The sequence below is a fragment of the Rothia mucilaginosa ATCC 25296 genome, assembly GCF_000175615.1.
GTDB lineage: Bacteria > Actinomycetota > Actinomycetes > Actinomycetales > Micrococcaceae > Rothia > Rothia mucilaginosa.
In genome coordinates this window covers 57,672-115,342 of sequence record NZ_ACVO01000025.1, presented here as the reverse complement: position 1 = coordinate 115,342, position 57,671 = coordinate 57,672, and the positions used below count along the sequence as shown (strand labels likewise).

The window sequence follows — 57,671 nt, the reverse complement described above, 5'->3', positions numbered from 1 at the left end:
CAAGCGCTGGCACCCCGGCGCCGGCATCATTCTGCTGGATGCGCCCGAGCGCGCCTCCTGGCGTTTCTACCGGTCTGCAACCGAGCAGGAGCTCCTTGACGCTGGCTGCACCCCCGAGGTGGCGCGCGCCCAGGCGGATGCCGCCTCCGCCGTCACGGTGGACGTCACCGGTTTTGTGGAGCGCCGTGCTACCGCCCTCGCCTTCACCCACGAAATCCTGCGCAACACCGCCGCGAAGAAGGGGCAGTTCGGTTGCTTCGGCATGCACGAGTGGGCGATGGCGTACAAGTCGGTGGAGAACAATATCCGCCACGACTACCTGGAACTGCGCCTGGGTGCGGAGGGTACGGACCGTGTGGTGGAGGAGCACCGCATCCGCTGCTCGCATTTTGATGCGTTCCGTTTCTTCATGCCGCAGGCGGCACCGATGAACGAGCTGCAGCCGACCCGCGAATCCCAGCGTTTTCTGGAGCAGCCCGCCTGCCTGCACGCGAATATGGACGTGTACAAGTGGGCGTATAAGCTGCTGCCGCTGGTTGATTCGGCCCTGGTCATGGATTGTTTCGACCTGGCGTGGGATGCGCGCGAACTGGATATGCGCGCCGCCCCCTACGATATTCGCAGCTGGGGATACGAGCCGATTCCGGTGGAGACGACCGAGGGTAAGGCCGAGTACGTGCGGATTCAGCGTGAGCTGTCGGAGCGTTCGATTGAGCTGCGTGAGCGCCTGCTGCAGGTGTGCGAGCGCTACCTGCCGCCACTGAGCAGTGAGTAGGCTGAGTAGTGAGTAGGCTGAGTAGTGAGTAGGCTGGGCGGTGAGTAGCTGGTTGGTGGCGCGGGCTGGTTGCGTTTTTGGCGCTGTGGCCTGTGGGTTTGGTGCCCAGTGCGCGAGAAAAGGGTGACTTGGGGCTCTCTATTTGGTAATTGGTGGTCTCGTCATCTCACTTTCCGCTGTACTGGGGTAGAATGAGATACGGCTCATACAGAACCCACGCACCCAAGGAGTGCCCACACATGGCCCGTATTGTTGTTGATGTTATGCTCAAGCCCGAAATTCTTGACCCGCAGGGTAAGGCTATTTCTCACGAGCTGCCCCGTATCGGCGTTGATTCCTTCGTTGATGTTCGCCAGGGTAAGCGCTTCGAGCTGACCGTCGAGGGTGAGGCAACCGAGGAGCACCTCGCGGCTGCCCGCAAGGCTGCTGAAGAGTTGCTCTCGAACCCCGTCATCGAAGACGTTGTGAACGTTTCGGTTCTGGAGGACTAATACCTATGGCAGAGTCCCTCGCACCCACTGAAGTCCCCCTGGTTGGCGACTTCTCTAGCTACTCCCCGAACCCCGCTTTCGCTGACGCACGCGTTGGCGTGGTGACTTTCCCCGGCACCCTGGATGACCGTGACGCTGCGCGTGCTGTCCGTCTGGCTGGCGGTACCGTCGTTGAGCTGTGGCACGACGACGCTGATTTGAAGAACGTTGATGCCGTCATTATTCCTGGCGGTTTCTCCTACGGTGACTACCTGCGTGCTGGCGCTATTGCTGCGAAGGCTCCCGTGATGCGTTCGGTGATTGATGCCGCTAACGCTGCTGGTACCTCCGGTTCCGCTCCCCTGCCTGTTCTGGGTATTTGCAATGGTTTCCAGATTCTGACTGAGTCTCACCTGCTGCCCGGTTCGATGATTAAGAACGATCACCGCAAGTTCATTTGCCGTGACCAGGTTCTGCGCATTGAGAATAACTCCACCTCCTGGACGAGCGATTACGCTGCAGGCCAGGAGATTGTTGTCCCTCTGAAGAACCAGGACGGTCAGTACGTTGCTGACCCGAAGACTCTGGAGGCGCTGGAGGCTGAGGGTCGCGTGGTGTTCCGCTACGTTGGTTTCAACCCGAACGGTTCCCGTAATGACATTGCTGGTATCAGCAATGAGCGCGGTAACGTGGTCGGTCTGATGCCGCACCCGGAGCACGCTGTGGAGCCCGGCTTCGGTCCTTCCTCTTCCGGTTTTGGTGAGGTTTCTCTGCGCGGTGGCGCCGATGGTCTCGGCGTGTTCACCTCCGTTCTTGCCAACCTGATTAACGCCCGCTAACGCACGACAAGGATTCTAAGAAGTTATGAGCGAAAAGCAGTTTAACCTCGACACCGTCGAGCACGCGGCGGCAACCCCGGACACCGAACTCCCCTGGGCTGAACTGGGTCTGAAGGAGAACGAGTTCGAGGACATTAAGGAGATTCTTGGTCGCCGTCCTACCGCGGCTGAGCTGGCAATGTACTCGGTCATGTGGTCCGAGCACTGCTCCTACAAGTCTTCTAAGGTTCATCTGAAGCAGTTCGGTGCGAAGGTCACCGATGAGATGAAGAAGGACCTGATGGTCGGTATCGGTGAGAACGCCGGTGTGACCGATATTGGTGACGGCTGGGCTGTTACCTTCAAGATTGAGTCCCACAACCACCCCTCGTACGTGGAGCCCTACCAGGGTGCTGCGACCGGTGTGGGCGGTATTGTGCGTGACATTATTTCCATGGGTGCACGCCCGATTGCTGTGATGGATCCGCTGCGTTTCGGCGCGATTGATCACCCGGACACCGCCCGCGTTATTGGCGGCGTGGTTGCCGGTATTGGTGGTTACGGTAACTCCCTGGGCCTGCCGAACATCGGCGGCGAGGTTGAGTTCGATTCCTGCTACCAGGCAAACCCGCTGGTCAACGCACTGGCTGTGGGCATTATGCGCCACGAGGACATCCGCCTGGCGAACGCATCGGGCGTGGGCAACAAGGTTGTTCTGTTCGGTGCACGCACCGGTGGCGACGGTATCGGCGGTGCGTCGGTGCTGGCGTCCGAGTCTTTCGATGACACCAAGCCCTCGAAGCGTCCTGCCGTTCAGGTGGGCGACCCCTTCGCTGAGAAGGTTCTGATTGAGTGCTGCCTGGAGCTGTTCAAGGGCTCCGTGGTTGAGGGCATTCAGGACCTGGGTGCTGCGGGTATTTCCTGCGCAACCAGCGAGCTGGCTTCTAACGGTGAGGGCGGCATGCACGTCGACCTGACCAAGGTTCTGCTGCGTGACCCCACCCTGACCCCGGGCGAGATTCTGATGTCTGAGTCTCAGGAACGCATGATGGCTGTTGTCTCCCCCGAGAACGTGGAGCGCTTCGAAGCGATCATGAACAAGTGGGGCGTGGAGTACTCCTTCCTCGGTGAGGTCACCAACTCTGGCCGCCTGGTCATCGAGTGGGACGGCGAGGTCATCGTGGATGTTGACCCTCGCACCGTTGCGCACGACGGCCCGACCTACGAGCGTCCTTACGCACGCCCCGAGTGGCAGGATGACGTCCAGGCTAACCACTTCACCGGTTCGGCTGCCGACGATTCCCGCCCGCGCGGTAAGGAGCTGGGCGAGGCAATCAAGGCGTTCATGGCATCCCCGAACATGTGCTCCAAGTCCTGGATCACTAACCAGTACGACCGCTACGTTCAGGGCAACACCGCCCTGTCCATGCCGGACGACGGCGGCGTGGTGCGCGTGGACGAGAACACCAACCTCGGTGTTGCTCTGGCGACCGACGCCTCCCCGCGTTTCACCTACCTGGATCCGTACGAGGGTGCTCGCGCGTCCTTGGCTGAGGCGTACCGTAACGTTGCGACCGTTGGTGCACGCCCCGTGGCTGTGTCTGACTGCCTGAACTTCGGTTCTCCCGAGGATCCGGACGTCATGTGGCAGTTCGCTGAGGCTGTTCGCGGCCTGGCTGATGGTTGCATGGAGCTGGGTGTTCCGGTGACCGGCGGTAACGTGTCCCTGTACAACCAGACCGGTGGTAAGGCTATTAACCCGACCCCCGTGGTGGCGATGATGGGCGTGATGGATGACGTCACCCGCCGCACCCCTTCGGGTTGGGCTCCTGAGCATGACGGTCAGGCTATCTACCTGCTGGGTACCACTCGCGATGAGTTGGACGGCTCCGAGTGGGCTCGTTTCAAGGGTCACCTGGGCGGTCAGCCGCCGAAGGTTGATCTGGCTCTGGAGCGTCAGCTGGGTGACATGCTGGTGAACATGTCTCGTGACGGCATGATTGATGCCGCGCACGACGTGTCTGCTGGTGGTCTGGCTGCGGCTCTGTCGGAGGCTTGCCTGCGTTTCAACACCGGTGCCCGCATTGGTCTGGGTGAGGTTGCTGAGCGTGACGGCGTGGACCTGTTCACTCTGCTGTTCGCGGAGTCCCTGGGCCGCGTTGTGGTATCGGTTCCGCGTTCTGAGGAGGTGCGCTTCAAGGATATGTGCACCGCTCGCCAGTTCCCCTTCGCACGTATTGGTGTGGTGGATGCTGCGTCGAACGCTCTGGACTTCCAGGATGAGGTTTCCATTGACCTGGATGAGTTGCGTGCAGCTCACGAGGGTACTCTCGCTTCTTACTTCGGTGAGGTTGCGAAGGGCTAGTCTTCGACTAGTTTGAGACTAACGCCGAAAGGGGCGGATGCTTGTGAAAGCATCCGCCCCTTTTGTTATGCCCGCAGGCTTGTGCATTGAGCGGTGAGAGGTTGTGCGTTGAGGCGTTCGGTGTTTATGCCTCGGCAACCTTGCGGCCCAGCTGTGCGAACAGGGAGGCGTTGATGCGGAAACCTTCGATGCATTCTTCGATGAGGGCTTCGCGCTGTTCGTCGCTCAGGGGTGCGTTGTCGAGCAGTTCGCGGTAGCCGTCCTTGAAGACCTTGGGCTTGGGCAGTTCGGTGAAGCGGTACATACTCAGCGCTTCGGCGGGGATGCCGTAGTGGCGGGTGACCAGCGCTGCGACTGCCTGGCCGCCGGAGAGGTCGCCGAGGTAGCGCAGGTAGTGGTGTGCGAGGTAGCGTTCGGGGGAGTTGATGGTGGCGCGGATACGCTCTACGTATTCTGCGGTTGCGGGCAGGGGCGCGTCGATGTCGCCGTCCTGGCCGAGTGCGCGGATGTCTGCGCGGATGTATTCTGCACGGTCGAGGCCGGGGTGGGTGAAGGGTTCGGTGATGAGGCTGGGTTCTGCGCGGTAGTGTTCGGAGACTGCCTCGAGTGCTTCGTAGATGTGCACGTACTGGTTGATGAGGCGCAGGTATGCCTCGGTGTTGAGGGAGCCGCCCATGAGGTCTTCCATGAAGGTGGAGTGTTCGGCGTTGTCGTGGACGTGCTTGGTGCTTTCCTTCAGGCGTGCGGAGAAGCGTTCCTGGGTGGTTTCGGGGGCGGTAATAGTCATGGTGAGTTCCTAAAGTGGCTTGTGGGTGAACAATAAATGTTTTAGTGACACAATGTCACCAAAACCTGTTAATGACATATTGTCACCAAAAACCAGTTTTGGCAATAGTTCTCATAAAAAATTTGCTAAGGTAAACCTTATGAACAAGTCACCCTAGGCATTAAGTTACACAAACATAGGCTAATAGGGCTAGACTTGATACGAACACCACAATCACAAAATTCAAGGAGACACCGAATGTCTACCCCCTCTCTCACCAAGCGCACTTGGGCGTTCTTGGCTTCGGCAACCATCGGCCTCAGCGGCGTCGCTGGCGTACCCGCGGCCTTCGCAGCTGAAACCAACTCCCACGTCAGCGCCGGTGAGGTAACCGCAGCCTCAGAGCAGAGCCTGCAGGACGTCACCGTCAATTGGGGCCTGAAGAAGTCCTTCCGCTCCTACATCAACGGTCCCTTCTCCCAGGGCTCCCAGGAACTGACCGGCGTCACCACCAACGAAGACGGCTCCTACCACTTCACCTCCGCCGAAGGCACCGTAGCCAACGGCGAATACTCGGTCACCTTCACCGGCTCCTCGATTCACTACACCGCACACCACGGCCTGCTCGAAGTCATCATCTCCGACCTCTCCGTCACCATTAAGGACGGCGTGGGCACCGTGCGCGCCAACGTTCAGTCGCGCCCCTACAACGGCAACACCACCCCGAACGACCTAGTCGAAACCAAGAACATGACCCTCGGCACTTTCAACGCCTCCGGCCTGAAGGTTGAGGGTAACACCATCACCCTGCCCAGCGTTGACGAGGAAAACGGCACCCGCGTCAAGCTTTCCGAAGAGGCAACCGGCGCCTTCGCGGGCTTCTACAAGGCAGGTCAGGAGCTGGATGCACTCGGCTTCTCCGCAACCATCGTGACCAAGGAAGCACCCGCGCCGAGCCCTGAGCCCAGCACTGAACCCAGCGCCGAGCCGACTGCTGCGCCGACCGCAGAGCCTTCCTCCGCACCGACCAGCGAGGCGCCCAAGCCCGCCGAGCCCAAGCCCGCAGAGCCCACTTCTGCAGCACCGAGCGCAGCTCCCACCTCCGCGGCACCCTCCTCCCCCGCCGCAACCACCGAGCCCAAGCGTGAAGAAAAGGTCACCGGCAACGTCGTCGAGTCAGGCACCCTCAGCTGGGATATCCGCGAGTCCTTCCTGAAGTACCTGACCGGCTTCGCGCACGGCTCCGTGAACGTTGAGGGCATGGAGAAGACCGCAGCTGGCGGCTTCAAGTACACTCAGGCATCCGGCGTGTACAACCCCGAGACCAAGACCGGTCAGATCAACTTCGCGGGCACCGCAGAGTTCACCGGCCACAACGGTCAGCTCAAGAGCACCATCAAGAACATGCGCCTGGTCGTCGTCAACGGCAAGGGCACCCTGGTCGCTGACGTTGACGCGCTGACCCGCGACGGCAAGTCCGTTTCTAAGACCGGCCTGGCTATCGCCGAGGTGGACCTCTCCGGCGCGAGCGTGAAGGACGGCGTCTTCTCCGCACAGAACGCAGCAGTCGCGCTCACCGCTGAAGGTTCCGAGGTGCTCTTCGCGGGCCAGTACCGCGGTGCCGACAACGCCATGGCACCGCTGAGCTTCTCCGTAAAGCTCAGCGAGCAGACCGCAGAGAACACCGTTGAGGTTCCCCGCGTCTCTGAGAACAAGTCCTCCGATAACAAGGGTTCTGAGAACGGCTCCTCCGATAACAGCTCCTCGAACTCCTCCGATAGCTCCGGCGCTAACGGCTCCGGTTCTAATGGTTCGGCAGGCACCTCCGGCAGCGTCTCTAACGGCGGTTCCTCCTCGAACGGTTCTGTCAGCAACAACCCGGCACAGCCTGTCTGCGTACCCGTCACCCGCACCCGCGAGGTGCAGGAGCAGGGTGCATCCGACGGCACCATTAAGAGCGCAAACCTTGGCTGGGGCGTGCGTGATTCCTTCCGCAACTACGTGCGCGGCGGCATCGCGAACGGTAGCTGGGAGCTGAACGGCACCTCCTACTCTTCGGATGCGTTCAACTGGTCTAACGGCACCGGCACCTTCAAGGGCGGTAAGGGTTCCATCTCCTTCAGCGGTTCGGTTCGTTTCACCGGTCACCACGGCATTCTGGACACCACCATTGCGAACCCGCGCCTTGAGATTAACGGCAATTCCGGTACTCTCTACGCGACCATGAACAGCAATGACCCCTCCGGCAAGGCAACTAACTACGGTGAGGTGGCACTGCTGAAGGTAGATCTTTCGGGTCTGCAGAGCTCCTCTGACGCTGTGAGCGTCAACGGTGCGGCAACCACCCTGACCGCTGAGGGCGCGAAGGCGTTCGCTGGCTTCTACGATGCCGGTAAGGACATGGCTCCGCTGAGCTTCTCCGCGGCGATTAACGGCGCGAAGACCACCACCAAGACCGTGTCCGAGACCGTCTACGAGGGTGAGGGTTGCGACCCGGTCACCGGCAAGCCTCTGGCTTCCACCGGCGCCTCCGGTGTTGAGGGCACCCTGGTTGCAGGCTTCATCGCTGTTGCAGCCGGTGCGGGTACCGTCGTGTACACTCGCCGCCGCAAGAAGGCATAACGGCACCTCACGAGGATGCCCACACTGTCGGCTCGCCCATGAAACTCAACCATGAGGTTCACCGGTAAGCCGACACGGCCCGTGCGGGGGTGCAGATTTTCACTGCACCCCCGCTTCAGGTGCCAGGTTTTACCCCGGCGCCTACCCCAGTTTTCCTAACTCCCTTTTTCTGTGAGACGACGATGTTTTCTTCCCTTTCTTCTTCTGCCCTGAACCGCCGCGATGCAATGAAGTATGCAGCGTTCTCCATCACTTCCGCTTTTCTGCTGAGCTCTTGCGGTGTGGGTACTCAGAACCCGGCCGCTTCTTCAAGCACTTCGCAGGCTGTGGTAGATGAGCAGAGCACCCGCACCGTTTTGGAGAACCTTGCCGATCAGCTGCGTTCTTCTATTGCCCCTGATCAGAAGGCTCTGCGCGGCCCCAATAGCGCCGCAGATACCCCCGAAATTCAGCCGATGGTCGATACCCCCACTCCGGCTTTCCCCGTGACGTTCAAGGATTTCAACGGCACCGAGGTGACCGTTAAGTCCGCTGACCGTGTGCTGGCACTGGACCTGTACGGCACTCTGGCTCAGCAGATGATTGCGCTGGGTCTGGGCGGTCGTCTGGTCGGTCGTGTCACCTCCTCGACGGAGCAGTCGCTGGCTCATCTGCCGCTGGTGACCCAGAACGGTCACGACCTGAACGCTGAGGCGATTCTGGCGACCTCCCCGGACCTGGTGCTGTGGGATAAGAGCAACGGCCCGATTGAGATTGTGGATCAGCTGCGCGCAGCGGGCGTGACCGTGGTGGTCTTCGATCATGAGCGTCGCATGGATAAGATCATTCCGCAGCTCAAGGCTGTTGCGCAGGCACTTGGTGTTCCGGAGGCGGGCGAGCAGGTTGCTGCCCGCGTGCAGAAGGACCTGGATTACGCTCTGCAGGTGCTCAAGGACGTCGCCCCGAAGGGTACACAGCAGGTGTCGTTCGCGTTCCTGTACGTGCGCGGTACCGCTGGCGTGTTCTTCGTGCTCGGCAAGGGTTCGGGCGCTGACGATTTGATTCAGGCTATTGGCGGCAAGGATGTGGCGTCTGAGCAGAACGCGACGAATATTATTCCGGCGACCAGTGAGGCTCTGGTGAAGCTGAACCCGGACGTCATTCTGACCATGAGCGGCGGCATTAAGTCCACCGGCGGTTTGGATGGTTTCTTGGCTCGCCCGGGTGTGGGTGAGACGACTGCCGGTAAGAATAAGCGCATTATCGATATGGGTGACGGCCAGATTCTGTCCTATGGCCCGAATACTCCGGCGGTTTTGCTCTCGCTCGCTAAGGCTGCGTACTCCACTCCTGCGGGGGGCCAGTAGTGGCTGCCGTGAAGAGTGCGGCGGGTGCGCGGGATTATCGTGCTTCACGTCGGCGTCGTGCCGGTCTGACGTTTACGTTTTTGGCGGTGGCACTGTGCGTTGTGATGGTGCTGTCTGCGGGTTTGGGTCAGTACAATATCCCGACTGATCAGGTGGTTGCTTCTGTGGGCCGCCGCCTGGGTCTTGCGCCGGAGAACCCGGCGATGCAGCTGGCGGATAGCACTCTGTGGAATATCCGTTTCCCGCGTGTGCTGTTGGGCGTGCTGGTGGGTGCCGCTTTGGGTACTTCCGGTGCGGTGATGCAGTCGGTGTTTGGTAACCCGTTGGCTGAGCCGGGCGTGATTGGTGTTTCCTCGGGTGCGGCGGTTGGCGCGTGTTTGTCGATTGTGTTGAACCTGCAGTTCTTCGGTATTTTCACGACTCCTGCATTCGCGTTTGTGGGTGCATTGGCGGCTACTGCGCTGGTGTATTTCCTGTCGCGTTCTTCGGGTCGTGCGAAGGTCCTGTCGATGATTTTGACGGGTATTGCGGTGACCGCGGTGGCGAATGCGATTATTGCGTTCCTCATGTTTATTGCTGATACGACGAGCCGCGATCAGATTGTGTTCTGGCAGATGGGTTCGCTGAACGGTTCCACGTGGAAGGCAGTGGCGAGCGTGTGGCCGGTTATTCTGATCGGCTTGGTGGCGTGTTTTGTGATGGCGTCTTCGCTGGATGTTCTGGCGTTGGGTGAGCGTGCGGCGCAGCATTCGGGCGTGAACGTGGAGCGTCTGCGTGCGGTGTCTATTGCGGCGACGGCTTTGTTGACGGGTGCTGCGGTGGCGTATGCGGGCATTATTGCGTTTATTGGTCTGATTATTCCTCACCTGTTGCGCATGATTTTGGGTCCGTCGAATCGTGTGTTGTTGCCGGCTTCGGCATTGGGTGGCGCGCTGTTGATTGCGCTGTCTGATTTGGGTGCGCGTACGCTGGTGCCTTTTGCTGATTTGCCGATTGGTATTTTTACGGCTTTGGTGGGCGGCCCGACGTTCTTCGTGTTGTTGCGTCGTTCCCTGGGTCAGGGCGGAGGTGCTTCGTGAGTGAGTTGTTGAGCCTGTCCGGTGTGTGTTTTAACGCTGGTGGGCGTCAGATTTTGAATGATGTGTCTCTGTCGGTTGCTGCGGGCGAGGTTGTGTCGCTGATTGGCCCTAATGGTGCCGGTAAGTCGACTCTGTTGGGTGTGATTGCAGGTGATATTGCGCCCAGTAGCGGTGAGATTCTGCTGGATGGCACCCCGCTGGGTTCGATTCCTGCCCGTCAGATGGCGCGTCAGCGTGCGATGCTGTTGCAGAAGTTGAACGTGGCGTTTTCGTATACGGTGCATGAGGTGGTTCAGATGGGCCGCACCCCGTGGAAGGGCACGGAGCGCGCTGAAGAGGATGACGCCGTGGTTGCTTCGATGATGGAGCGTACGTCGGTGACTCATTTGTCGGATCGCGATATTACGACCCTGTCCGGTGGTGAGAGTGGCCGTGCGCATTTGGCGCGTGTGTTTGCTCAGCAGACTCCGCTGATTCTTTTGGATGAGCCGACTGCGGCGTTGGATATTACGCATCAGGAGCAGACGTTGCGGGTGAGCCGTGAGTTGGCTGCTGAGGGTGCTGCGGTGTTGACGGTGCTGCATGACTTGGATGTGGCGGCTGCGTATTCTGACCGTATGGTGTTGTTGCGTGGTGGCGAGGTGGTTGCTTCGGGCGCCCCTGAGCAGGTGTGTTCGGCGGAGTTGTTGTCTGAGGTGTATCAGCATCCGATTGAGGTGTTGAGGCATCCGGTGACGAATCGTTTATTGATTCTGCCAGAACGCTGAGTCTGCTAGCGCGCTGATTTTACGGGGCGTTAGCGAACCATCCGCAAACACTTTCCACATCAAAATATGCCAGTATTCACATATATTAAATCTCCGTTCTGGAATGGCTGTAAATATCAGTTCATTACAGGGCGGAGATTATCTTTATCCCCTCCTGCACGGATACACTGAAAGGTAGTGTCCGCAATACTGAACTCTATTCAGTTCAGCATTCCATCCATTCGAGAAAGAGACCCCCGCATGGATCCTCAGCAGAAAACGGCAGCGCCTGCCGTTGCCGGCTACATTCCCGAATATTCTGAAACACCGCATAGCGGATCTTTCGATATTGCCCAGCACGGTTTGAGCAGCGATGATGTTGCCCGCCTGACTGCTGAAGGTAGGGTCAATACCCAAAACAATAAGTCTTCTCGCACGCTGTGGAGCATTATGCGTGCGCACCTGTTCACGGTCTTCAACTTTGTGTTGGGTGCCTGTGGTGCAGTGGTGATCATGTACCAGCGTTGGGCTGATCTGCTCTTCCTGGGGGCTGTTATCGCTAACGTGGTGATTGGTTTTGTGCAGGAGTACAAGGCGAAGCTTGAGCTGGACCGCATCTCCCTGCTGGACCGCTCCCCCGCTACTGCCGTGCGTGACGGTAAGAGCGTTGAGGTTCCGATGGAGCAGCTGGTTGAGGGTGACGTTGTCATCCTCAAGCGCGGCGATCAGGTTCCTGCGGATGCTGTTGTGCTCACCTCCGATTCTTTGGAGCTGGACGAGTCTCTGCTGACCGGTGAGAACGACCCGATTGCTAAGCGCCCCGGCGATATGGTGCTGTCGGCGTCGAGTGTGCTGGGTGGTACCGGCCGCGTCCTGCTCTCTCACGTGGGTGCGAATTCTCGTGCAAGCAAGATTTCTGATGAGGCGCGCCAGTTCTCGCGTATTCAGTCTGAGCTGCGTGATGCGTTGAACCGTGTGGTCCGCTGGATTACGGTGGGTCTTGCGGTCATTATTCCTGTGGTGTCATGGGGTCAGATTCAGGCTGCTGGTGGCCTGGAGACCGTGCAGCAGAACCACCTGTGGGAGCAGGTTTCTATTGCTGTGGTGTCCTCGGTTGCTTCGATGATTCCGCAGGGTCTGGCGCTGATGACTACTCTGGCGTTTGCGGCGGCGGCTGTGGCGCTGGGTCGTAAGCACAACATTCTGGTGCAGGAGCAGCCTGCGGTTGAGGTTCTGGCTCGTGTGGATGTGGTCTGCTTCGATAAGACCGGTACTCTCACCGAGGGTGGCGTGATTTTTGATTCGGTGCGCCCGCTGGACACCGTTGCTGAGGCTGAGGGCCCGGACGCTGACTCTGCCGAGCACACTTCTTGGCGTGCTTCTCTGCCTGCCGGTTGGAATGAGGCGCTGGCGTGGTTTGGTCACGATGAGAACGCGAACCCGACCGCTGCGGCTCTGACCGGTGGCTTCCCGGATGCTTCTTCGGCGTCGGTGAGCGGTATTGTGCCGTTCTCCTCGGCTCTGCGTTTTAGCGCGATTGAGTTTAAGGATTCGGGTGCGTGGCTTCTGGGCGCTCCGGAGGCGCTTCTCGCCAAGGGCACCGCTGAGCGTGAGCGTGCCGCTGAGCTGGCGGCGCTGGGTCTGCGCACGATGGTTTTGGCGCATGCTTCTGCGGTGGTTCGCAATGAGAAGGATGAGCCGATTCAGAAGATCCCGTCGGATGCTACCCCGGTTCTGTTCGTGATTTTCCGTGAGAATGTGCGAGCGGATGCGCCTGAGATTGTGGAGTATTTCCACCGTCAGGGTGTGACTTTGAAGGTCTTCTCGGGTGATAACCCGTTCACTGTGGCTGCGGCTGCGAAGACTGCGGGCATGGATACTTCTGCGGGCGCGGTTGATGCGTCGACTCTGCCTGAGGACGGTCCGGAGCTTGCTGAGGCTGCGGCTACTCACAATATTTTCGGTCGTGTGTCGCCCGAGCAGAAGAAGAACATGGTGATTGCTCTGAAGGAGCGCGGCCATGTGGTGGCGATGACCGGTGACGGCATTAATGACGCTCTGGCGCTTAAGCATGCAAGCTTGGGTATTGCGATGGGTAACGCTGCTCCGGCGACGAAGGCTGTTTCTCGCTTGGTTCTGCTGGACGGTAAGTTCTCGTCTCTGCCGGCTGCGTTGGAGCAGGGCCGTCAGGTCATTACGAACATTGAGATGGTGGCGAACCTGTTCTTGACGAAGACTGGTTTCGCGATTCTTCTGGGTGTTCTGTTCAGTATTTTTGGTTTGACCTTCCCGTTCTTGCCGCGTCAGTACTCGACTGCTGACTTCTTGATTGTGGGTGCGTCGTCCTTCGCGTTGACTCTGTTGCCGAATTCGCGCCGTTACGTGCCGGGCTTCTTGCGTCGCGTGCTGAATTACACGGTTCCGAACTCAATTATTGTGGTTGCGATGCTGTTGGCGGTGACGTTCACGGCTCGCGGCATGGGTGTTGAGGATATCCGTCAGGTTCAGACGGCTTCGTTCATCACCCTGGTGATGATGGGTCTGTGGAACTTGGCTGCGGTGGCTCGCCCGTTCAACCGTGCTCGTGTTCTGCTGTTTGGTGCGTTGCTTGCGGTGTTCTTCGCGGCGTTGTTCGTGCCAATTCTGGTGGAGTACCACCAGTTCGTTACTGTGCTTCCGCATCTGCTGTGGACGGCTCTGGGCGCCGGTGCTCTGGGTGCCGCGCTGATTGAGGTGAATGCGCATCGTAATCGCCGTTGGCAGAAGCGTAATTACCCTGAGCTGGAGGTTGCTCCGCTGAATTTCTTCCCGGCTAAGTAGTTAGTCGGAAGGTAGCTGCTTCGGTAGCGTGTGGGCCCCGTATCCTGTGGATGCGGGGCCCTTCCGCGTCTTCAAGAGCGCCGTCTTCGAAAGCACCCGGTCCGAGGCGTATCTGGGCGTACCGGAGGGCTCTGGGACCCTGCCTAGGCTTTGCCTGAGCCCCGCTGGATTCCATCCGGGAGGCTCCCCGCAGTCAGCGCCGAGAGCGTGTCTCAGCTATTCTCAGCTATCACCTGGGTGAAACATTTAACAGCTTCTGATAGCTTTTGCCTCTCACCTTGCTCTTAACCTGGGAAAACCCTTAGAGTTACAGGGAACTATTTGAGAAGGGAAACCTTCTTCAGGGTTGTTACTGGTTTGGCAGGCAAGACCTGAGTTACTCAACACCGTATGGGACGGTAGCATATATCTGCCGAGAATCCCCTCTATTTGCTGTACCGAAGCTCCATAGTGGGCACGAGTGTAGTGCTTCCGGTGGTCGAGAGACTCGGGTCTTTTGTGTTTTCTGGACGTGTTTTCCGGGGCTTTTTCGGCTACCGCAACGTCAGGTAGGCACAGCCTCCGGCAACAACCGCATAGACATTGACCGCATATCTAAGGAAGTATCGTGAATAACCGCGAACTTGGCGAGAAGATTCTTGACGGCCTGGGTGGCCCCGAGAACATCGCGCACATTACTCACTGTGCAACCCGCCTTCGTGTCACTCCTGTGTCTAACGATGCAGTGCAGAACAAGAAGATTGAGGGCCTGCCCGGCGTTCTCTCTGTGATTGAGCAGTCCGGCCAGACTCAGGTTGTTCTGGGCGATCGCGTTGAGGCTGTGTACAACGAGATCAACGCTCTGCCTTCTATGTCCGGCCACGCTGAGGGTGACACCAAGGTTGAGGCTGGAGGCAAGAAGGCTGGCTGGATTACCAACGTCTTCGACGTCCTGTCTGACTCCTTCCGTCCTCTGCTGTGGGCACTGCTGGGTACCTCGATGATTCTGACCCTGATCGTGTTCCTGCAGCAGTTGGGTTTCTTCGGCCAGTACACTGACTTGACCGGTCAGAGCGTGAACATCGACATCATTAACGGTGCTCGTGTGGCTGACCCGGAGGCTGCTAAGGCTCTGAACAACCAGTGGATGCAGCAGTTCGCTTTCTGGTACATCCTGAAGGCTGCTTCGCTGTCGGTTCTGAACTTCATGCCCATTATGCTGGGTGCTACCGCTGCTAAGCGTCTGGGCGCGAACATGTGGGTTGGTGCGGCTATCCCCGCTGCACTGATGACCGGTACTTTCACCGATCTGACTGCTCTGGCTGACAAGACCACTAAGATTCTGAACGTTCCGTTCTTCGGTCTGGATCTGCCGCTGTACGCATTCAGCTACACCGGTCAGGTCTTCCCCCCGCTGCTGGCTGTTGCTCTGCTGGCTCCGCTTGAGCGCTTCCTGAAGAAGGTTATTCCTTCGATGCTGCAGATGGTGTTCGTGCCGATGATTTCGGTCATGATTCTGGTTCCGGTGACCGCGTTCCTGGTTGGCCCCATCGGTATCGGTGTGGCTATGGGCATCTCTGACTTCCTGAAGATGATTAACGATGTTGCTCCGGCTCTGGTTGGTGCTCTGATTGCTGGCCTGTACCTGTTCATGGTTCCGCTGGGTCTGCACTGGCCGCTGAACGCTGTCATGATTAACAACCTGCAGACCATGGGTACTGACTTCATTCAGTCCCCGATGGGTGCGTACAACTTCGCTGTGTTCGGTCTGGTCACCGGTGTGGCTATCCGTGCGAAGCATGACCGTGAGCTGCGTCAGACCGCTATCGGTGCGTCGATGTCCGGTCTGCTCGGTGGTATTTCTGAGCCGTCGATGTACGGTGTGGTACTGCGTTACAAGCGCGTGATTCCGATTATTCTGGTTCCCGCTGTTATTGGTGGCGCTACCATTTCCTTCCTGGGCGTTAAGTCCTACGCGTTCGCGTTCACTTCGCTGCTGTCGATTCCGGCTATGCAGCCTTCCTACCTGTACGTGATTGGTCTGGCTATTGCGTTCTTCGGCGCTATGACCGGTGTTCTGCTGTTCGGTTACGAGTCGAAGGCTGACGCTGTAAGGCACGCTGCGGAGCGTAAGGCTGAGGATGCTGAGGCCGCTCCCAAGGCTGAGGCTGTTGCCGCTAAGGCTGCTCCGGCTGCTGCCGCTGCTGTTGCTGCTGCACCCGCTGCTTCCGCTGGTGAGGTCATCGAGCTGCACGCTCCCATTGAGGGTACTGCTGTTGCTCTGTCTGATGTTCCGGACCCGATTTTCGCTGCAGGCAAGCTGGGCGAGGGTGTGGCGATTGAGCCGACCGGTACCACTGTTGTTGCTCCCGCAGCCGGTAAGGTTGCTGCAACCTACCCCTCGGGCCACGCTGTGGGTCTGAAGCTGGAGAACGGCATTGAGCTGCTGATTCACGTTGGTCTGGATACCGTGAACCTGGACGGTAAGGGCTTCAGCGTGAAGGTTGCTAAGGGCGATGTTGTTGCTGCTGGCGACGCTCTGATTGAGTTCGATCCTGAGGTTATCAAGGAGGCGGGTTACCCGCTGATTACCCCGGTGATCGTGACCAACACCCGCAAGTTCGCTGAGGTTAAGGGTCTGCCGGGCGTTGCTCACCAAAACCTGAGCACTGTCCTGAAGGTGACCACTAAGTAGTTCGCTTTATAGGCTCTAAGGGGCCCCACCATTACGGTGGGGCCCCTTTCCTTATGCCCTGATATTCGGGTAGGGCTTAGCTCGGCGTTACACACTAGCCGGGGGGGGTATTTCTGCTAATGTAAGAATAAGCTCAACAAGGAAGTTCTCAAGTGATAGGGAGTACGATGATGTCTTCTGATACTAGGACATGGGATACCGGAGTGTGGGAAGAGCAGCAAAAAGAGCTACGCGCTCTTTCTCCTGTTCGGCGGCTGATGCGCCGGCTCAATCTTGAGGCGCTCGTCTATGAGTCCGCGCCGTTTCCGGTTCTGTTGCGTAAGCTCTCCGTGCTAATTCCAGCCTGCCTTCTGTGGTGGGTTATCTTCGAGCCGCACCGGCTTGCTTCCTCCACCAGCCTCCCCGAGGGCACTCACGCTATTACGCTGCTCCCCGGGGCATGGGGCGACCCCGCTACGGGGGCTTATGGAGGTCTTCCTGAGCTGCCGGGGGCCCTCTTGCGCTGGGTACTGTGCATCGCGGCAATGGTGGCTGTCGTTCATCTCTGCGGCGTCAAGGCGAAGGGCCAGAGCTTCACCATTCCTCACGATGCGCGTTCACGGTTGATTGCGCTGATGCAGGCTCTGGGCATTTTCGGTGCTTTTGCGCTGGTCGTCTGGATCGAGTACATGATGACTCCGCTGACTCTCATGTTTGAAACCGTGTACGCGGGCCCCACCGCAGCCTATAGCGGCGACGGCATGATTCCCCTGCACCTGTTCCTGTCCTCGTCGTTGAGCGCTATTTTCTTGGGCTATTTCTGCGTGAATATTCTTGCCTCGCTGAATATCCCCGGGTACCTGGGCATCCCCGCAATTATTTACGTGGGGGCGCTCCCTTGGGCTCAGGCGGAGCGCCACCAGTTCACGTTGGCGCTGGCGTGGGTCATTGCGGTGACGCTGGTGAGTTGGCTCGTGCGCGGCATGTGGGGCACTCTGCCAGCCTGCGTGGGCTATTCTCTCTGGATTGTGCTGGTGGCAACCAGCGGTGATCCTTTTGACCTGTCCGCCAATATGAGCCGTGTGCTCGTGATTTTGGGCTTCCCGCTGGCTTTCATCGTTGCTGGAGGCGGCATTTACCGCATCTTCTATCTGCGGCAGAACCCGAACCTGTTGAGGTATCTGCAGGAGCGCGCCCTGTACATGGGCGAGTGGTAGCAACCGGTTAGAGTGGCGCTCCCCTAGTTTTTGTAATTACATATCCCGCTAATGTATCCAGCTAAAGGACGCAGAACAAGCGGGACAGAAAAATCCCGGGCACTCTCTCGTGAGAGTACCCGGGATTTCGAGTCCTACAGGACGGCTAGAGCGTTACCGTAAGCGGTACTACTCCTGCCAGCCAACGTTGACCCAGTAGTCAGCGCTGGTGTAGCTCTGCTTGAACAGGGACGGACCGTAGTTCGCAACCTTAGCCTTGACAGCGGCGTACATCGGGCCGTTTGCGTAGGGCAGGTACACTGCGACCTTCTCGTAGTAGAGCTTCTCCGCCTCGTTAGCGATCTTGATGCGCTCGTCTTCCTTCTCGGTGTTCTGCAGCTTCTCGATGAGCTTATCAACTTCGGGGTCACCGACTCCGAACACCTCGGTGGTGAAGAAGTAGGGTGCCGAGGAAGCCAGGTCGGGCAGAACGCCCCAACCGGTGAAGATTGCTTCGTAGCTCTTCTGGCCGAGCACGGAGTTGGAGTTCGACTGCGGCTGGTTGTCAGCGCTCAGGCGGATACCTGCGGACTTCAGCTGCTGCTCCAGAATCTGGTAGACCGCCTGGTAGACAGCCTCGGAACCGAAGGAGGTCAGGGCGAAGCCAGCAACCTTGCCGTTCTTAGCGTAGTAGTCGCCGGACTTGGAGTAGCCTGCGGCCTCCAGAATCTTGCCAGCTGCCTGTGCACCGGTGTCACCAGCGTAGTTGTTCTGGTAACCCTTCTGGAACGGCATTGCGATGATGGAGCCGGGCAGCGGCTCGGTCCAGCCGAGCTGCGAGAAGTATGCCTTAGCGATCTGCTCGCGGTCCACAGAAGCAAGGATTGCGCGGCGCAGTGCCAGGTCCTCGATGCGCTTGGGGTTCAGCTGAATGATGTTGACGTTGGTGTTCTGGCTCTGGCGAATCTCGGTGCCTGCCTGGCCCTTCACAGCGTTGTAGCTGGTTGCGCCCACGAAGGTGAAGGCGTCCAGTTCGCCGTTCTTGAAGCTTGCACGGATTGCTTCGGAGTCCATCTGACGCCAGATGATGCGGTCCAGCACCGGCTTCTCGCCCCACCACTTGTCGTTCTTGACCAGGGTGAGAACCTTCTGGGAGGAGTTCCACTCGCCAACCTTGAAGGGGCCAGCCCAGTACTGGTCGAGGGGCTTGTCAACGAAGCCTTCGTTGAAGAGGTTGACGTCTTCCAGTGCGGGGTGGATTGCGAAGGCGCACAGACCCTCGGAGGGGTAATACGGAGCCTTCATGGTGACCTTGACGTGGAAGTTGTCGCCGTCCACAGCCTCGATGCTCTCAACCTGCTGCCACATGGTGTTGTCGGTGATGTGGTAGGGGTTGTCGGTGGTTGCGCGGTAGACCTTCCACACGGCGCGAACAGCGTTCACGTCCATGGGGGTGCCGTCGTTGAAGGCAGCCTTGGGGTTGATCTTGAAGGTCGCGGTCTGCACGCCATCGACGGTCTCGGTCTTGTGCTCGGTGCAGAACTCGGGGTTGAGGGTGCCTTCGCCTTCGGGGCTCATGGTGTAGAAGCCCATCACGGCGGGAATGTTGCAGGGTGCCAGTGCGTCCAGGTTGCTGGAGGTGTAGCCGCTCTGGGTCTGCAGGTTGAAGTTCGGGCCCAGGGCGGTAGCCGCGAGGGTCAGGGTGCCGCCCTGCTTGAGGGAGGAACGGTCCTGCTTGTTGACCTGAAGGTTCTTCAGAATATCTTCAGCGTTGTTAGCGGCACTACCGCCAACCTTTTCCTTCGAGCTGCCGCAGGCAGCCAGTAGACCAACGGTGCCGAGGGCAACGGTGCCGGTCAGGAGGGTACGGCGAGAGACAGACATGCTCTTCATGGAATTTCTCCTAGAGTATTCGCAGTGTTGTGGAGACGGTACGCGAACGGTGCGTAGCCGGCACTCCAACCCGGCGGGAGGACAGTCTCTGCCGGGGTCGCGGGCAGAATGCCCACATTTGTTTTAAGTATATCCGTGCAAATCTCTGAGGAACGGGAAAGCGGCGTGCTACAGAAGGTTTTAATCCTTCTGTAACACGCCGCTTCAGCGCTTTTACCCCTTATGGAGTGTGTGAGCGGTGCTCAACGCTTAAGATTTTTACTTCTCCCAACCGACGTTGATCCATACGTTCGGGTTGTAGTAGGGCAGACCGAAGAGCATGGGGCCGTAGTTCGCCAGGCCCTTACGGCACGCCTTGAAGTTCGGGCCGTTGTGGGTGGGCACGTAGATGGCGACCTCGTCCAGGTGGCGCTTCTCCAGCTCGTTCATGATCTTGAGCTGTTCCTTCGGGTCCTCGGTGGACATCATGGTTGCTGCCAGCGAGTCCAGATCCTTACCGTGACCGTTGTTGGTCTCGGAGATGTAGAAGTAGTTCGCCGCATCCACCGGGGAGGTGGTGATGCCGTAGCCACCGGTCTTAATCGCGAAGTTCTTCGAGGAAATGATGCTCGACATTTCAGAGGCACCGTGGTTCTCGATGGTCAGTTCAACGCCGATTTCCTTCATCTGCTGGACGAGGAACTGCGCGGTGGAGCTGACAACCGGGTCGCTACCGAAGGTGATAACCGGGTAGGAGACCTTAGCGCCGTCCTTGGTGTAGTAGTCACCGGACTTGGTGTAGCCTGCGTCCTCAAGGATCTTGGTAGCGACGTCCTTGCCGAGCTTGGTCGGGTAGTTGTCCTGGTAGCCTTCCTGCATGGGCAGCATGCACATGGAGCCGGGCAGGGTTTCCTTCCAGCCGAGCTTCTCGTAGCGCAGCTTCTGCAGCTGCTCACGGTTGAGGGCTGCAACGAATGCGCGGCGGACGGGCAGGGGCACCTTTTCGGGGTTGATTTCGTAGTTACCCACGCTGAGAGCGCTACCCTTGCGAATGTCGGTGTTTGCCACGCCGGAGAGCTCGTTGTAGGAGCTGAGGGTACTGGCGTCCACGTAGTCGATTTCGCCGTTCTTGTAAGCTGCCTGCTCTGCCTGGGAGCTCATTTCACGCCAGGTGATGCGCTCAAGAGCGGGCTTCTGGCCCCACCACTTGTCGTTGCGGACGACGGTGAGCACCTTGGAGGAGGAGTTCCACTCGCCGACCTTGAAGGGGCCTGCCCAGTACTGGTCGAGGGGCTTGTCGTTCAAACCGTCGTTGAAAAATTTGGGGTCGGCGAATGCCGGGTGCAGGAACGAGGTGAAGCTGCCTTCGATGGGGTACCAGGGCTTGGACATGGTGACCTTCACGTGGCGGGTATCGCCGTCCACTGCCTCGACGCTTGCGACCTGCTCCCAGATGGGCGAGGGGGTGATCTGGTAATCCGAACCGGATGCCGCGGCGGTGTAGATGGTCTGGTAGCTCTTGACGGCGTTCACGTCGATGGGGGTACCGTCATTGAAGGCTGCCTTGGGGTTGATCTTGAAGGTCACGGTCTGCACGCCGTCAACGGTCTGCGCCTTGTACTCGGTGACGTAGTCCTCGTTCATGTGCGACTCGCCGCGGAAGTCAGCGTAGAAGCCGCCGGTGAAGGCGGAGTTGATTGCCGCCTGAATGTTCAGGTTACCGGCGGTGTAGCCGTTGGTGTTGAGGATGTTGAAGTTGGGGCCAATGCCGTCAGCGCTCAGGCGCAGTTCGCCGCCGTCCTTGAGGGCGGAGCGATCCTTCTCGTTGTAGGAGACTGCCTTGGACAGGTCGTCACCGGCGGAGAGAGCGCTGGTTTCGTTCTTGGAGGAGTTGCCGCCGCAGGCTGCGAGCAGGCCGACGGTACCCAGGGCAACGGTGCCGGTGAGCAGGGTACGACGGTTGAGAGTGAAAGTGGTCATTAGTTTTCCTCGGTTAGGTGAGATGCTGAATTTTTGTACGCGGGGGAACACAACCCGCACATCTTTGTGACAGCACGCACATTTTGCATTGAGATTAGTATACACACATTTCCCACGCACTATGACCTAGTTCACCGTTTTAGGGAAAATATTTCAGCCAATCCCCGAAACCACCCCACCACAAACCCCCCATCAAAAACATAGAAAAGCCCCGCAGTACCCCGCCGCTGAGGCGGAATACCGCGGGACTTTACCCTCCAGAGCCTTATACCGGCGCCTCCGAAAATTCAGCAACTACCGAATAGGAATCCAGAAAATTAACATGTGGCTTTAGTTCTGCCAACCCACATTGACCCAGCGCTTGGGGTCGGTGTAGCTGGTTGCGAAGAGGGAAGGACCGTAGTTAGCCAGCTTCTCCTTCACAGCTGCGTAGCTGGGGCCGTTAGCGTAGGGGAAGTAAATAGCGACCTTCTCCATGTGCTGCTTCTCAGCCTCAGCAGCCATCTTCAACTGCTCCTCGTGGGATTCCTTCTCGTAAATGGAGGCAATGTACTTATCCAGCTCAGGATCGCCCACACCCTCGTTAATTTCGCTGGTGTAGAAGTACTGAACGCTGTCGGCGGGGTCAGCACCAATGCCCCAACCGGAGAAGGCGCAGTCGTACTGCTTAGCGCCCATCACGGAGTTGAACTGGGACTGCGGCTGGTTGTCCTGCTCGAGCTTAATACCTGCCGCCTTGAGCTGCTGCTCAAGGTTCTGGAACTGAGCCAGGGAGGTTGCATCCGAACCGAAGTAGGTGATGGAGAAGCCTGCAGTCTTACCGTCCTTGGCGTAGTAGTCGCCGGACTTGGAGTAGCCTGCTGCTTCCAGGATCTTTGCCGCAGCCTCGGCGCCGGGATTGGTGGGCATAGCGTCCTGGTAGCCCTTCTGGAAGGGCATAGCAATCATGGAGCCGGTCAGGGGCTCTTCCCAGTTGATCTGGCCGAACTTGACCTTAGCCAACTGGGAGCGGTCAACCGCGGCGAAGACTGCACGGCGCAGGGCGGTGTCGGTCACGCGGGTCGGGTTAAATTGCAGGTTGATCACGCCGACGCTCTGGCCGGAGCGAATCTGGACACCGGGCTGACCCTTGACAGCGTTGTAGGTTGCCAGGCCAGCAAAGCCGATGCTGTCCAGCTCGCCATTCTTGAACGCTGCGCGCTCTGCTTCGTCGCCCATTTCACGCCAGATAATGCGGTCCAGCAGAGGCTTCTCGCCCCACCACTTGTCGTTGGGCACGAGGGTGAGGGTCTTAGCCGAAGAGTTCCACTCGCCAATCTTGAAGGGGCCGGACCAGTACTGATCCATGGGCTTGTTCACGAAGCCGTTGTTGAAGAGCTCCTTGTCGGTCAGTGCGGGGTGCAGACCGAGCAGGCCGAGGGTCTCGGCAGGATACATCGGCTTGGTCATCACGATCTTGACGCGGGTCTTGTCGCCATCCACGGGATCGATGGACGCTACCTGCTGCCAGAAGGGAGCGGCGATAACGTTGTAGCCGTCATCGGGGTTGCGGTAGACGGTCCACGCGGCGCGGATTGCCTCAATGTCAACGGGGGTGCCGTCATTGAAGACAGCCTTAGAGTTGAGCTTGAAGGTGATGGTCTGCACGCCGCCAACGGTCTCTGCCTTGTAGTCGCTGACATAGTCGTCGTTGAGGCTGTATTCGCCAGCAGGGCTCAGGGAGGTGAAGCCGATAGCGGAGGGGATGTTGCAGGCGCCACCGAATGCGGTGAGGTTCTCGGTGGTGTAGCCGCTCTGAGTCAGAATGTTGAAGTTCGGGCCGACTGCAGAGACGCTACCGCGGAACTCGCCACCCTGCTTGAGGGAGGAGCGGTCCTGCTTGTTGATTTCGAGGTTCTTGACGATTTCCTCGGTGCTTGATGCAGCCTTACCGCTGATCTTCTTGTCAGAGCCGCCGCCGCATGCAGCGAGCAGGCCGACGGTACCCAGGGCAACGGTGCCGGTCAGGAGGGTACGGCGGTTAATACGTAGATGAGTCATGTGTTCTCCTCATGCCGGAGGGCTCAGGTGCTATTTGATAAGCGCACCGTGTTGTGCGCCGATTTTGCGGGAGCGCCGAAGCTCCCGCCCGTCACCTTTGTGAGAGCCCCCACATTGTTTGTGGTTGAAACACAGTATACCCCCAAAAGAAGCGACGCAGACCACAGTCCAATCCGTGGAAGAACTATACACCGTCTAAAAATCACGGGTTCAGCGCCTAAACCCGCATCATCACGCGGAAGCCGCGTGCGAAAACTAAAAGATGAAATATTATGTCGCATTGGCGCGCGAGCGCGTCACATCCGGTTCTTTGAGAGTCGTTACAAGTTACAAGCACAGCGTCTGGGCAGCTAAAGCGCGCTGAACCCTCCACAAGAAAAAGCTCCCCACCCCTATACGACACTGCGAAAACGTATAGGGGCGGGGAGCTTAAAACTGCGGCTTATGCCATCCAGCCAACCGAAGACCAGTCGGGGCTCTTGAAGAGGAACGCACCGTAGTTAGCGAGCTTCGGGCGGCATGCCTTGAAGTCCGGGCCATTGAGGAAGGGAATGAAGAGGCAAACCTCGCTCATGTGCTTCTTCTCAATCTCGTTGCATTTCTCGGCGCGCTTAGCGTCGTCGAGGATGGTGACCATCTCGTCGACCATAGCGTCAATTTCGGGGGTGCCGACGCCGTTCCAGTTCTTGGAGTGGTAGAAGTACTCGGCAGCGCTGGTCGGCTCGGAGCTCAGGCCGAAGCCCGAAATGCTCACGTCGTACTCGCGGTTACCGACAACCTTCGAGAATTCAGACTGTGCACGCGAATCGAGCTCGAAGTTAATGCCGATTTCCTTCATACTCTGAATGAAGGTCTGTGCCTGGCCCTTGGTGGTGGCGTCATCACCGAAGGTGGTCAGCTTCAGGGTGATGGTCTTGCCATCCTTCGCGTAGAAGTCGCCAGACTTGGTGTAGCCTGCCTTCTCCAGGACCTTGCGTGCTTCCTCCGGGTTACGTGCCGGGTAGTTGTCACGGTAGTACTGGGAGGAACCCATCAGCATCATCGAGCCGGGAACTTCTTCTTCGTAGGGCAGACCCTGGAAGCGAATCTTTGCCAGAGCACCACGGTCGATACCCAGGAAGATTGCCTTACGCACGGCAGCATCAGTGATATGCTGTGCGTTCAGGTTCATGCCACCAGCGAAGAGGCGGTGACCGCGGCGGATTTCAGAGTTTGCAACGTCCTTCATCTCGTTGTAGGCGCTGAGGGTACGTGCTTCCACCGCGTCCAGTTCGCCGTTCTTGTATGCGGCACGAGCTGCGGGGTCTGCCATTTCACGTACGACGATGCGGTCCAGCTTGGGCTTCTCACCCCACCACTTGTCGTTGGGGACTGCGGTGAAGGTCTTCTCGGAGGAGTTCCAGCCGTTGGGTGCCAGGGTGAAGGGGCCGCAACCGAGCTCGGGGTGGGGGTTGTCCACGAAGCCTTCGTTGAAGAGGTTTACGTCGAGCATTGCCGGGTGCAGGATTCCGCCGAAGAGCAGACCCTTGACGGGGTTGTGTGCAGTCTTGAAGACGACGCGTGCGTGGTAGCGGTCGCCGTCGATAGCTTCGACGCTTTCGATGAACTCGTAGATACCCGCTGCACCAATCTTGTATTCGCCGTCGGGGTCACGCTGAATCTGCCAGGTTGCCTTGAGGGCGTCGATATCAATGGGGGTGCCATCGTTGAAGACTCCCTTGGGGTTCAGGCGTACTTCGGCGGTGATCTTGCCGTCTACTTCCTTAGCTTCGAAGCCGAGGCAGTAGTTGGGGTCGAGCTCGTCTTCACCCTTGTAGGTGCTGCGCCAGATGCCGGCACCGGCGATAATGCCCATAGTTTCGGAGACGGAGGTGCTGGAGCCGTTCTGGGAGAAGCGGTTGAAATCCGGGCCCAGGGAGTAGGTGCTCAGGTTCAGGGTACCGCCCTGCTTGAGCTTCGAGGGGTCCTGCTCGTTGATTTCGTAGAGTGGGGTTTCGCTTGCCTTGTGCTCAGTCTTGGAGGATGAGGAGCCACAAGCGCTCAGTACGCCGGCAGCAGCGACGGCGGTTGCGCCGCCGAACAGTACGCGGCGGCTCATGATCGGGTTGAATCCGGAGAGGGAGGGGATGGGGTGGGGGCTCATGATGGGCTCCTTGTGGGTGTGGACTGCGCTGATGCAGTGTTTGCAGTGTAGAGTGGGTGGCTCGCATGCTCTGGAGGCGGGGTTTCCGCCTGTAGGAGCGCCTGCTATCTGCGGTGATGGGCGGGCAGGTCAAGCCATGCAAAATAATGTGACCTAAAGCTATGTTCTAAGCCACATTTAATATTTTTAGTAGTGTACACCACACACATCACTACAGGTGCGCAACACGATAAATATTTCTCAATTATTACGCCCGGCCCTAATGTAGCGGGCCTAAATCCATACCGACGTAACCCCACCATCCTTCGCGCAACACCCCTTCCCTACCTTCAGAAATAGTCAGCGGGCACAGCAAAGCGGGCCGAACGCGCACATACGCATTCGACCCGCTCGCAAGACAGGCACCTTTTAGGAGTTCATCCAGCCCACAGCAGTCCAGTCCATCGACTTGTACAGGCGCGGACCGTAGTTAGCCAGAGTCTTCTTGACCATCACAAAGTCAGGACCGTTCGTAATGGTGCCCAGGAAGGCGAACTCCGCCATGTGCTTCTTCTCAATCTCGTTGCAGGCGAGGTTACGTTCCTTGTCATCCTCAATGAGGGTCATGGCGTCGATGAGGGCATCGATTTCCTTGCTGCCGATACCTTCGTTGTTCTCGGAGTAGTAGAACTGCTTGGCACCCTCGGTCGCGTCAGCAGAGACCGAGTAGCCACTGAAGGAAATATCGTAGTCCCAGTTGCCCAAAATGGTGGCGAACTCACTATCGGCGTGCTGATCGATCCGGATCTCAATGCCGACATCCTTCATCTGCTGGGTGAAGGTCTGAGCCCTACCCTTGTTGGTCGGATCGTCACCGAAGACCACCACTGCGCAGCCAGCCTTCGTGCCGTCCTTCTCGTAGTAGTCGCCGTTCTTGGTGTAGCCGGCGACCTCCAGAATCTTCTGCGCCTCCGAAACGCTGTTATTCGGGGTCGGGTAAGAATCCTGGTAGTAGGGCGAGAAAGGCATGTGAATCATCGAACCGGGAATAGCTTCTTCGTAGGGCAGACCCTGGAACTGAATCTTTGCGAGTGCTTCACGGTTGGTGCCGACGAAGATTGCCTTACGCAGGGCAGCATCCTTGACGCGGCGGGGATTGATATCCAGGCCGCCAGCGTAGAGGCGAGTACCCTTACGAAGTTCGGTACCCGCAATATTCTTCACCTCGGCATAGGTGGAGGAGGTGCTTGCACCGATAGCGTCAATTTCGTCATTCTTGAACGCGGCACGCGCAGCGCTGGATTCCATCTGGGTAAAGACAATCTTGTCCAGCAGGGGCTTGGTGCCCCACCACTTGTCGTTGGGTACAACACTGAAGGTCTTCGCGGTGGAGTCCCAGCCCTTATCCGCCAGGGTGAAGGGGCCAGCCCAGTACTCGGGGTGGGGCGCATCCACGAAGCCGTTGTTGAAGAGCTCGACGTCTTCCAGTGCGGGGTGCAGAATCTCAGAGAAGAGGCTCTGCAGCGGGTAGAAGGGCTTGGAGAAGGTGACCGTTGCGCTGTAGTCGTCTTCGCCCTTTTCTACGGATTCGACAAATTCGTAGATGCCGCTGGTGACAATGTTGTAGCCGTTATCCAAGCTCTTGAAGATGTTCCAGGTGGACTGGAGCGCCTTGTAGGTGATGGGGGTGCCATCGTTGAAGACAGCCTTGGGGTTGAGCTTGACGGCAACCTGAATCTTGTCGTCCTTCTTGCTGTGCTCGAAGGAGACAGCGAAGTCGGTGTTCAGCTTGTAAGTGCCATCAAAGTCGAGGTTCCACATGCCAGCCTGACTGATGGTGCTCATAACGTTGACGTTATCGCTGGTGTTACCACTCTGGGTGTAGAAATTGAAGTTCGGGCCGATGGATCCGGCGGGCAGGCGCAGGATGCCGCCCTTCTTCAGGCTGTTCACGTCCTGAGCGTTAATGTTGTAGAGGTCTTCGATATTGGCACCGGCGCCGGCGGCCTTGGTCTTTTCAGAGCTTGCGCTGCCGTTGCCGCAGGCACTGAGCAGACCTACAGCTCCCAGAGCCGCGGTGCCGCCAATGAGGGCGCGGCGGCTGAAGCTGTTCTTGGTCGCTTCGTGGCTACTCGCGGTGTATGCGGTGTTGGCGGTCATGGGAGTGGTTTCCTTCTGTCTTGTGCGGGCGGGTGTATCCCGTATCGCCGAAATAATGATTATTTATACAGAGCAATGCATAACTTTGTATGACTCCACTGTAGCGCACCTCGAGAGTGAAAACCAAGCATTTTTACAATATTTCTTAATATTTATCGTGTCTTTTGAATATTCATACTATAAATACCCTGTTTTTGCACGAATTTTTCGGATTTTATCGGATAGCTATACCACCACTCCCCCGCATCGGTACACAAAAACACCCAAAGCGCTTCCTCCAGATATGCAAAAAGTGTCCACCCGGATAATCCGGGTGGACACTTTCAATAGCTCTAGGCTATTCACCGAGTGGGTGAAGGGACGAGCACTTACTTAGCCCAACCAACCTTCTCCCAGTGAATGCCGGTGCCCTGGAAGAGGGACACACCGTAGTTGTGCAGACCCTTCTTCACGAACTTGTACTCAGGACCATTGATGAGCGGAATCAGCACTGCAAACTCAGCCAGGTGCTTCTTCTCAATCTCGTTGCAAGCCAGGTTGCGTTCCTTGTTGTCAGCAATGAGCTTCATCTTTGCAATCATCTCATTGATCTCATCGGAACCGGCTTCCTCGGGCTTACGGCGCATGTAGAACTGCTCGGTAGCCTCGGTAGCATCCGGGGAGCTCGGAGCGAAACCGGAAGAGGTTGCGTCGTAATCCTTGGAGGCCATGGTCTTGTTAAACTCGCTAACAGCACGGGAGTCAAGCTCAGCATTAATGCCTGCAGACTTCAGCTGCTGAACCAGGGTCTGACCGACAGCCTTGGAGGTGGGGTCCTCACCGAAGATGGAGAACTTGAAGGCAGCCTGCTTGCCGTCCTTCTCGTAGAACTCGCCGTTCTTGGTGTAACCTGCCTCTTCCAGAATCTTGGCAGCTGCAGCAGCATCGTTGTTCGGAGTCGGGTAAACGTCCTGGTAGTACTCGTTGAAGGGCATGTGAATCATCGAGCCGGGAAGCTTCTCTTTGTAATCCAGGCCCTGGAAACGAATCTTGGCGAGAGCCTCACGGTTCAGACCAGCAACCACAGCACGACGCAGAGCAACATCCTGCATGCGGGCGGGGTTCATGGTCACGCCACCGGAGAACAGGCGAGCGCCTCGGCGAATCTCGGTGTTAGCAACTTCCTTGAGCTCATTGTATGCAGAAACAGTAGTAGCACCAATCGCATCAAGCTCATCGTTCTTGAATGCTGCGCGCTCAGCAGCAGTATCCATCTGACGGAAGACGATACGCTCCAGAACGGGCTTCTCACCCCACCACTTGTCGTTGCGGGTCAGGGTCAGGGTCTTCTCGGTCGAGTTCCAACCACCTTCAGCAATGGTGAAGGGACCAACCCAGTACTCGGGGTGCGGCTTGTCCACGAAACCAGTGTTGAAGAGTTCCTTGTCCAGCAGAGCCGGGTGCATAATGCCAGCGAAGAGGGTCTCCAGCGGGAAGTAAGGTGCGGAGAAAGTTACCTTCACCTTGAAGTCATCACCGTCGCGCTCCACGGAAGCAATGCTGCCGTAGATGCCGCTGCTTGCGATCTTGTAGCCACCATCGGTGCTCTTGAGGACCTCCCAGGTAGCCTGCAGAGCCTTGTAGTCGATGGGGGTACCATCGTTGAACTTAGCCTGGGGGTTCAGCTCAATGGAGACAACCGGCAGACCGTTTTCTTCGGCGACATCGAAGCTCTTCGCAAACTCGGGAGCCAGAGTGCGCTTACCCATGGGGTCACCCTGCCACAGACCTGCGTAAGCCACGGGGCTCATAGCGGTCTGGGTGTACAGGGAGTTGCCGTCCGCGCTGAAAAGGTTGAAGTCCGGACCAATACCCGGAACAGCCAGGCGCAGAGTGCCGCCATCCTTCAGCTCAGAAACAGCGGCCTCACCAAGGTCATAAAGCTCCTTGGCATCGGTGCCCACGGTTGCACCATGAGTGGTTGCCTTGGAGTCCTTGGACGAGCCGCACGCAGCCAGTACGCCCACGGTACCCAGTGCTGCAGCGCCACCGAGAACGGTACGACGGTTCAGGATGAAATTCTTCTCCATGAGAGTGTCCTCTTATACGTTTGACCCTCAATAATCCTGCAGGAAAGCGTCAAGGGTTCCCTGCTCATGCGCCGCAATAGGCTGCGGTGAGCGATGAATTAGTGCCGGTCTATGAATGTGTTCCTTGAGGTATGCCCCTAGCGGCGCACCCACAGGCTTAATTATGGCTTACCTGCGGTATAGAAGTTCGCCTATAAATATTCATATCTTGAATGGTGAGAAAGGTTACGCCTAGTCAGTGCAGTTTTTCCTGTTTTCTTGCTGGTTTCAGTGCCAAGCGCCACATTCTGAGGCTCCCGCCGTCTCACCAGGTGACAATCTCAAGCAGCACGCGCCTCACCAGTACCGGGCATTAAAAACCCGAGGGGCGAATATTCAACGAATATTCGCCCCTCGGCACACATGCGACTTATTCAGCCGACTCTAGAGCTACACCGTAGCGGCCTCAGCCTCCGGGAAGTAGCAAGCATAACCGTGATCCTCACCCTCAACGTGGGTCAGTTCCGGCATCTCCTCCAGGCAACGACGCTTCTTGTCCTCAGGCAGCAGCTTGAAGACCGGGCAACGGCTCGAGAAGCCACAACCCTTAGGCGCGTTCACCGGAGTGGGCAGGTCGCCCTCAAGCATAATGCGGTGGCGCTTTGCCTCAACCTCAGGATCCGGGACCGGAATTGCCGAGAGCAGTGCACGGGTGTACGGGTGGATCGGGTTGTCGAACACCTGGTCGACGTCACCAATCTCAACAATACGACCCAGGTACATCACTGCAACGCGGTCGGATGCGTGGCGAATCACCGCGAGGTCGTGAGCAACCATCAGGTAGCTCAGGCCCAGGTTTGCACGCAACTCCTCCAGCAGGTTAATCACACCAGCCTGGACGGACACGTCCAGTGCGGACACCGGCTCATCCAGAACCACAAGCTTGGGGTTCACAGCAAGCGCACGAGCAATACCGATACGCTGACGCTGACCACCAGAGAACTGGTTCGGGAAGCGGTTCACGTGGTCAGGCTGCAGACCCACAATGTGCATCAGCTCGATGACGCGCTTCTTGATGTCTGCCTTGTTCATGCCCTGGTTTTCCAGCGGCTCAGCAAGCACCTCGTAAACGGTGAAGCGCGGATCCAGAGCACCGGTGGGGTCCTGGAACACCATCTGCTGGTTCTTACGCAGCTCAAGAATCTCACCCGCGGACTTGCCGTCCTTGGTGGAGGTTCCGTTGATCAGAATCTCACCGTCGGTGTTCTTGTTGAACTCCATGATTTCCAGCAGGGTGGTGGTCTTACCACAACCGGACTCACCCACGATGGAGAAGCACTCGCCCTCACGAATATCGAAGGACAAGCCGTTCACAGCCTTCACAGTGCCCACGCGGCGCTTAATCAGCGCACCCTTCATGAGCGGGAAGTGCTTCTTGACGTTGCGGACCTCCAGGACGGGGGCACGCTCCTCACGCGGAATACCGTCGTACTTCGATACCGGGGGCTCCGGAACCGGGTACAGCTCGTCTGCGGTCTTACCGACCAGCTCCTGAGAGATGGTGCAGGAGGAGTAGTGACCCTCGCCAACGCCTTCCAACAGCTGCAGATCGGGCTCGCCGTTGGAGTCCTGGCAGCACTGGCCACCGCTCTTAGCGATGGGGCAACGCGGGCGGAAGGAGCACGCGGTCACCGGGTTAATCAGGTTCGGAGGGGTACCCTCAATCGGAACCAGGGAGACCTTCTCGGAACGGTCCACACGCGGGACCGCACCCAGCAGACCGATGGTGTACGGGTGGGAGGGATGCTTGTACAGGTCTTCTGCCTTCGCAATCTCCACCGGCTTACCGGCGTACATCACCAGAATGTCGTCAGCCATACCAGCCACAACACCCAGGTCGTGGGTAATCATGATGGTCGCTGCGCCGGTCTCATCCTGAGCCTTCTGCATAACCTCCAGTACCTGCGCCTGAATGGTCACATCCAGTGCGGTGGTGGGCTCATCGGCGATGAGCACACGGGGGTCATTCGCAATCGCCATAGCAATCATGATGCGCTGACGCATACCACCGGAGAACTCGTGCGGGAAGGAACGCAGGCGGTCAGCCGGCGAAGGAATACCCACCATACGCATCAGCTCGATGGAGCGGTCCTTGATAGCCTGCTTGCTCATGCCCTTGTTGTGGACCTTGAGCACCTCGGCAATCTGATCACCAATGGTGTACACGGGGGTCAGGGAGGACAGCGGATCCTGGAAGACCATGGAGATCTCCTTGCCGCGGTATGCGCACATTTCCTTATCGCTCAGACCCAGCAGCTCGGTACCGTTGTACTTAATCGAGCCGGTGATGTCAGCGGTGGTCGGGTGCAGGCCCATAATCGCCATGGAGGCAACGGACTTACCGGAACCGGATTCACCCACGATACCCAGGGTCTTACCGGGGTACAGGTCAAAGTTCACACCGCGAACAGCATGCACGATGCCATTCTCAGTGTTGAAGCGGACGTTGAGGTCCTTAACGCTCAGAACGGGAGAGGTACTCATTAGTTCTTCGCCTCCTTTGCAGCGGCAGCAGGTGCCTCTGCCTTCTCGTTCTTCTTGGACTTCTTGATCTTACCGACAGACATGGAGGTCGGGTCGAATGCGTCACGCAGACCGTCGTTCATGAGGGCCAGCGGACCAACCAGCAGGAAGAAGAACAGAACCGGGAACCAGAACATGTGCGGCAGGGTGTTAATCTGCTGCGAAGCATCCGAAATCAGCGAACCCAGCGAGTAGTTGGGGTACTTAATACCGATGCCGATGAAGGAGTAGGCAACCTCAGAGAGCACAGCGCTCATGATGCCGCTGGTGAAGTTCAGAACCAGCAGGGAGCCGATGTTCGGAACCAGGTGGCGCATCACAATCTTGAAGGGGTGCACACCCATGTAGCGTGCAGCCTTCACGAAGTCGCGGTTGATGAGGGACTGTGCCATTGCACGAATAACACGGGCGCTACCCATCCAGCCGAAGGTAATCAGCACAGCGGAGAGCAGAATCCAGGTGGGGACGCTCTTCTGAATCTGCTTACCAACCTGACCGTTAATCAGAATAGCCAGAATCAGCAGCGAGGGCACCATGATCAGGGTCTCGAGGATGAACAACATGATCTTGTCAATCCAGCCGCCGAAGTACGCCATCACACAGCCGTAGACTGCGGAGATGAACACGGTGACGAAACCAACGATCACACCAATTTCGAGAGAGGTCCAGACGGCCTCAACCATCATGGCGAACACGTCGTTACCCGCGATGGTGGTACCGAACCAGTGGTCAGCCGAGGGGCCTTCACCCAGCGCCATGTAGTCAATGTCGTTGGGCTTGTACTTGGTCAGGTACTTACCGAACAGGCCGAACAGACCCATGCCGATGAACACGGACAGGCCGAAGACTGCAGCCTTGTTACGCAGGAAGCGGCGCAGAATAATAACGCTCTTGTTGATGACCTTGAAGTCACCGTTCTCCTGTACCACCGGTACGGAGGAAGTTGCAGTTACCTGGCTCATGAGATCCTCACTCGGGGGTCGACGATGGTGGTAGCGATATCAGCGATGATCGCACCGACAGCGAACAGTGCAGAACCGTACGCGAGGGTCACGGTCGCAGCGTTCACGTCCTGCGAGGAAATGGAGTCAATCGACCACTTACCGATACCGGGCCATGCAAAGACGGTCTCGGCGAAGAATGCACCCGCAAAAATCAGCGGAATCTGGTACGCGATGGACTGTGCCACGGGGATGAAGGAGACACGCAGTGCGTGGCGAGTAATCGCCTGGTTGCGGGTCAGACCCTTAGCACGAGCGGTACGCACGAAGTCAGCGTTCACGTTATCGAGCAGGTACTGACGCTGTGCAATCTGGTAACCAGCCCAACCGAAGATGGTCATACAGAAAGTCGGCACGATGTAGTGCGCCGCCATATCGATGGTGATTTCCCAGAATCCGGTCAGACCCGGAGTCGAAATACCGGTCACATAGAAAATCTTCTCTCCACCATTAGCAACGGCAATGTTGTTGATAGTGGTCGCGCCCTGCTGCACCACGAAGTAAGCAACGGGAGCGGGGATGATGTAGACCAGGTAGGAGTAACCGGTGATAACACGGTCAGAGAACTTGTACTGGCGAGCTGCCGAGTACACACCCAGGGCAATACCAATCACAATCGAGAGAATGGTAGCCACCAGCAGCAGGCGGGTAGAAACCCACACGCGCTGGCCAAATTCCTGGTTAATGTACGCGCCGTTGGGGCTACGGCCCCAATCGAACTTGGTGACCACATTGGTCAGCCACTGAACGTAGCGGTCCCAGGGGTTCATTTCGGGATCGAGACCCAGGGACGCGAAGTTACGGTTCACCTGCTCGGGGCTCGGCTTCGGAACCTTTTCCTGCTCCAAGAGGGCAGGCTTCAGAGCAGTAACCGCTGCAAAGTAACCCATCGTGGTCGTAATAAAGACCATGACGAGGTACGTCAGCGATCGCTGGAGGATGTACCTAAACATGGGACGGTTCCCCTCCTTGTGTAGATGTCGGTGTCATAGGCATGTGTGTCATGCTGTCCCAGTGCACTGCTTCGTGATGACTGTCACTAGGAGCATAGTTACTTTATCTTATATAGCCTGTAACACTTCCACCAAACCCACATTGGGCACTTTCACCCCTTAGAACAGCCTGTATGCAAGCTAAAAGGGAGCTGGGTAAAAAAATGCCCCGGAATACCGGGGAAAAGGGGCGGATTAACAATTTTTACGAAAATTTTACATCCGAAACAATTAACCCCAGATAGGGACGTAATAACCTTTTCGATAAGCGCTTTAACAGGGTAAAACACCACGTAAACCCACCATTTAGGGGACTAAACCAACACTTCAAACCCCTAAACCAAGCACTAAGGCACACCTCTTAAGCGCGCTATTTAAGGCAACGCAGCCAAAAACGGCACCCCGGCACGAGCACACGACTCGCACCGGGGCGCCACTTATATAGGAAGGCAACGCCTCCGCATCTAGTGCTAAGACCTTAGCTCTTAGCGTTAGGCTCCGAATCCGGCGAAGCCTCCGAGTTCAACGACTCATCAATACGAGTGCGGGCAGAACCCTGCATACCCTTCAGATCCTGCGCGTCCTTAGCAGCCATCTCCGGAGTAATCACCGGGATCGCGCCGGTCGCCGCACGGGCAATATCAACAGCCGGCTCAGTCTCCAGGGTCGTCGCCAGCGCATCCTCACGAATGAAGAACAGAAGCAGCGTAGACACCAGACCCAGCGGCACCAGGTACAGGAACAGCGGAATCAACGCATCGTTATAGGCATTCACAATGATGCCGTGCACCGGCTCCGGCAAAGACGCCACCAGCTCAGGAGTCAGAGACGAAGACGCATGGCTACCCGAAGACTGCAGCGCCTGCTGCGGCATACGCTCAGAAATCAGCGAGGTCAGACGCGAGGTAAACAGACCACCCACCAGCGAGGCACCCACAGTAGCACCCACCTGACGGAAGAAGTTATTCGACGCCGTCGCGGTACCAACCACGCTCACCGGGAACGCATTCTGAACAATCAGAGTCAAGAACTGCATGGACATACCCAGACCGGCACCCATCACCGCAAGGTACACACAGAACAGCCAGGTCGGAGTCTCAATAGTCACGGTCGACAGCAGGAACAGGCCCAGCGCCACAATCGCGGTACCGCTCGTCACGTAACGCTTGTAGCGACCGCTCTTCGACACCACGCGGCCCGTCACAATGGACACCACCAGCATGACACCCATCATCGGGATCATCAGCAGACCGGCCACCGTAGCGCTCACACCCAGCGCCATCTGCAGATAAGTCGGGATATACTCCACCGCACCAAACATTGCCACACCCAACGCCAGCGAAGCGCCCAGAGTCAGCAAGAAGTTACGGTTCTTGAACAGGTACATGGGCATGACCGGCTCAGCCGCACGGTTCTCCACCGGGATGAACACCAGCGCAGCAACCACCGAGAAAATTAGCAGACCAATAATCTGCGGCGAAGCCCACTCGTACTGGTTACCGCCCCAAATCGTGGCAAGCACGAGCGCACTCGTACCCGCCATCAGAATCAGCGAACCAAGGTAGTCGATGCTGTGCTTCTCACGCTCACGGAACGGGCGGTGCGGCAGCAAGAAAATCACCGCAAGAATCGACAGAATAGCCAGCGGCAGGTTCAGCCAGAACGCCCAACGCCAACCCGGCCCCTCAGTAATCCAGCCACCAATCAGCGGACCAGCCACCGACGAGAACGCAAAAACGCCACCGATAATACCCATGTAGCGGCCACGGTCGCGGGGAGGAATCACATCAGCAATCACAGCCTGAGAAAGAATCATCAGACCGCCGCCGCCCAGACCCTGCAGGGCACGAGCAAAAATCAGCCAGTTCATGTCCTGAGCGAGCGCACCAACAATCGAACCCGCCATGAACGCGACAATCGCAAAAATCAGGAAGGGCTTGCGTCCGAACTGGTCAGAAAGCTTGCCGTAGACCGGCATCGTAATCGTCGAAAGCAGGATGAAAATAGTAATCACCCAGCTCATGTGCTCCACGCCGTGAAGCTCACCCACAATCGTGGGTAGCGACGGCGCCAGAATCGTCTGATTCAACGAGGACATGAGCATCACAATGACCAGGCCCAAGAACATGGCGCGGATGCGGTTTTTGCTTTCCTGCTTAGCCTCGCCGGCTGGCGGCTGAGGTAGCTTCTTTTCCTCTGTACTCATCGATAATCCTTAGTTACGTTCTATATATGTCTGTTGTGAGTATCCGCCGGGCTCTGGATTCAGTTTCCGGCGGGCTTTTGTAGTTTGTAGCAGTGAACTGCCGCTAAATTGCCGGTCGGTTCTGCTCAAAAAGCAGGAACTGGAAGGTCTTTACCGTCTGGCGGATATGGCGGGCGATATCCTCTTTGTCTTCCAGGTCGCGGGCGAACTCCAGCTGACGAAGCACCGCGGAGGCAAGCTGGACCTTTGCGCGCGATCGCTCCCGGAAGTGATCGGTCAGCGGGTCAGCGGGGGTTCGGCGCGGGAAAGGGCCGCGGCGACCGGCAGCATCAAAAGCCACCCAGTCAATAGTGTTCAGGTACTCGGTGAGCACCTGTTCGCACTTCATGTAGTGCATTTTCATTCGTTTCGCGGACTCGGGGAACTCCTGAAAGGGAGCTCGGGGGTCCTTGCCATTGGCGTAGTGGAAGCTCTGGAAAATGACCTCCCAGAGAAGGTGGGTTACACGAATGATGGTGTTGTCGTCCTCGTGGGCGCGGTCTGTTTCGAGGATTTCCTCGCTGACCACCGGTTCACGCAGACCCAGAACGGCGTCCTCTTTGGAGGGGAAGTAGTTGAAGAAGGTACGCGGGGAGACGCCCGCCTCCTGGGCAATTTCTTCAACGGTGGTTCCGCGCATCCCGTGGTCGCGGACGCGTTTGAGGGCTGCTTCGTGGATTGCCGTCCAGGTTTGTTCGCGGCGGCGTTCGCGAAGGCTCTGTTCCTTTTTCTGCATAACTGCAATTATTTCACCACTGCAGACAATGCTCAAGTGCATTTTTAGCGTTAAGGCTCACAGCAAAGCCAGCTAAGCTCCACCCCCACCGCCAGCACACAATACCGGCACATCACATACGAAGCGGCAAACCCGCTCCCCCAAACCCCACACGAAATACCGGCATAATAGACGGGTGAACTTGTTTGCCCCCACCTACCTCGACTTCCTGCCCGACTGGCTGCGCCTCGCACTCGGCATCGCCGATATCCTCATCCGACTCGCAGCCCTCTTCTGGCTCCCCTACAACCGCAAACCCGTGGTTGCACTGGGCTGGCTCATGGCAATCTTCTTCATCCCCTTCGTAGGGTTCATCGCATTCCTCGTCTTCGGCTCCTCGCGCCTGCCCGCCTACCGCCGCGCACGCCAACACGCCATGAACGACATGATCCGCGAAGCCAGCGAAAACAAACCCTTCCTCGCCCGAACCGACGACCTCTCCGACCCCGCCAAGGTAGCCAGCCAACTCAACTACACCCTCGGCTCGCTCCCCCTGGTCGGCGGCAACCAATTCACCCTCCACACCGACAACCACGACGCGATGGTCGCCATGGCGGAAGAAGTCGACCGCGCCACCAAATACGTGCACTTCGAGTTCTACATCACCGCCTACGACGAGGCGAGCGCAGTCCTCTGGGACGCCCTCTTCGCCGCCCACAAACGCGGTGTACAGGTGCGCGTACTCATCGACCACATCGGCTCCCGCAAATACCCGTCCTATAAGAAGCTCGTGAAAATGCTCAACGACTCGGGTATGCAGTGGCGCCTCATGCTGCCGCTCAAACCGTGGAAGCTCAAGTGGCAGCGCCCCGACCTGCGTAACCACCGCAAGGTCCTCGTCGTGGACGGCCGCGTCGCGTTCTCCGGTTCGCAGAACGCTATTCACCGCTCCTACGATCTACCCGAAAACATTAAGAAGGGTCTGGAATGGAAGGACCTGACTTTCTCCTGCACCGGCCCCATCGTTGAAGAGCTCAACGCCATTTTCGTCTCCGACTGGTACTCCGAAACGAACCAGCTGATCCTGGCAGAAATTAACACCAACATCCCCTACTACGAGGATGGGATGCGCGCCCAGGTTGTTCCCTCCGGGCCCGGTTTTGAAACCGAAAACAACCTGCGCCTCATCAACTACTTGATCTACAATGCCGAGCGGCGTATCACCATCTGCTCGCCCTACTTCGTGCCCGAAGAGACCCTACTGCAGGCACTCACGAACGCCGCATACTCCGGTATTGAAACCACCGTGATTGTGTGCGAGAAGGGCGACCAGTTCCTACCGAACATGGCGCAGCGCTCCTACTACGAGCAGCTGTTGCAGGCGGGTGTGCGTATTCTGCAGTACCCCAGCCCGACCGTGCTGCACTCCAAGTTCATGATGGTCGACGACGAAATCGCGTTCATTGGCTCGTCCAATATGGACCCGCGTTCCTTCTCGCTGAACATGGAAGTGTCAACGTTCGTCATTGACCGCAAAATGGTGGCGATGCTGGATGAAGTATGCGCCGAATACGAGCAGGTCTGCACCGAGTTGCTGTACACCCAGTGGGCGGAGCGTCCGCGCCGCATCAAGATGGCGGAGAACCTCTGCCGACTGTGGTCATCGCTCCTCTAAATAAAAGTGCCCACCCGGATAACCCCGGGTGGGCACTTTTATTGTATGAGGCGCTATCGCAGGATGCGCCAGGCCACAAGCTAGAGCACGGATACGTATTAGAGCAGACCAGGGGCTACATCGGTTCGCCCGGGCCCACCAAACCGGCGGAGTGCATCCACCACACGAAGAGCACCACTGCAATGTAGAGGACCGTGCACAGGCTCAAAGTAATGATGTGGCGGCGGCGAGTCATGCTCAAATACCCAATAAACTCACGGATAAAAGCATTCACCGCAAAATACACCTTCGTACGAGCCCCCGCGCCCCAGCATTTCAGACCCAGCGAACGCGCCAGCAGCAACGCACGGAACAGGTGGTAGCTGGTTGTTGCCACAGCAACTTTCGGGGTTTTGCCCTCGGCAACCTCCGGCATCAGGGCGTAAGAGAAGAGCAGATTCTCGCGGGTGTTCACCGCGCGGTCCTCCACAATAATGTCCGTCTCGGGAATACCACGGGATACAGCGTAGCGAGTCATCGCCACACCCTCAGGAACCTCTTCATCCGCACCCTGACCGCCAGACATAATCAGCTTCGAGCCGGGGTTCTTACGGTAAATTTCAATGCCGCGATCAATACGACCCGCCAGCAGCGGAGTCACCTGGTCACCAATGAGACCCGAACCGAGCACCACCACATAGTCAGCCTGCTGACGGAAATTCACCAGGTTCAACACTGCCGACACAGTAAAGCCTACCGCGTAGATAGTGAAATAGGTCAGCACCAGCGAAAAATAGAAATAAATAGTGCCCCACACGCCGCCCAACGGAGTGTTCTCCGCCGGACCGGGAACAAAGAACGGACCCACAATAAGGGCAATACCGGCAGCTAATGCCAAAGAATTAGTGAGCGAAAAACCCTCACGAACAATAAGACGCACACCGCTATAAAGGAAAAGACCGGTCAAACCCAAAGGCGTAAAAATCGAAAGGATCGCCGGAACGATAACAATGAAGAACGCCAACACCAGCAAAATCTGGTTCTCTGCCACAATCGCCATTACGCCCAGGCTCGTACCCAGCAACCCCACGGTCGCAATCAGCAACCAGCCGACAAACACGCTACGGCGTTCCCGCAGGTAGAGGCAGATAAAGAGCACCAGCGAAAGCGCCGTCAGCGCATACAGCACCACCAGCGGAATATATAGAGGAGAATCAGGAGGAGGGAGAAACTGCATAAATTGGGTCCCAAAAAATAGTGTGCACCCGCTAAAAATCGGGAGAATCGAAAAAATCTTCACACAATTCTATCCCCACCGCTGTGCATCTATCACTGCAGACCCACCGCACACAAGCACACGCAGAACAAGCACACACAGAAAAAGGGCAAAAAGAAACACGCGACACCTCCGACATCGCATACCCTCGTATGCGGCGAATGCATCGCGCGTTCATTTCTACCCTGGACTAGTTTAGCGCCATAAACGGTTTCCCGTGTGGATTGAAGAAGGTTTAATCTGCAACCACTCCGGCGCAAGCAAACGAACAGCCTTCGCACAACCCGACAAAGCAGTAATAATCGACTCGCAACGCTGATTAAACTCGCTCTGATGACGCTTATCCACAATCTGCCCCGGAAAATGGCGATGCATCTTCGACACAGAGTCGCTACTCTCCTGCAAACCGTGGCCCGTATGACCCGGAACATGCTTCACCAGCACACGCTTCTCGCGGATAGCCTCCGTCAAAGCACGCATCTGAGCCACCACACGCTCATCCTGAATACCCTCAGAAACCCACGCCTCAAAAGCCCAACGGCTATGCGCCAAACGCAACACAAACGTCAACGCACCCAAAGAATCCGTATGAATAATCAGGCGGCGCGAACCGCTATGGAACACCGTATAAGCCGCCAACATCGCAGACAGCTCACCGGTCATAATGTTCACGCCATCATAGTGGGCATGAAAATAGAAGCCGTCCTCACTCACGCCGGCGATACCCATACGGCCGCCACGCTGATACTTCTTATTGTGAGTCGAACGGAACGAACAATCCGTGAAAACGCTATAGTCCTGCAGCTGATCCAGCGGACGAGGGGTCAGTGCTTCCTCCACCATCTCATCCACGGCGGTACGTGCCGCACACACCTCAGCCTGCATCCGCTCATACGCGGGCGTGCCAGCAAGCTTCACATGCACTTCACCCAAAGAATGGTTATCGTACGGGTCCAGCACCTTCTCAAAGGCGCGGTACTCCATAATCCCCTTCAACTGGTCGCAATCACGGAAAAGATGCTTCAAATTCTTACGGTCAGCAGCAATCGTCACCAGGTTCTGACGGTACTGCTCAGGAACCACATCCCACGCAGAAAGCACGGCACGACCCAGCAGACGCGGATGCACCTCATCACAGCACTCCATCAGGGAATGAACGTGAGTGAAAAGCATCGGCTCCTCATTCACCACAGTGCGGGTGCCGTCCTGCTTAGAAATAAAAACCACCGTCGACAAGGCTGAATAGCAAAAACCCTGCGCCTTACGATGCTCCTGAGCCACCGCAATCACAGCAACGCCCTGATCCGTGTACCCGGCAGGGTACGAGGCGCTATAGTCGGGCGCCTCCCAGGTCAGGGTGCATCGTTTGATATGCGCCGGTGAAAATCCCATGAGTGTCACCCCCCATGCGTGCCATACCGCTTCTCCTTCCATTCATGCGGTGTATCGTCCTCATTCTTTTATAGGTCGAAAAGAAAGGGGCACGCAAATATAAAACACCTTTTTTACAGTTAGCGAATGGAATAACCGCAACTCCTCTCACACACCGGCACAACACAAAACCCAGCACAAAACACAGCGTGAGAACACAGCGCGAGAAACCCCCGCGCATACCTCACCGAGGCGCGGGGAAAGGTGTACGGTAAAAGAGTCATATACGACGCGGCAACCGCCGCACCACCCCACAAGGAGAGCCCCATGATTGGTGTCTACGCCGGAGTATCCGTCAAGCCCGAGCACGTCGAAGAATTCCTCAAGACCATCGAACCGCTCGTGACCGCAAGCCGCCAGGACGAAGGCAACGTCAGCTACGACTTCGGTGCCGTCTCCGACACCGACTTCGCATTCATCGAGCGCTGGGAATCCCAGGCACTGCTCGAAAAGCACATGGGCACCGAGCACTTCCAGAAGGCTGTCGCCGCATGGGAGCCGCTGCTCTCCTCCGAGCTGGACGTTCGCATCGTCAACTTCCGCTAAGCAACGTTAAAGACCGAGGTGCCCGGCACCCCCTACGCGAGGGGTGCCGGGCACCTTCGTATGTCAGCCATGGAGGCATACCAGCCTTGGAGGCGAGCGCGGCTACTAGCGGCGCTCTCGGCTTATCGGCGCTCTAGGCCAACCTCCATCGAATCAAGTGTGAAACCATTCGTCGCGCTCACGCAATGCACCTTACCGGTATTCACCGACTTGCAGGTGTAACCGTACGCAGTCACCACCTGACCGGTAGACAGGGCAACAATGCCCTCAGTATTCACCGGCTCCGGGGTGGCGGTCTGACCGACCAGGCTCACCTCGGGCGCCTGGCCCTGCACCATGTGCACGCGCTGCTGCGCCTTACCGGATGCGGCATCCCAGCCCTCCAGGGTCACGCCCACCATCGCCTGGCAGTCCACACCCGACGGGGTCACCGAGCACGCGACCTTAGAGTCCGGGCTGGTGAAACGCAGCGCCTCAACAGTCTTCGCAGAATCACCCTGACCGAAAGTGCCGCCACCGTACGCTTCAGCGAAAGTCAGCGTACCCGACAGCATGCGGGTCTGTGCCGGAATCAGCGCCAGGCGCGGCTTCTCAACGCTACCACCCTGCGTGAAGCAGGCACCCGTAATGTAGTCGCGGCCCTGCACCTTCGTAGCGCACTGGTACCACTCAACACTCGCCGCGCCGTCCTGGTTCTTGCGGCTGTTGAAGAGGCGCACCGCCTCCTGAGCCTTGGCACAATCCGAACCGTCATACACGTAAATACCGGCGGAACCGCCCAGCAGACTCGTCACGCCACAGCGAGTACCAGGATCGATAGTGCTCACGGAGCCGCTCGCCGTGGCGTATGCCGCCTCGTACTCGGCGTTGGTGCTCGGCTCATTCGTGGGGGTCGCCACCGAATCGTAGGTTGCAGGGGAATCCAAGCCGGCAGAGATCTGCACAGTATTCGGCTTCCAGGAACCATCCGCCGCGGTGAACAGGGTCTTCGCATCAACGGACGCCGAGGAAGTCGCGACCTTCATCGGGGCGGTTTCAGAATCATCAGCCTGAGGCTGGGCAGAGCAAGAGCTCAAAGCGAGCGCACCGATGCAGGCAAGAGCCGCCAGGGCACGGCAAGTAAAGGCACGCTGTGCGCGTGCGGGCAGGGTAATCATGAATACGTCCTCGTGAGGGTTGCGAATTGCATTGTGTTGAGTGGTTGTGCTGAGTCGGTGAATCGGGTACCTAAATACCTTCTTACACCCTACTGCACCGCAACTGACAAGGCAATACGCCGCACCGGACTCTCAAAAACGTTAAAAAGGTCGGCACCCCGCCCCGCAGAAAAACTGCAGAACAGAGCACCGACCCTTAGGGGCAAGAATATTAAATTCTCACACGATACGTGAGGGGTTTATGCGTCCTCAGGCAGGATACGCACGCCACCCTTATCAGCCGAAGCAGCCAGCATACCGTACACCTTCAGGGCGTTCGATACGTGACGCTCACGCGGCTTGGTCGGACGCCACGGTGCGGCACCCTTCGCCTCGCGGCGAGCAGCCAGCTCCTCATCCGAAACGTTTACACGCAGGATGCGGTTGTTCACGTCAATCTCAATCTCGTCGCCGGTCTGCACCAGGCCGATTGCGCCGCCAGCAGCAGCCTCCGGGGAGACGTGACCAATCGAAATACCGGAGGTACCACCGGAGAAACGACCGTCAGTGATCAGCGCGCACTTCTTGCCGAGACCCAGACCCTTCAGGTAGGAGGTCGGGTACAGCATCTCCTGCATGCCGGGGCCGCCCTTCGGGCCCTCGTACTGGATGACGACAACGTCGCCTTCCTTCACGTTCTTCGACAGAATCTCGTGCACAGCCTCGTCCTGAGACTCGACCACGAAGGCGCGACCCTTGAAGTGGAACAGCTCCTCATCAATACCTGCGGACTTGATGATTGCGCCGTCCTGGGCGATGTTGCCGTACAGGACCGCCAAGCCGCCGTCCTTGGTGTAGGCGTGCTCGACCGAACGGATGCAACCGTTCTCAGCGTCAGTCTCGTGGGACTCGTACTTGTTCGCGGTGGAGAACGCGTGGGTGGTGCGCACGCCGCCGGGAGCTGCGAGGAACAGATCCTTCGCCTTCTCGCTCGCCTTGCCGCCGCGGATATCCCACTCGTCCAGCCACTCGTCCAGCGAATCAGCGTGAACAGAATGAACGTTCTTGTGCAGCAGACCGGCACGGTTCAGCTCACCCAGCAGGGCGGGAATACCACCGGCACGGTGCACGTGCTCAATGTGGTACTTAGTGGAGTTCGGGGCGACCTTCGCCAGGCAGGGAACCTGACGCGAAATACGGTCGATATCCTTCAGGGTGAAGTCGGCACCCGCCTCGTGCGCAATCGCCAGGGTGTGCAGCACGGTGTTGGTCGAACCGCCCATCGCCACATCCAGCGCCATAGCGTTCTCGAACGCCTCCTTGGTCGCAATGGAGCGGGGCAGAACCGACTCGTCATCCTGCTCGTAGTAGCGCTTAGCCAGCTCAACGATGCGGCGGCCAGCATCCAGGAACAGCTCCTTACGAGCAACCTGAGTAGCCAGGGTGGTGCCGTTACCGGGCAGCGCCAGACCAATCGCCTCATTCAGGCAGTTCATGGAGTTCGCGGTGAACATACCCGCACACGAACCGCAGGTCGGGCACGCATTCTTCTCAACCTGAGCGAGCGCAGCGTCACTGACGCTATCGTCAACAGCCATCACCATGGCATCAATGAGGTCGAGGCGGTGCTCAACAATACCCTCAATGCCCTCGCCGGACTCCATGGGGCCGCCAGAGACAAAGATGGTGGGGATGTTCAGGCGCATAGCCGCCAGAAGCATACCGGGGGTGATCTTGTCACAGTTAGAGATGCAGACCAGCGCGTCGGCACGGTGCGCGTTGACCATGTACTCGACCGAGTCAGCAATCAGATCGCGGGAAGGTAGCGAGTAGAGCATACCGTCGTGACCCATCGCGATACCGTCATCAACGGCGATGGTGTTAAATTCCTTGGCGACGCCGCCAGCCTCACGAATCGCGCCGGCGACCAGCTCACCCATGTCCTTCAGGTGCACGTGGCCGGGCACGAACTGGGTGAAGGAGTTCGCGATAGCAATAATGGGCTTGCCGAAGTCATCATCGCCCATGCCGGTGGCACGCCACAGGGCGCGGGCACCAGCCATGTTACGGCCGTGAGTTGAAGTACGTGAACGCAGTTCTGGCATTGTTTTACCTTCCGTAGTGATGCAAGTACTGATTTTACGCGCGGCGTCCAACGCTCTTCAGCTCAGGGTCACTTTGGTTTCATGCATCGAAACGCGCACGAGCCTGCAACCGCCTATCGGTGGGAGTGTTGAGGCCACGGGGTTGTGCCGGATCTGCGGCAGAATTGCCCCCTTTGGGGTAGACGGGGGACATCACCCCATTATGCCCCCTAATCTGGAATGAGCCCAGGTTGCGGGCGGCGATATTCAGTCGGCGAACGCACCGGGAGGCGGCGGGCTGCCGTGCCTGCCGCGTACGGGCCTCGCTGCGCATACGTAGCACCACACGTAGCACCGGTGCGGTTCATTTCCAACACACTGATTTATACACGCTTTTATACACGCTGAACCCTGCTTACATTTCAGAAGGTTTCTATGACACAGGCACCCACCGCATCGCTCACCCTCACGCCGGCAACCACCCCGGCAGGCGGTAAGGATTTCGCGTCCTCCGTCATCTACCAGGTGTACCCCAAGTCCTTCTACTCCGCGGCGGGTGGCGCCTACGGCGATCTGCGCGGCGTCATCGAGAAGGTTCCCTACATTGCTTCTCTGGGCGTGGACATGGTGTGGTTCAACCCGTTCTTCGCCTCCCCGCAGAACGACAATGGCTACGACATCTCCGACTACTACGCCATCAACCCCGACCTGGGCACCATGAAGGACGTCGAAGAGATGATTGCCGCCCTTGCCAAGCACGGTGTGGGCGTCATGTTCGACATGGTGCTCAATCATGTTTCGACCGAGCACGAGTGGTTCCAGCGTGCGCTCGCCGGTGAGCACGAGTACTGGGATTACTTCTACATTCGCCCCGGCAAATACACCGAGGACGGTCAGCTGCGCGAACCGACCAACTGGGAGTCGAAGTTCGGCGGCTCCTGCTGGTCCCGCTTTGGCGAGTACACGGATGAGCACGGCACTCCCCTGTTCTACATGCACCTGTACGACCGCACCCAGGTAGACGTGAACTGGTACAACCCGACTGTGCGCGACGAGCTGTTTAAGGTCGTGAACTTCTGGTACGAGAAGGGCGTGCGCGGCTTCCGTTTCGACGTTATTAACGTCATCGGCAAGGGTGAAGAGCTACTCGACGCCCCCGAAGGCACCGTGGACAAGGCACAGTACACCGACACCCCGATTGTGCACACTCGTATTCAGCAGCTGAACCGCGCCTCCTTCGGTCAGTATGATGACACCGTAACCGTGGGCGAAATGTCCTCGACCAGCATCGAAAACTGCGTAGGCTACTCCAACCCGGCAAACCATGAGCTGGACATGGTGTTCAGCTTCCACCACCTGAAGGTGGACTACGAGAACGGCGAGAAGTGGTCGAAGGTGCCGTTCCGTTTTGCCGAGTTGAAGCAGATCCTGAACGATTGGGCGTTGGGTATGCAGGCCGGCGGCGGCTGGAACGCGCTGTTCTGGAATAACCACGACCAGCCCCGCGCACTGAACCGTTTTGGTGACGTTGAGCGTTACCGTGCCGAGTCGGCAACCATGTTGGCGACCGTGATTCACCTGCTGCGCGGCACCCCGTACGTGTACCAGGGCGAGGAAATCGGCATGATTGACCCGGTCTACTCCTCGATTGAGCAGTACGTGGATGTGGAGGCGCACAACGCCTACGCGATGCTGCGTGAGCGCAGCCTGAGCGAGCAGCAGGCCCTGGAGATTGTGGCGTCGAAGGCTCGCGATAATTCGCGTGTGCCGATGCAGTGGACCGCGGATCCAGCGACTGCCGGTTTTGGTTCCACGTCGCCGTGGCTGGCTCCCGCCCCGGTGCGTGATGCGGCGACCGGTGTCGGTATTTCGGTGGAGGATGAGGAACGCGACGGCGTGATTCTGCCGTACTACCGCAACCTGATTGCCCTGCGTAAGCAGTACCCGGTCATCTCTGCGGGTTCGTACGCACCCTACGCGTTGGATCACGAGCGGGTGTTTGCGTACCTGCGTGAGCTGCCCGCTGAGACTAGTGCTGAGAACGGTAGCCCGGCACAGCGCATGCTGGTGCTGACGAACTTCTACGGTGAGCCGACCGAGATTGAGGTTCCGGCCGAGTTCGTTCGTTCCGGTCGCGTGCTGGTGTGTAATTACAAGAATTCTGCGGTCGATTCTGCTGCGGCGGATTCTGCTGTATCTGATTCGGCTGAGACGGTGACGCTGAGCCTGCGCCCCTACGAGGCTCTGGCGCTGCTGATTGAGGGCTAAAAGCTACTACATGCCCCTCCCCTAACCTGTGGGAGACGTGTGGGAGATGGGCAATATAAACCGACCTGGCAATATTCTATTTTTAGAATATTGCCAGGTCGGTTTTGTTTATAGACATTCCTATAGAGGAATTTATATGGAATATCAGGCAGAATCTTAGAAGCCGTGCTCGTTCAGCCAGGCAGCCGCCGCCTGCGCGGGCTCCTGCTTAGAGGTACCCGAAACACGGTCATTGAGAGTGCGCAAATCGGCGGTGGTGAGCTTCGCCGAGACGCGATTCAGAACCTCCGCCGCGGAGTCGGGAACTCGCGACGTATTGATAATGGGCAGCACCTGCTGAGCCAGAATCATGTTCTTCGGATCCTCCAGCACCACCAGCTTGTTCTGCTCAATCGCGGGGGTAGTCGAGTAGAGGTCAACCACCTGCACGGTGTCATCCAGCAGAGCCTTGACGGTCAGCGCGCCGCCACCATCCGAGAGGGGCACGAACTCGGCGGGAACGCATCCGTACTTCTCCTTCAAGCCGGGGATGCCGTAAGCGCGCTCGGCGAACTCCGGGGCGGCGCCAAGCTTCAGATTCGTACAGCGGGAGGCGAGGTCTTCAAGGCTTCGCAGACTGTACTTCTGGGCGGTCTGCGCGGTAACGACCAGGGAATCCTTATCCTCCGCCTCGGAGGCGTTGAGGGCGCGGATTTCAGCCCCGGAGCCACCCGTAGTGAGGGTGCCGAGGGCGGCGGGTAGCGCCCGCAGAATCTCCTGCGCAGTGTTAGCTGTAGCTTTCGGGTCGAGGTAAAGTAGCAGGTTTCCGGAGTAGTCCGGGATAACGTCCACCGCACCGGAGGCGAGTGCCCCCAGGTACGCCTCGCGGGCGCCGATGCTCAGCTGGGTGCGGGCATTGAATCCCGACCGGGCGAGGGCTCCAGCGTAGATTTCGGCAAGGATTTGGGATTCGGCGAAGGCCGCTGAGCCGACGATGATTCCTTCGTGTTCGCCGCTGAAAACTTTGTCGCCGCTGAGCCCGCAGGCGCTGAGAATACCCGCCATGCCGAGCGCTCCGGCGGCGGTTAGGGCAGTGCGACGAGATACGGTACGGCGCGAGAAGGTTTGAGGTGATTGATTCATCGGTTCATGCCTTCTTCCGGTTGATGGTGAGCCCCGCGGGGGTGAGCGCACGCTGCATGAGGCCCATGAGCGCATCCACGGCGAAGGCGAGAAGCGCCACGAGCAGGGTTGCGACGAGCATGCGCGGGTAGTCGCGCACGGCGAGCCCGTCGAAGAGGTACCTGCCGAGGGTTCCGCCGCTCAGGTAGGCGACGATGGTCGCGGTTGCGATGACCTGCACGAGTGCGGAACGGAGCCCGCCGAGCATCATGTTGGCGGCAAGCGGGATTTCGAGGCGGGTCAGGATCTGCCATTCGGTCAGGCCTTGGGCGCGGGCTGCATCCACGAGGTCTTCCGGTACGGCGGCGAGGCCTTCAAGAACTCCAGCGAGCAGGGGGGCCGCCGCAATAATAATGAGCACGATGAGGGCGGGCAGGGTTGAGACGCCCAGCCAGAGCGCCAGGAGGGTGAGCAGACCGAGCGCGGGTAGCGCGCGGGTGGCGGCTACGGCGCTCATGAGCAGGTTGCTGCGGCGGCGGTTAGTGCCGTCGGAAGGTCGGTGGTGTCCAGCCCAGAGGCCGAGGGGTACGACGATGAGTGCCGCGCAGGCGGTGGCGAGGGCGGTGACGCTCAGGTGTTCGAGCAGGCGCACGAGGATTCCGCCGTTTCCCTGCCAGTTGGCGCCGTCCATGAGGTAGGCGAAGGTTCGTTCTATGACATTCACGGGTTATGCCTTCCTTTCGGGACTGCGGCGGTTCGCAATCGTAGCCGCCTGCCAGGGTGTAAGTGCCCTCGTCAGAAGGATAAGGAGCAGGTCGAGGACCAACGCGAGCAGCAGGCTAAGGATTACGCCAGCCAGGATCTCCGAAGGGATATTGCGCGCGAGTCCGTCGGTGAAGAGCGTGCCGAGCGAGGGCACGCCGATGAGGGCACCCACGGATACCATCGCAATATTTGCCACGGTTGCCACGCGGATTCCCGCCATAATGACGGGCGTAGCGAGGGGCAGGTAGAGCTCCATCAGTGCCTGTCGGGGCGTGTATCCGAGGGCGCGTGCAGATTCGTGCACGCTATCGGGTACGGAGTCGAAGGCATCCACGCCGGAGCGCACCATGAGCGAGAAGGAGTAGACGCTCAGGGCGACGAGCACGTTCAGCGGGGAAATAATGGAGGTTCCCAGAATGAGCGGCATCAGCACGAAAAGCGCGATCGAGGGGATGGTGTATAGCAGCGAGGAGAGGTGCATGAGGGTTCGCGCACCTATGCGGCGTTCGGAACCGCGGTCACGGCGACGGCTCGCGTAGTAGGCGACCGGCAGCGCGACGAGAGCACCAATCGCGACGGGCACAACGCCCTGGTAGAGGTGACTGAGGGTCAGCTCGAGGATGCGCTGACTATTGGTGGCGACCCATTCCCAGTGCATATCGCTTGCGGCGAGAGGTGATGCCACTAGGGGATGCGCGGCGAGAGGTGGTTCCGCGAGCACAATATTTTCCAGAAGACTCATTCGCTTTTCTCGCCTTCTGCCGCACTATTCTGCGCTTCTCGGGAGACGGCAAGTCGGCGTACACGCGCCTGGCGCACCGTCTGCTCATCCAGCAGACCGGCAACGGAGCGGCTCACGAAGGAACGCACAAAATCATCGGCGGGGCTGTAGAGAATCTCTTCTGGAGTACCGAACTGTGCGAGGCGGCCACCCTCCGCGAAGACGGCGATTGTATCGCCGAGCAGAAGCGCCTCGTCAATGTCGTGGGTGACGAACACGATCGTCTTGGCGAGTTGCCCCTGTAGGCGCAGCAGCTCTTTCTGCAGGTCGGTACGCACCACCGGATCCACCGCGGAGAACGGCTCGTCCATCAGCAGGACGGGCGCATCAGCGGCGAGAGCACGCGCCACACCAACGCGCTGCACCTGACCGCCCGAAAGCTGGGAGGGGTAGCGCTTGGCGTACGAAGAATCCAGACCGACCACGTCGAGCAGTTCGAGGGCGCGCGCCTGCGCCTCCTTGCGGGAGGCACCGAGCAGGCGCGGCACGGTGGCAATATTCTGCGCGACGGTGCGGTGCGGCATGAGCCCACCCTGCTGCATCACGTAGCCAATGCCGCGGCGCAGCTCGTATGGGTTCTTCTCGCGCACGTTCACGCCGTCAATGGTGATGGTGCCGCTATTGGGCTCCACCATGCGGTTAATCATGCGTAGACTAGTGGTTTTACCGCAGCCGGAGGGTCCGACGAACACGGTAATCTGCCCGGCGGGAATATGCAGGTTCAGGTTCTGCAGCACTGTGGTGGGTTCACCGGTTCGGCTCGGGTAGCTTTTGGTGATGTTCTCGAAGCGGATTCCGCCCGCCTGCGCACTATCGACAGCAGCATTTTTTGCCCACGGAATTTGAGGTGAGTCCTCTAGGCGTTGGTGGGTTGAATTTTGGGCGGCTGAATTTTGGGCAGTCATGGGTGCGTTGGTGCTTTCTGCAGTGGCTATAGGGCAGGTGCCTCTGTATACAATCTATATACAAAAAGGCGGCATCTGAGGGTTTTATTCCCAAGATGCCGCCTTTTCGACGGCTTTGCAGTATCTGCAACCGCAAAGTTTTTTAAAAACAAAACCCGCCCCACTGTAGAAGCCTGGAGGCGGATTTCGTGGCTCCGACCGGCGTCGATCCGGTGACCTTACGATTTTCAGTCGTACGCTCTACCAACTGAGCTACAGAGCCTTGCGTATTTACTTTTAGATACGCAATGACCGCGTCTTCGGATGAATAATCATCTGAACTTACGCGGCCAGAGCGACCCCGACGGGACTTGAACCCGCGACCTCCGCCGTGACAGGGCGGCGCGCTAACCAACTGCGCTACGGGGCCTTGTTGGAATCAACAGAAGTAAACTCTATATCATCTAACTTGGCTTTGCAAATCGAGAGATTTGCAAGTACCCCCAACGGGATTTGAACCCGTGCTACCGCCGTGAAAGGGCGGCGTCCTAGGCCGCTAGACGATGGGGGCCTAGTCGATCGAACAGGTTCCGTTTTCTTCATCCCGTCGTTCGAACCTCCACTAGTCTATGACAGGTTTGCGGAGGCGTGCAAACCGTTTTGTTCGATTTTGCCCGATTTTGACCCCCATTTTCGACCATTTATAGCCTGGCACATATGTGTTTAAGCTTGTCAATGAGGATTCAGAAAAACTTCAAAAAATTTTAAAATTTCTTCACAACACCCCATATCAGGGGCTTTTAGAGGGATTCTAGCGACTTTTGGGCGCCTACAGAGGCCTCAAAGAAGCCCTATTTCCCGCTCTGATTTCTACAGATTTTCTTCAGAATCTTCCAAAATTTTGTTCCGAAGATGCCGGCACCAGTCCCGCAAGAATTCCGAAAACCCACCTTCACATCTCTTATACACCCCTCTTATGCGCATCGCAGCGGCCAAAAAACTCCACAATATCTCCAAAAAATTTTCGACAACTTTCTACGCGCATATATAGGACATGCAGGCAAGACGCTACCCTGGGTGCAAATATCTGCAAGAGAGTGCACAGCAACACCTCTCTAGAGGGTTCACCCCAGCCTCCCCGGAGCCCTCAAAAATGTGCCACGCAAAGCAACTACAGGCCAGAATGCACGTAGATGCAAATATTCACTCTTGGGAATACAATAAACCGGCTTGTCAGACGCTTATTTTTCTCTCAGTGCAGATATCTACGCAATTATGACGACGCAGAAATATAAAGATTTGATAAACCTCTAGCGATTGACAAGGAGAGATGAAAGCCAGCTGAAAATACCCCCTGAAATAGCTTGAAGCCCCCTCTTTGAGCACCGTACTATAGAGGGCGTGAGGTCACTTCCGGACCTTGCACGGGGCCACTTCCGGAGCCCCAGACGTAAAGTCACCGCACATTACAGCACCGATAAACCGCATAGAGATCCAAAGGGGGATCCAGTGTCCGCAACGATGAATCGCCGCACGGCATTCCGTGCACTCGGCGTAGGCACCGCAACCATCGCTCTCGGTTGTGTAGCTGCACCTGCAGCGCAGGCACAGCAGATGGCGCACCCGCAGAAGGCAATGACTGCCGACCAGCAGCTCAAGCTGATTCTGCGCCGCCTAGAGCAGGTACCTGCCCGTTTGAAGTATGCGAAGCCTGGATCCTCCAACCGCGTTAATAGCGGCATTGAGAGCGCACTGGGCAACCTGACCACCGTCCAGGGCACTGACGCAGGCCGTCAGATTGCAAGCGCTAAGGCCGCTGTTCGTAAGTCTGATGGACGCGCCCACGCAGCGCTCTCCCCCGTTGGTGTTATTGCCTGCGTTGTCAGTATTGCAAAGTTTGTCATTCAGCTGGGCATCGCCATTTACAAGCTTATTAAGGCACTCGTTAACGCCTTCAAGCAGTGGAAGACCTTCAAGAACATCGTGAAGGCCGTCATTTCTGGTGAAGCTCGCAAGAAGCTGGGTACTGAAACTGAAACCGTACTCAAGGCCATTTTGGGCATTGAAGACGTCCTCAAAAAGTGTGCATAGTCTACACACCGTACGGCTATGCGCTTGTTTAGAGAGCTAATCTTGGTGTTTCTTTAGCTTTCTAGACCCCGTTAAGGGATGCGCCGCACGTGGAGTCACTGCATGGGCTCGTTGCGCGTCCGGGTAGCCGGAGGGTATGTCCTCGAGTGTCTTCGGCACCTACCCAACCCACCCCGCATGACCTCATGGTGCGGGGTGGGTTTCTTTAACCGCTCTTTCGATAACTCTTCCAGGCGAGCACTTTCCGAGAGCCCCCTACTCCCCCGCTTCCTTATATATAGACAAAAATCGACCCCGCACCGGTTCACGGTACGGGGTCGATTTCTATGCTCTACGTACTCAACGTAAGGATTACTCGCCGCGGGAGATGTTGATCATCTCGTCGCGGTCCACAACCTTCACGCGGGCGCGAGGCTCACCGGCTGCATCCTTGGATGCGGCGCCCAGTGCCTTCTCGTGGTCGTCCAGGCGGTGCCAGCCTTCCCAGGTGGTGTACTTGATGCCCTTGGAGTCCAGGTATGCGCTGAACGCCTCTGCCTCCGGCTCGGGTGCGGTGTAGAGGTTCTCGCGGTCCTCGAGCAGGTGGGTGATGGTTTCGAGTGCGTCAGACTTGGTGGAGCCGATCAGGCCGACGGGGCCGCGCTTAATCCAACCGGATGCGTACAGGCCGGGAACGACCTCGCCGTTCTCGTCCACGACGCGACCCTCAACGTTGGTGATGACGCCGCGCTTGTCGTCGTAACCGATTTCGGGCAGTTCGGAACCGAAGTAGCCGATTGCGCGGTAGACAGCCTGTACGGGGTAGTCCACGTACTCGCCGGTGCCGATGATGCCGCCGTTGCCGTCGAGCTTGTTGCGTTCCATGCGCAGGCCCACGACCTTACCGTCTTCGCCGAGGATCTCGTGCGGGGACTGCAGGAAGTGCAGGTGCAGGCGGCGGGATGCGGTCTGCTCGTTGGTCTTCTGGTCTTCCAGCCAGCCACGCAGGGTCTTCATCATGACCTTGGTCTGCGCGTTCTTCTCCATTGCTTCTTCGGAAGCAGCGTCGAACTGGAAGTCCTCTTCGTACAGGACGATGTCCACGTCGCGGGAGTGTGCGAGTTCGCGCAGCTCGAGCGGGGTGAACTTCATCTGTGCGGGGCCGCGGCGACCGAAGACGTGTACGTCGGTCACGGGGGAAGCCTTCAGGCCCTGGTAGACATTGTCGGGGATTTCGGTGACGAGCAGGTCGTCAGCGTGCTTGGAGAGGATGCGGGAGACGTCCAGGGCGACGTTGCCGTTACCGAGCACTGCAACCTGCTCAGCTTCGAGCGGCCAGGTGCGGGGGTAGTCGGGGTGGCCGTCGTACCAGGAGACGAAGTCTGCTGCGCCGTAGGAGCCGTCCAGGTCGATGCCCTTAATGTTCAGGGGTGCATCAAAAATCGCGCCGGTTGCGAAGATGATGGCGTCGTAGTGTTCGCGCAGGTCGGCGAGGGTCAGGTCCTTGCCGTATTCGACGTTGCCGAAGAAACGGATGTCGCCGCGGTCCAGGACCTTGTGCAGCGCGGTGATGATGCCCTTGATACGGGGGTGATCCGGTGCCACACCGTAGCGGATCAGGCCGAAGGGGGCGGGGTAGCGGTCGAAGATGTCGATGGCGACCTCGACGGCGCCGGTGCGGACCTCTTCAGACTTGGTGAGGATGTCGGCGGTGTAAATACCGGCGGGACCTGCACCAATAACGGCGACGCGCAGGGGGCGTGCTGCTTCAGACACGAAAATCTTCCTTTCGAAGTTCACCGTCCGGCGCCCGGTGCGGCGCGAACAGGCGGTGAGCTTAGTGTTCACTTCTTGCCTATTTTACCGGGGATTGACGGGTGTTCGGGGGCTTATATGTCTTCGCCCACTAAATAGGACAATTTTCTGTCACCTAATCCGGGCGGGGGTCGCGTAATTCAGGAGGAGTCACCTAATCCGGGCAGCGCGGCGCGTTCGGCTCCGGGCGCCTCCGCACGCAGTGGGCATAAAAACTGCCCCGCCCTCCGAGGTGCAGGAGGGCGGGGCAGGGTAACGAAGACTAGGGGGTCGGTTGCTAGGCGGCGGGTACTGCCTCAAAGGTTACGACCAGTTCGTCGCGTTCGCCGAAGCGGACCAGATGGCGGCCCAGCACATCCGCCAGACCAGCGGCCAACTCGTCATTAGCGGCGCGCACCTCCATAATGAGGGCGCCCTCGGCTTCGCGCAGGTCGCCGTAGCCGCGGAAAATGCCGTCGCGGTTGAAGGTGAGACGCAGTCCGTCAGGCAGTTCTGCGGTGCCGAGCTTGCGACCCATGTGCGAGCCGAGCTGCTTGATGTATCGGGCGGGGCGGTCGGTTGCGACGACGGCGCGCTGGCGTACCGGCAGGGATTCCGCGGCGGGGTAATTCTCAGCGGTGTTTTCCTGGGGAGTTTCAGTCACGGTGGGCTCCTTCTCATCTATGCCGAATTCTCATCTATGCCGAAAAAGGCTCACCACACAGAACCTGGCATCCGGCGACACTTTGTTTCACCTCGAATATAGCAGGTACTTAGGGTTCACTAACCTAATATGTCGCCGGTGTTCGCGCAGGGGCGATAAACAACCACCGTTCTTTACACGCCTACCTCTTGAGCTTAATCTCAGCAGCAGCACCCAAATGTGCCGAAGTCACCGCATCATTCAAACGCTTAAAATCCGACCGGTCAGTGTACGTAATCGTCAAAACAGCCTTCTGCCCATCACACAGAAGAGTCTGGGAGAATTCAACATTCTTCGCAGTCGAACGAATAGCGTTAAGCTCTTCAGTCCGCGCAAGAGCTTGCTGCACATCCTCCGGTGAAGAAGCTGTTGCACAGGCTGGTGTAGTGGTCGAATACTCATTCAGCCATGGCTCAAAAGCCCCGCCCCAGTACAGGCCCAGAAGAGCGCCAACAAACACCACGCAAGATACTAGAACGCCCACCACTTTTCGCGGCAGATGCCGCAATCCATTCTTTTGAGGGGCATCGCTTCCTGAATTTTCCGGCGCACGATCATACTCATCACGAGCTAGAGGGCTCCTTGTCGTCATGATCCGTTCTCCTTCCGATGAGAATTTACATTTACATCCACTAATCCCGAATCGGGAATTCTGGTAGGGGCTTCAAGACGGCATACCCTATCGCAGGCGGTCATCATATCTGCATCATGAGTCGCCACGATAACTGTGGCTCCACGCCGAGCAGCAGAGCTCAACAGCTCAACAACCAATGCCCGGTTCTCAGCATCAAGACTTGCCGTCGGCTCATCCGCAAAAATGTAGCGCACACCCTTGTGGATTGCCCGAGCGATACCCACCCTCTGCTTCTCACCACCACTCAGCAGGGCAGCCGAAGTACGTTCCTTCCCTTCAAGACCAATGACGTTCAAAAGCTCGCGGCTCTCATCCGTAATACGAGCACGACCAAAGGTCTTACGATCAAGCAGAATATTCTCGATAACGCTCCATTCCTCAATAATTCCGTAATCCTGAAAAACGAAGGAAGCTTCATCAGCCCAGAACGCAAGACGCTCCTTCTCACGAGCACGTTCCATATGCCGACCCCCAATAACAACCTCACCCTCATGAGGCGGCATCAGCAGACCCAACACATTCAAAAGCGTCGTTTTACCGCATCCGCTCGGACCCACAATGCCAGTCACTTCCCCCGCATATGCCTCAAAGTGAGGACTCTGGAGAATGGGCTGCCCCTGCGCATACACCACAATGTCGCGGGAGGCGATAGTTACCTCAGGATGTTCCACATTGCCAGAGGGATAAACAGTATTCCTCATCATTCACTCCTATACGTGACGACGGTGAACCGTCGCGGTGAAGATACGGCTAAAACTCAGTCTCAGCACCAACGCCAGAATAGTGCCGTACAACAGCGGTGCCGCCATCGCTGAAAAGGCGTACTCTGCTCCCTGCACCAGAAGAAGTACCAACCCAGCAGCAGAGCAAAGGCACACAATGCAGGCTTCCTTCAGAAGGTACCCACTAAAAATTGTTCTGAGAGGCAGACCAGCAGTACGTAAAACAAAATCATTACGAGCACGAGCCGCAAGGGTAATGTACGTATTAATTGCTGTGCCAATAATGAGTGCCGCACAGAGAATTGCTAGGCCCACTAGATGCGCAACATACTGGTTACGTTCCAGCTGCGCGATGTAAAGGTGTTCTTCTCCCGCGCGGTCCACAGAAAGTAGGGTCTGCCCAATTTC

At 58.0% G+C, this 57,671-nt stretch carries 40 protein-coding genes and 3 tRNA genes (2 of these 43 cut by a window edge); 15 read left to right on the top strand and 28 right to left on the bottom strand.

Annotated features, from left to right (window positions below):
• The 4 genes from ROTMU0001_RS08660 to purL all read left to right on the top strand — a co-directional run.
• Positions 1 to 775, top strand: the 3' portion of a protein-coding gene (locus ROTMU0001_RS08660; protein ID WP_005509254.1) for a hypothetical protein. 179 nt of this gene lie to the left of the window's left edge; 775 of the gene's 954 nt are visible here — the last part of the coding sequence; its start codon lies beyond the left edge, outside the window; it ends in the stop codon at positions 773 to 775.
• Between the two features lie 239 nt (positions 776 to 1,014).
• Positions 1,015 to 1,266 carry a phosphoribosylformylglycinamidine synthase subunit PurS gene (gene purS / locus ROTMU0001_RS08655; RefSeq protein WP_005507194.1) on the top strand — a complete coding sequence of 84 codons (252 nt, stop codon included), beginning with the start codon at positions 1,015 to 1,017 and terminating at the stop codon, positions 1,264 to 1,266.
• 5 nt (positions 1,267 to 1,271) lie between these two features.
• On the top strand, positions 1,272 to 2,084 hold the full coding sequence (gene purQ, locus ROTMU0001_RS08650; RefSeq protein WP_005507195.1) for a phosphoribosylformylglycinamidine synthase subunit PurQ: 813 nt from the start codon (positions 1,272 to 1,274) through the stop codon (positions 2,082 to 2,084).
• Between the two features lie 25 nt (positions 2,085 to 2,109).
• The gene (gene purL / locus ROTMU0001_RS08645) at positions 2,110 to 4,428 is read left to right on the top strand and encodes a phosphoribosylformylglycinamidine synthase subunit PurL (protein ID WP_005509253.1); all 2,319 of its coding nucleotides are present in this window, start codon (positions 2,110 to 2,112) and stop codon (positions 4,426 to 4,428) included.
• 124 nt (positions 4,429 to 4,552) lie between these two features.
• Here purL and ROTMU0001_RS08640 read toward each other — a convergent pair whose 3' ends face one another.
• Positions 4,553 to 5,215, bottom strand: coding sequence for a biliverdin-producing heme oxygenase (locus ROTMU0001_RS08640; protein ID WP_005509252.1), 663 nt, complete (start codon positions 5,213 to 5,215; stop codon positions 4,553 to 4,555).
• Positions 5,216 to 5,452: 237 nt separating this feature from the next.
• On the opposite strand from ROTMU0001_RS08640, the gene ROTMU0001_RS08635 reads away from it, so the two are divergent.
• From ROTMU0001_RS08635 to ROTMU0001_RS08605, 7 genes are all read left to right on the top strand, one after another.
• On the top strand, positions 5,453 to 7,816 hold the full coding sequence (locus ROTMU0001_RS08635) for an HtaA domain-containing protein (RefSeq protein WP_005509251.1): 2,364 nt from the start codon (positions 5,453 to 5,455) through the stop codon (positions 7,814 to 7,816).
• A 182-nt stretch (positions 7,817 to 7,998) separates the two neighbouring features.
• Complete coding sequence (locus tag ROTMU0001_RS08630; protein ID WP_005509250.1) at positions 7,999 to 9,162, top strand: heme/hemin ABC transporter substrate-binding protein; 1,164 nt, start codon at positions 7,999 to 8,001, stop codon at positions 9,160 to 9,162.
• A complete protein-coding gene (locus ROTMU0001_RS08625) occupies positions 9,162 to 10,241 on the top strand; it encodes a FecCD family ABC transporter permease (RefSeq protein ID WP_005507200.1) in 1,080 nt (359 codons plus the stop codon). Before ROTMU0001_RS08630 ends, ROTMU0001_RS08625 begins: the two co-directional genes overlap by 1 nt.
• Entirely contained in the window at positions 10,238 to 11,008 is a 771-nt protein-coding gene (locus ROTMU0001_RS08620) for a heme ABC transporter ATP-binding protein (protein WP_005509249.1), read from the top strand. Before ROTMU0001_RS08625 ends, ROTMU0001_RS08620 begins: the two co-directional genes overlap by 4 nt.
• Positions 11,009 to 11,248: 240 nt before the next feature.
• Entirely contained in the window at positions 11,249 to 13,807 is a 2,559-nt protein-coding gene (locus ROTMU0001_RS08615) for an HAD-IC family P-type ATPase (RefSeq protein ID WP_005509248.1), read from the top strand.
• A 607-nt stretch (positions 13,808 to 14,414) separates the two neighbouring features.
• The gene (locus tag ROTMU0001_RS08610) at positions 14,415 to 16,481 is read left to right on the top strand and encodes a glucose PTS transporter subunit IIA (protein ID WP_005509247.1); all 2,067 of its coding nucleotides are present in this window, start codon (positions 14,415 to 14,417) and stop codon (positions 16,479 to 16,481) included.
• A gap of 167 nt (positions 16,482 to 16,648) precedes the next feature.
• Positions 16,649 to 17,677 (top strand): dihydrodipicolinate synthase, encoded by a 1,029-nt coding sequence (locus ROTMU0001_RS08605; protein WP_245534304.1) that lies wholly within the window; start codon positions 16,649 to 16,651, stop codon positions 17,675 to 17,677.
• Positions 17,678 to 17,845: 168 nt separating this feature from the next.
• Here the strand turns inward: ROTMU0001_RS08605 and ROTMU0001_RS08600 are convergent, their stop codons facing one another.
• From ROTMU0001_RS08600 to ROTMU0001_RS08550, 11 genes are all read right to left on the bottom strand, one after another.
• Positions 17,846 to 19,549, bottom strand: coding sequence for an ABC transporter family substrate-binding protein (locus ROTMU0001_RS08600; RefSeq protein ID WP_005507209.1), 1,704 nt, complete (start codon positions 19,547 to 19,549; stop codon positions 17,846 to 17,848).
• Positions 19,550 to 19,807: 258 nt separating this feature from the next.
• On the bottom strand, positions 19,808 to 21,508 hold the full coding sequence (locus ROTMU0001_RS08595) for an ABC transporter family substrate-binding protein (RefSeq protein WP_005509245.1): 1,701 nt from the start codon (positions 21,506 to 21,508) through the stop codon (positions 19,808 to 19,810).
• A gap of 330 nt (positions 21,509 to 21,838) precedes the next feature.
• Positions 21,839 to 23,548 (bottom strand): ABC transporter family substrate-binding protein, encoded by a 1,710-nt coding sequence (locus tag ROTMU0001_RS08590; RefSeq protein ID WP_005509244.1) that lies wholly within the window; start codon positions 23,546 to 23,548, stop codon positions 21,839 to 21,841.
• Between the two features lie 442 nt (positions 23,549 to 23,990).
• A complete protein-coding gene (locus ROTMU0001_RS08585) occupies positions 23,991 to 25,691 on the bottom strand; it encodes an ABC transporter family substrate-binding protein (protein WP_005509243.1) in 1,701 nt (566 codons plus the stop codon).
• A gap of 408 nt (positions 25,692 to 26,099) precedes the next feature.
• Positions 26,100 to 27,830 (bottom strand): ABC transporter family substrate-binding protein, encoded by a 1,731-nt coding sequence (locus ROTMU0001_RS08580; RefSeq protein WP_005509242.1) that lies wholly within the window; start codon positions 27,828 to 27,830, stop codon positions 26,100 to 26,102.
• A 368-nt stretch (positions 27,831 to 28,198) separates the two neighbouring features.
• The gene (locus ROTMU0001_RS08575) at positions 28,199 to 29,899 is read right to left on the bottom strand and encodes an ABC transporter family substrate-binding protein (RefSeq protein ID WP_005509241.1); all 1,701 of its coding nucleotides are present in this window, start codon (positions 29,897 to 29,899) and stop codon (positions 28,199 to 28,201) included.
• Positions 29,900 to 30,328: 429 nt separating this feature from the next.
• Positions 30,329 to 32,422 carry an ABC transporter ATP-binding protein gene (locus ROTMU0001_RS08570; protein WP_005509240.1) on the bottom strand — a complete coding sequence of 698 codons (2,094 nt, stop codon included), beginning with the start codon at positions 32,420 to 32,422 and terminating at the stop codon, positions 30,329 to 30,331.
• Positions 32,422 to 33,423, bottom strand: coding sequence for an ABC transporter permease (locus ROTMU0001_RS08565; RefSeq protein WP_005509239.1), 1,002 nt, complete (start codon positions 33,421 to 33,423; stop codon positions 32,422 to 32,424). Before ROTMU0001_RS08565 ends, ROTMU0001_RS08570 begins: the two co-directional genes overlap by 1 nt.
• A complete protein-coding gene (locus ROTMU0001_RS08560; RefSeq protein WP_005509238.1) occupies positions 33,420 to 34,415 on the bottom strand; it encodes an ABC transporter permease in 996 nt (331 codons plus the stop codon). The genes ROTMU0001_RS08565 and ROTMU0001_RS08560 overlap by 4 nt, the downstream gene beginning before the upstream one ends.
• A gap of 517 nt (positions 34,416 to 34,932) precedes the next feature.
• A complete protein-coding gene (locus tag ROTMU0001_RS08555; protein ID WP_005509237.1) occupies positions 34,933 to 36,660 on the bottom strand; it encodes an MDR family MFS transporter in 1,728 nt (575 codons plus the stop codon).
• 103 nt (positions 36,661 to 36,763) lie between these two features.
• Positions 36,764 to 37,435, bottom strand: coding sequence for a TetR/AcrR family transcriptional regulator (locus ROTMU0001_RS08550; RefSeq protein WP_005509236.1), 672 nt, complete (start codon positions 37,433 to 37,435; stop codon positions 36,764 to 36,766).
• A 175-nt stretch (positions 37,436 to 37,610) separates the two neighbouring features.
• Here ROTMU0001_RS08550 and cls point away from each other — a divergent pair, with 175 nt between their 5' ends.
• A complete protein-coding gene (gene cls, locus ROTMU0001_RS08545; protein WP_044143870.1) occupies positions 37,611 to 39,089 on the top strand; it encodes a cardiolipin synthase in 1,479 nt (492 codons plus the stop codon).
• Between the two features lie 115 nt (positions 39,090 to 39,204).
• On the opposite strand, the gene ROTMU0001_RS08540 is transcribed toward cls, so the two are convergent.
• Entirely contained in the window at positions 39,205 to 40,305 is a 1,101-nt protein-coding gene (locus ROTMU0001_RS08540) for a YdcF family protein (RefSeq protein WP_155115064.1), read from the bottom strand.
• A gap of 234 nt (positions 40,306 to 40,539) precedes the next feature.
• Positions 40,540 to 41,736, bottom strand: a complete 1,197-nt coding sequence (locus ROTMU0001_RS08535; protein WP_005509232.1) for an RNase H family protein — start codon at positions 41,734 to 41,736, stop codon at positions 40,540 to 40,542.
• A 306-nt stretch (positions 41,737 to 42,042) separates the two neighbouring features.
• On the opposite strand from ROTMU0001_RS08535, the gene ROTMU0001_RS08530 reads away from it, so the two are divergent.
• Positions 42,043 to 42,321: a putative quinol monooxygenase gene (locus tag ROTMU0001_RS08530; RefSeq protein WP_005509231.1), complete on the top strand. Its 279-nt coding sequence runs from the start codon at positions 42,043 to 42,045 to the stop codon at positions 42,319 to 42,321.
• A gap of 122 nt (positions 42,322 to 42,443) precedes the next feature.
• On the opposite strand, the gene ROTMU0001_RS08525 is transcribed toward ROTMU0001_RS08530, so the two are convergent.
• Together ROTMU0001_RS08525 and ilvD are read right to left on the bottom strand one after the other, a co-directional pair.
• Positions 42,444 to 43,478, bottom strand: a complete 1,035-nt coding sequence (locus ROTMU0001_RS08525; RefSeq protein WP_005509230.1) for a hypothetical protein — start codon at positions 43,476 to 43,478, stop codon at positions 42,444 to 42,446.
• Between the two features lie 239 nt (positions 43,479 to 43,717).
• Positions 43,718 to 45,562, bottom strand: a complete 1,845-nt coding sequence (ilvD, locus tag ROTMU0001_RS08520; protein ID WP_005509229.1) for a dihydroxy-acid dehydratase — start codon at positions 45,560 to 45,562, stop codon at positions 43,718 to 43,720.
• Between the two features lie 414 nt (positions 45,563 to 45,976).
• Between ilvD and ROTMU0001_RS08515 the strand changes: the two genes are divergently transcribed.
• Positions 45,977 to 47,809, top strand: coding sequence for an alpha,alpha-phosphotrehalase (locus tag ROTMU0001_RS08515; RefSeq protein ID WP_005509227.1), 1,833 nt, complete (start codon positions 45,977 to 45,979; stop codon positions 47,807 to 47,809).
• 156 nt (positions 47,810 to 47,965) lie between these two features.
• On the opposite strand, the gene ROTMU0001_RS08510 is transcribed toward ROTMU0001_RS08515, so the two are convergent.
• The 7 genes from ROTMU0001_RS08510 to ROTMU0001_RS08480 all read right to left on the bottom strand — a co-directional run bounded on the left by ROTMU0001_RS08510 (position 47,966) and on the right by ROTMU0001_RS08480 (position 51,911).
• The gene (locus ROTMU0001_RS08510; RefSeq protein ID WP_005509226.1) at positions 47,966 to 48,931 is read right to left on the bottom strand and encodes an ABC transporter substrate-binding protein; all 966 of its coding nucleotides are present in this window, start codon (positions 48,929 to 48,931) and stop codon (positions 47,966 to 47,968) included.
• Between the two features lie 4 nt (positions 48,932 to 48,935).
• Positions 48,936 to 49,634, bottom strand: coding sequence for an ABC transporter permease (locus ROTMU0001_RS08505; protein WP_005509225.1), 699 nt, complete (start codon positions 49,632 to 49,634; stop codon positions 48,936 to 48,938).
• A 3-nt stretch (positions 49,635 to 49,637) separates the two neighbouring features.
• Positions 49,638 to 50,417: an ABC transporter permease gene (locus ROTMU0001_RS08500; RefSeq protein WP_005509224.1), complete on the bottom strand. Its 780-nt coding sequence runs from the start codon at positions 50,415 to 50,417 to the stop codon at positions 49,638 to 49,640.
• On the bottom strand, positions 50,414 to 51,361 hold the full coding sequence (locus tag ROTMU0001_RS08495; RefSeq protein ID WP_005509223.1) for an ABC transporter ATP-binding protein: 948 nt from the start codon (positions 51,359 to 51,361) through the stop codon (positions 50,414 to 50,416). Before ROTMU0001_RS08495 ends, ROTMU0001_RS08500 begins: the two co-directional genes overlap by 4 nt.
• 189 nt (positions 51,362 to 51,550) lie before the next feature.
• Positions 51,551 to 51,623, bottom strand: a tRNA-Phe gene (locus ROTMU0001_RS08490).
• 73 nt (positions 51,624 to 51,696) lie between these two features.
• A tRNA-Asp gene (locus ROTMU0001_RS08485) sits at positions 51,697 to 51,770 on the bottom strand.
• Positions 51,771 to 51,838: 68 nt separating this feature from the next.
• Positions 51,839 to 51,911, bottom strand: a tRNA-Glu gene (locus ROTMU0001_RS08480).
• 938 nt (positions 51,912 to 52,849) lie between these two features.
• Between ROTMU0001_RS08480 and ROTMU0001_RS08475 the strand changes: the two genes are divergently transcribed.
• A complete protein-coding gene (locus ROTMU0001_RS08475) occupies positions 52,850 to 53,431 on the top strand; it encodes a hypothetical protein (RefSeq protein WP_005509222.1) in 582 nt (193 codons plus the stop codon).
• A gap of 351 nt (positions 53,432 to 53,782) precedes the next feature.
• Here the strand turns inward: ROTMU0001_RS08475 and ROTMU0001_RS08470 are convergent, their stop codons facing one another.
• From ROTMU0001_RS08470 to ROTMU0001_RS08450, 5 genes are all read right to left on the bottom strand, one after another.
• Positions 53,783 to 55,186, bottom strand: coding sequence for an FAD-dependent oxidoreductase (locus ROTMU0001_RS08470; RefSeq protein ID WP_005509221.1), 1,404 nt, complete (start codon positions 55,184 to 55,186; stop codon positions 53,783 to 53,785).
• A gap of 316 nt (positions 55,187 to 55,502) precedes the next feature.
• A complete protein-coding gene (locus tag ROTMU0001_RS08465; protein WP_005509220.1) occupies positions 55,503 to 55,868 on the bottom strand; it encodes a DUF2218 domain-containing protein in 366 nt (121 codons plus the stop codon).
• A gap of 181 nt (positions 55,869 to 56,049) precedes the next feature.
• Positions 56,050 to 56,499 (bottom strand): hypothetical protein, encoded by a 450-nt coding sequence (locus tag ROTMU0001_RS08460; protein WP_005507241.1) that lies wholly within the window; start codon positions 56,497 to 56,499, stop codon positions 56,050 to 56,052.
• Positions 56,496 to 57,245 (bottom strand): ABC transporter ATP-binding protein, encoded by a 750-nt coding sequence (locus ROTMU0001_RS08455; protein WP_005509218.1) that lies wholly within the window; start codon positions 57,243 to 57,245, stop codon positions 56,496 to 56,498. Before ROTMU0001_RS08455 ends, ROTMU0001_RS08460 begins: the two co-directional genes overlap by 4 nt.
• Before the next feature lie 6 nt (positions 57,246 to 57,251).
• A protein-coding gene (locus tag ROTMU0001_RS08450; protein WP_005509217.1) for a hypothetical protein crosses the window boundary here: on the bottom strand, positions 57,252 to 57,671 show its 3' portion. Its footprint extends 1,551 nt past the window's final position; only the last 420 of its 1,971 coding nucleotides appear in the window; its start codon lies off the right edge, out of view — the gene reads right to left on this strand; its stop codon occupies positions 57,252 to 57,254.

Coding starts and splice junctions, on each gene's coding strand:
- ROTMU0001_RS08510 (WP_005509226.1), bottom strand. CDS start 48,931: ATGAATCAATCACCTCAAACCTTCTCGCGCCGTACCGTATCTCGTCGC.
- ROTMU0001_RS08575 (WP_005509241.1), bottom strand. CDS start 29,899: ATGGAGAAGAATTTCATCCTGAACCGTCGTACCGTTCTCGGTGGCGCT.
- ROTMU0001_RS08605 (WP_245534304.1), top strand. CDS start 16,649: ATGATGTCTTCTGATACTAGGACATGGGATACCGGAGTGTGGGAAGAG.
- ROTMU0001_RS08550 (WP_005509236.1), bottom strand. CDS start 37,435: ATGCAGAAAAAGGAACAGAGCCTTCGCGAACGCCGCCGCGAACAAACC.
- ROTMU0001_RS08615 (WP_005509248.1), top strand. CDS start 11,249: ATGGATCCTCAGCAGAAAACGGCAGCGCCTGCCGTTGCCGGCTACATT.
- ROTMU0001_RS08630 (WP_005509250.1), top strand. CDS start 7,999: ATGTTTTCTTCCCTTTCTTCTTCTGCCCTGAACCGCCGCGATGCAATG.
- ROTMU0001_RS08455 (WP_005509218.1), bottom strand. CDS start 57,245: ATGATGAGGAATACTGTTTATCCCTCTGGCAATGTGGAACATCCTGAG.
- purL (WP_005509253.1), top strand. CDS start 2,110: ATGAGCGAAAAGCAGTTTAACCTCGACACCGTCGAGCACGCGGCGGCA.
- purS (WP_005507194.1), top strand. CDS start 1,015: ATGGCCCGTATTGTTGTTGATGTTATGCTCAAGCCCGAAATTCTTGAC.
- ROTMU0001_RS08565 (WP_005509239.1), bottom strand. CDS start 33,423: ATGAGCCAGGTAACTGCAACTTCCTCCGTACCGGTGGTACAGGAGAAC.
- ROTMU0001_RS08555 (WP_005509237.1), bottom strand. CDS start 36,660: ATGAGTACAGAGGAAAAGAAGCTACCTCAGCCGCCAGCCGGCGAGGCT.
- ROTMU0001_RS08640 (WP_005509252.1), bottom strand. CDS start 5,215: ATGACTATTACCGCCCCCGAAACCACCCAGGAACGCTTCTCCGCACGC.
- ROTMU0001_RS08600 (WP_005507209.1), bottom strand. CDS start 19,549: ATGAAGAGCATGTCTGTCTCTCGCCGTACCCTCCTGACCGGCACCGTT.
- ROTMU0001_RS08540 (WP_155115064.1), bottom strand. CDS start 40,305: ATGCAGTTTCTCCCTCCTCCTGATTCTCCTCTATATATTCCGCTGGTG.
- ROTMU0001_RS08585 (WP_005509243.1), bottom strand. CDS start 25,691: ATGAGCCCCCACCCCATCCCCTCCCTCTCCGGATTCAACCCGATCATG.
- ROTMU0001_RS08495 (WP_005509223.1), bottom strand. CDS start 51,361: ATGACTGCCCAAAATTCAGCCGCCCAAAATTCAACCCACCAACGCCTA.
- ROTMU0001_RS08635 (WP_005509251.1), top strand. CDS start 5,453: ATGTCTACCCCCTCTCTCACCAAGCGCACTTGGGCGTTCTTGGCTTCG.
- ROTMU0001_RS08460 (WP_005507241.1), bottom strand. CDS start 56,499: ATGACGACAAGGAGCCCTCTAGCTCGTGATGAGTATGATCGTGCGCCG.
- ilvD (WP_005509229.1), bottom strand. CDS start 45,562: ATGCCAGAACTGCGTTCACGTACTTCAACTCACGGCCGTAACATGGCT.
- ROTMU0001_RS08515 (WP_005509227.1), top strand. CDS start 45,977: ATGACACAGGCACCCACCGCATCGCTCACCCTCACGCCGGCAACCACC.
- ROTMU0001_RS08570 (WP_005509240.1), bottom strand. CDS start 32,422: ATGAGTACCTCTCCCGTTCTGAGCGTTAAGGACCTCAACGTCCGCTTC.
- ROTMU0001_RS08560 (WP_005509238.1), bottom strand. CDS start 34,415: ATGTTTAGGTACATCCTCCAGCGATCGCTGACGTACCTCGTCATGGTC.
- ROTMU0001_RS08595 (WP_005509245.1), bottom strand. CDS start 21,508: ATGACCACTTTCACTCTCAACCGTCGTACCCTGCTCACCGGCACCGTT.
- ROTMU0001_RS08580 (WP_005509242.1), bottom strand. CDS start 27,830: ATGACCGCCAACACCGCATACACCGCGAGTAGCCACGAAGCGACCAAG.
- ROTMU0001_RS08590 (WP_005509244.1), bottom strand. CDS start 23,548: ATGACTCATCTACGTATTAACCGCCGTACCCTCCTGACCGGCACCGTT.
- ROTMU0001_RS08525 (WP_005509230.1), bottom strand. CDS start 43,478: ATGATTACCCTGCCCGCACGCGCACAGCGTGCCTTTACTTGCCGTGCC.
- ROTMU0001_RS08530 (WP_005509231.1), top strand. CDS start 42,043: ATGATTGGTGTCTACGCCGGAGTATCCGTCAAGCCCGAGCACGTCGAA.
- ROTMU0001_RS08500 (WP_005509224.1), bottom strand. CDS start 50,417: ATGAGTCTTCTGGAAAATATTGTGCTCGCGGAACCACCTCTCGCCGCG.
- ROTMU0001_RS08535 (WP_005509232.1), bottom strand. CDS start 41,736: ATGGGATTTTCACCGGCGCATATCAAACGATGCACCCTGACCTGGGAG.
- purQ (WP_005507195.1), top strand. CDS start 1,272: ATGGCAGAGTCCCTCGCACCCACTGAAGTCCCCCTGGTTGGCGACTTC.